At 72.7% G+C, this 54,969-nt stretch carries 51 protein-coding genes and 2 riboswitches (2 of these 53 running past the window's edge); of the genes, 27 read left to right on the top strand and 24 right to left on the bottom strand.

Annotation, left to right across the window (positions count from 1 at the left end; genetic code table 11):
- Positions 1 to 199, top strand: the 3' portion of a protein-coding gene (locus ACZ6ZP_RS23565) for a hypothetical protein (protein WP_351164243.1). The gene continues 62 nt to the left of window position 1, outside the view; the window shows 199 of its 261 coding nt (coding positions 63-261); its start codon lies beyond the left edge, outside the window; the stop codon is at positions 197 to 199.
- 55 nt (positions 200 to 254) lie between these two features.
- On the opposite strand, the gene ACZ6ZP_RS23560 is transcribed toward ACZ6ZP_RS23565, so the two are convergent.
- The gene (locus tag ACZ6ZP_RS23560; RefSeq protein WP_351164242.1) at positions 255 to 623 is read right to left on the bottom strand and encodes a hypothetical protein; all 369 of its coding nucleotides are present in this window, start codon (positions 621 to 623) and stop codon (positions 255 to 257) included.
- Positions 624 to 873: 250 nt separating this feature from the next.
- Here ACZ6ZP_RS23560 and ACZ6ZP_RS23555 point away from each other — a divergent pair, with 250 nt between their 5' ends.
- Entirely contained in the window at positions 874 to 1,470 is a 597-nt protein-coding gene (locus tag ACZ6ZP_RS23555; protein ID WP_366464860.1) for a TetR/AcrR family transcriptional regulator, read from the top strand.
- Here ACZ6ZP_RS23555 and ACZ6ZP_RS23550 read toward each other — a convergent pair.
- Entirely contained in the window at positions 1,467 to 2,534 is a 1,068-nt protein-coding gene (locus ACZ6ZP_RS23550; protein WP_366464861.1) for a saccharopine dehydrogenase family protein, read from the bottom strand. The genes ACZ6ZP_RS23555 and ACZ6ZP_RS23550 overlap by 4 nt on opposite strands.
- A gap of 108 nt (positions 2,535 to 2,642) precedes the next feature.
- Between ACZ6ZP_RS23550 and ACZ6ZP_RS23545 the strand changes: the two genes are divergently transcribed.
- From ACZ6ZP_RS23545 to ACZ6ZP_RS23535, 3 genes are all read left to right on the top strand, one after another.
- Complete coding sequence (locus ACZ6ZP_RS23545; protein ID WP_366464862.1) at positions 2,643 to 3,593, top strand: helix-turn-helix domain-containing protein; 951 nt, start codon at positions 2,643 to 2,645, stop codon at positions 3,591 to 3,593.
- A 181-nt stretch (positions 3,594 to 3,774) separates the two neighbouring features.
- A complete protein-coding gene (locus ACZ6ZP_RS23540; RefSeq protein ID WP_351164238.1) occupies positions 3,775 to 4,398 on the top strand; it encodes a hypothetical protein in 624 nt (207 codons plus the stop codon).
- Positions 4,399 to 4,580: 182 nt separating this feature from the next.
- The gene (locus ACZ6ZP_RS23535) at positions 4,581 to 4,904 is read left to right on the top strand and encodes a hypothetical protein (RefSeq protein WP_361466759.1); all 324 of its coding nucleotides are present in this window, start codon (positions 4,581 to 4,583) and stop codon (positions 4,902 to 4,904) included.
- Here the strand turns inward: ACZ6ZP_RS23535 and ACZ6ZP_RS23530 are convergent.
- The 5 genes from ACZ6ZP_RS23530 to ACZ6ZP_RS23510 all read right to left on the bottom strand — a co-directional run bounded on the left by ACZ6ZP_RS23530 (position 4,901) and on the right by ACZ6ZP_RS23510 (position 11,420).
- Positions 4,901 to 5,995 (bottom strand): fatty acid desaturase family protein, encoded by a 1,095-nt coding sequence (locus ACZ6ZP_RS23530; protein ID WP_361466756.1) that lies wholly within the window; start codon positions 5,993 to 5,995, stop codon positions 4,901 to 4,903. The two genes, ACZ6ZP_RS23535 and ACZ6ZP_RS23530, sit on opposite strands and share 4 nt — an antisense overlap.
- A 17-nt stretch (positions 5,996 to 6,012) precedes the next feature.
- Complete coding sequence (locus tag ACZ6ZP_RS23525; RefSeq protein ID WP_469408247.1) at positions 6,013 to 7,101, bottom strand: ferredoxin reductase; 1,089 nt, start codon at positions 7,099 to 7,101, stop codon at positions 6,013 to 6,015.
- A 269-nt stretch (positions 7,102 to 7,370) separates the two neighbouring features.
- Positions 7,371 to 8,411, bottom strand: a complete 1,041-nt coding sequence (locus ACZ6ZP_RS23520) for an NAD(P)-dependent alcohol dehydrogenase (RefSeq protein ID WP_469408383.1) — start codon at positions 8,409 to 8,411, stop codon at positions 7,371 to 7,373.
- Positions 8,412 to 8,557: 146 nt separating this feature from the next.
- Positions 8,558 to 10,552 (bottom strand): serine/threonine protein kinase, encoded by a 1,995-nt coding sequence (locus ACZ6ZP_RS23515; protein WP_469408245.1) that lies wholly within the window; start codon positions 10,550 to 10,552, stop codon positions 8,558 to 8,560.
- Positions 10,553 to 10,631: 79 nt separating this feature from the next.
- On the bottom strand, positions 10,632 to 11,420 hold the full coding sequence (locus ACZ6ZP_RS23510; protein WP_469408243.1) for an SMP-30/gluconolactonase/LRE family protein: 789 nt from the start codon (positions 11,418 to 11,420) through the stop codon (positions 10,632 to 10,634).
- Positions 11,421 to 11,826: 406 nt separating this feature from the next.
- Between ACZ6ZP_RS23510 and ACZ6ZP_RS23505 the strand changes: the two genes are divergently transcribed.
- Complete coding sequence (locus ACZ6ZP_RS23505; protein WP_351164232.1) at positions 11,827 to 12,819, top strand: winged helix-turn-helix transcriptional regulator; 993 nt, start codon at positions 11,827 to 11,829, stop codon at positions 12,817 to 12,819.
- A gap of 57 nt (positions 12,820 to 12,876) precedes the next feature.
- On the opposite strand, the gene ACZ6ZP_RS23500 is transcribed toward ACZ6ZP_RS23505, so the two are convergent.
- Positions 12,877 to 13,236, bottom strand: a complete 360-nt coding sequence (locus tag ACZ6ZP_RS23500) for a hypothetical protein (protein ID WP_351164231.1) — start codon at positions 13,234 to 13,236, stop codon at positions 12,877 to 12,879.
- 240 nt (positions 13,237 to 13,476) lie between these two features.
- A complete protein-coding gene (argG, locus tag ACZ6ZP_RS23495) occupies positions 13,477 to 14,925 on the bottom strand; it encodes an argininosuccinate synthase (protein WP_351164230.1) in 1,449 nt (482 codons plus the stop codon).
- 143 nt (positions 14,926 to 15,068) lie between these two features.
- Between argG and ACZ6ZP_RS23490 the strand changes: the two genes are divergently transcribed.
- Complete coding sequence (locus tag ACZ6ZP_RS23490; protein ID WP_399980705.1) at positions 15,069 to 16,385, top strand: APC family permease; 1,317 nt, start codon at positions 15,069 to 15,071, stop codon at positions 16,383 to 16,385.
- A gap of 34 nt (positions 16,386 to 16,419) precedes the next feature.
- Here ACZ6ZP_RS23490 and ACZ6ZP_RS23485 read toward each other — a convergent pair whose 3' ends face one another.
- On the bottom strand, positions 16,420 to 16,725 hold the full coding sequence (locus tag ACZ6ZP_RS23485; protein WP_361466738.1) for an Rv3488 family transcriptional regulator: 306 nt from the start codon (positions 16,723 to 16,725) through the stop codon (positions 16,420 to 16,422).
- Positions 16,726 to 16,886: 161 nt separating this feature from the next.
- On the opposite strand from ACZ6ZP_RS23485, the gene ACZ6ZP_RS23480 reads away from it, so the two are divergent.
- The 4 genes from ACZ6ZP_RS23480 to ACZ6ZP_RS23465 all read left to right on the top strand — a co-directional run bounded on the left by ACZ6ZP_RS23480 (position 16,887) and on the right by ACZ6ZP_RS23465 (position 22,181).
- On the top strand, positions 16,887 to 17,420 hold the full coding sequence (locus ACZ6ZP_RS23480) for a GNAT family N-acetyltransferase (protein ID WP_469408238.1): 534 nt from the start codon (positions 16,887 to 16,889) through the stop codon (positions 17,418 to 17,420).
- A gap of 144 nt (positions 17,421 to 17,564) precedes the next feature.
- Positions 17,565 to 19,058 carry an ABC transporter substrate-binding protein gene (locus tag ACZ6ZP_RS23475; RefSeq protein ID WP_469408236.1) on the top strand — a complete coding sequence of 498 codons (1,494 nt, stop codon included), beginning with the start codon at positions 17,565 to 17,567 and terminating at the stop codon, positions 19,056 to 19,058.
- Between the two features lie 7 nt (positions 19,059 to 19,065).
- Positions 19,066 to 20,895 carry an ABC transporter permease subunit gene (locus ACZ6ZP_RS23470; RefSeq protein WP_469408235.1) on the top strand — a complete coding sequence of 610 codons (1,830 nt, stop codon included), beginning with the start codon at positions 19,066 to 19,068 and terminating at the stop codon, positions 20,893 to 20,895.
- A 20-nt stretch (positions 20,896 to 20,915) separates the two neighbouring features.
- Positions 20,916 to 22,181, top strand: coding sequence for an MDR family MFS transporter (locus ACZ6ZP_RS23465; protein WP_469408382.1), 1,266 nt, complete (start codon positions 20,916 to 20,918; stop codon positions 22,179 to 22,181).
- Here ACZ6ZP_RS23465 and ACZ6ZP_RS23460 read toward each other — a convergent pair.
- The 4 genes from ACZ6ZP_RS23460 to ACZ6ZP_RS23445 are packed head-to-tail and all read right to left on the bottom strand — an operon-like array spanning position 22,170 to position 24,969.
- Positions 22,170 to 23,051, bottom strand: a complete 882-nt coding sequence (locus ACZ6ZP_RS23460; protein WP_469408233.1) for an energy-coupling factor ABC transporter ATP-binding protein — start codon at positions 23,049 to 23,051, stop codon at positions 22,170 to 22,172. The two genes, ACZ6ZP_RS23465 and ACZ6ZP_RS23460, sit on opposite strands and share 12 nt — an antisense overlap.
- Positions 23,048 to 23,797, bottom strand: coding sequence for a cobalt ECF transporter T component CbiQ (gene cbiQ / locus ACZ6ZP_RS23455; protein WP_469408232.1), 750 nt, complete (start codon positions 23,795 to 23,797; stop codon positions 23,048 to 23,050). Before cbiQ ends, ACZ6ZP_RS23460 begins: the two co-directional genes overlap by 4 nt.
- A 6-nt stretch (positions 23,798 to 23,803) precedes the next feature.
- Positions 23,804 to 24,214 carry an energy-coupling factor ABC transporter substrate-binding protein gene (locus tag ACZ6ZP_RS23450; protein WP_469408231.1) on the bottom strand — a complete coding sequence of 137 codons (411 nt, stop codon included), beginning with the start codon at positions 24,212 to 24,214 and terminating at the stop codon, positions 23,804 to 23,806.
- Positions 24,214 to 24,969 (bottom strand): energy-coupling factor ABC transporter permease, encoded by a 756-nt coding sequence (locus tag ACZ6ZP_RS23445; protein WP_469408230.1) that lies wholly within the window; start codon positions 24,967 to 24,969, stop codon positions 24,214 to 24,216. The genes ACZ6ZP_RS23450 and ACZ6ZP_RS23445 overlap by 1 nt, the downstream gene beginning before the upstream one ends.
- Positions 24,970 to 24,999: 30 nt before the next feature.
- Positions 25,000 to 25,183, bottom strand: a riboswitch (cobalamin riboswitch).
- Positions 25,184 to 25,437: 254 nt separating this feature from the next.
- Positions 25,438 to 25,655: riboswitch (cobalamin riboswitch) on the top strand.
- 158 nt (positions 25,656 to 25,813) lie between these two features.
- Between ACZ6ZP_RS23445 and metE the strand changes: the two genes are divergently transcribed.
- Both metE and ACZ6ZP_RS23435 read left to right on the top strand, forming a co-directional pair.
- A complete protein-coding gene (gene metE, locus ACZ6ZP_RS23440; RefSeq protein ID WP_469408229.1) occupies positions 25,814 to 28,135 on the top strand; it encodes a 5-methyltetrahydropteroyltriglutamate--homocysteine S-methyltransferase in 2,322 nt (773 codons plus the stop codon).
- A gap of 101 nt (positions 28,136 to 28,236) precedes the next feature.
- Entirely contained in the window at positions 28,237 to 31,350 is a 3,114-nt protein-coding gene (locus tag ACZ6ZP_RS23435) for an NACHT domain-containing protein (RefSeq protein ID WP_469408228.1), read from the top strand.
- Positions 31,351 to 31,371: 21 nt separating this feature from the next.
- Here the strand turns inward: ACZ6ZP_RS23435 and ACZ6ZP_RS23430 are convergent, their stop codons facing one another.
- Positions 31,372 to 31,797: a MarR family winged helix-turn-helix transcriptional regulator gene (locus ACZ6ZP_RS23430; RefSeq protein ID WP_351164475.1), complete on the bottom strand. Its 426-nt coding sequence runs from the start codon at positions 31,795 to 31,797 to the stop codon at positions 31,372 to 31,374.
- Positions 31,798 to 32,047: 250 nt separating this feature from the next.
- On the opposite strand from ACZ6ZP_RS23430, the gene ACZ6ZP_RS23425 reads away from it, so the two are divergent.
- The 6 genes from ACZ6ZP_RS23425 to ACZ6ZP_RS23400 are packed head-to-tail and all read left to right on the top strand — an operon-like array spanning position 32,048 to position 38,709.
- Positions 32,048 to 32,971, top strand: coding sequence for an SDR family NAD(P)-dependent oxidoreductase (locus ACZ6ZP_RS23425; protein ID WP_366464404.1), 924 nt, complete (start codon positions 32,048 to 32,050; stop codon positions 32,969 to 32,971).
- Positions 32,972 to 32,976: 5 nt separating this feature from the next.
- A complete protein-coding gene (locus ACZ6ZP_RS23420) occupies positions 32,977 to 33,849 on the top strand; it encodes an amidohydrolase family protein (protein WP_469408379.1) in 873 nt (290 codons plus the stop codon).
- 10 nt (positions 33,850 to 33,859) lie between these two features.
- A complete protein-coding gene (locus ACZ6ZP_RS23415; RefSeq protein WP_469408227.1) occupies positions 33,860 to 35,434 on the top strand; it encodes an acyl-CoA synthetase in 1,575 nt (524 codons plus the stop codon).
- Entirely contained in the window at positions 35,431 to 35,886 is a 456-nt protein-coding gene (locus ACZ6ZP_RS23410) for a MaoC family dehydratase (RefSeq protein WP_351164216.1), read from the top strand. The genes ACZ6ZP_RS23415 and ACZ6ZP_RS23410 overlap by 4 nt, the downstream gene beginning before the upstream one ends.
- A gap of 13 nt (positions 35,887 to 35,899) precedes the next feature.
- Entirely contained in the window at positions 35,900 to 37,297 is a 1,398-nt protein-coding gene (locus ACZ6ZP_RS23405) for an MFS transporter (protein WP_351164215.1), read from the top strand.
- The gene (locus ACZ6ZP_RS23400) at positions 37,294 to 38,709 is read left to right on the top strand and encodes an alpha/beta hydrolase family protein (protein ID WP_469408226.1); all 1,416 of its coding nucleotides are present in this window, start codon (positions 37,294 to 37,296) and stop codon (positions 38,707 to 38,709) included. The genes ACZ6ZP_RS23405 and ACZ6ZP_RS23400 overlap by 4 nt, the downstream gene beginning before the upstream one ends.
- A gap of 156 nt (positions 38,710 to 38,865) precedes the next feature.
- Here the strand turns inward: ACZ6ZP_RS23400 and ACZ6ZP_RS23395 are convergent, their stop codons facing one another.
- On the bottom strand, positions 38,866 to 39,663 hold the full coding sequence (locus tag ACZ6ZP_RS23395) for a VOC family protein (RefSeq protein ID WP_469408224.1): 798 nt from the start codon (positions 39,661 to 39,663) through the stop codon (positions 38,866 to 38,868).
- Between the two features lie 331 nt (positions 39,664 to 39,994).
- On the opposite strand from ACZ6ZP_RS23395, the gene ACZ6ZP_RS23390 reads away from it, so the two are divergent.
- Both ACZ6ZP_RS23390 and ACZ6ZP_RS23385 read left to right on the top strand, forming a co-directional pair.
- The gene (locus tag ACZ6ZP_RS23390) at positions 39,995 to 40,237 is read left to right on the top strand and encodes a hypothetical protein (RefSeq protein ID WP_469408222.1); all 243 of its coding nucleotides are present in this window, start codon (positions 39,995 to 39,997) and stop codon (positions 40,235 to 40,237) included.
- A gap of 84 nt (positions 40,238 to 40,321) precedes the next feature.
- Entirely contained in the window at positions 40,322 to 41,527 is a 1,206-nt protein-coding gene (locus ACZ6ZP_RS23385) for a cytochrome P450 family protein (RefSeq protein WP_469408220.1), read from the top strand.
- 97 nt (positions 41,528 to 41,624) lie between these two features.
- Here the strand turns inward: ACZ6ZP_RS23385 and ACZ6ZP_RS23380 are convergent, their stop codons facing one another.
- Positions 41,625 to 42,518 (bottom strand): LysR substrate-binding domain-containing protein, encoded by an 894-nt coding sequence (locus ACZ6ZP_RS23380; RefSeq protein WP_469408218.1) that lies wholly within the window; start codon positions 42,516 to 42,518, stop codon positions 41,625 to 41,627.
- Positions 42,519 to 42,589: 71 nt separating this feature from the next.
- Between ACZ6ZP_RS23380 and ACZ6ZP_RS23375 the strand changes: the two genes are divergently transcribed.
- Entirely contained in the window at positions 42,590 to 43,813 is a 1,224-nt protein-coding gene (locus ACZ6ZP_RS23375; RefSeq protein ID WP_469408216.1) for an FAD-dependent monooxygenase, read from the top strand.
- Between the two features lie 108 nt (positions 43,814 to 43,921).
- Here ACZ6ZP_RS23375 and ACZ6ZP_RS23370 read toward each other — a convergent pair whose 3' ends face one another.
- Positions 43,922 to 44,887 (bottom strand): pirin family protein, encoded by a 966-nt coding sequence (locus ACZ6ZP_RS23370; RefSeq protein ID WP_351164206.1) that lies wholly within the window; start codon positions 44,885 to 44,887, stop codon positions 43,922 to 43,924.
- Between the two features lie 138 nt (positions 44,888 to 45,025).
- Between ACZ6ZP_RS23370 and ACZ6ZP_RS23365 the strand changes: the two genes are divergently transcribed.
- Positions 45,026 to 45,373 carry a tetratricopeptide repeat protein gene (locus ACZ6ZP_RS23365; protein WP_351164204.1) on the top strand — a complete coding sequence of 116 codons (348 nt, stop codon included), beginning with the start codon at positions 45,026 to 45,028 and terminating at the stop codon, positions 45,371 to 45,373.
- Positions 45,374 to 45,423: 50 nt separating this feature from the next.
- Here the strand turns inward: ACZ6ZP_RS23365 and crcB are convergent, their stop codons facing one another.
- From crcB to ACZ6ZP_RS23350, 3 genes are read right to left on the bottom strand one after another with little or no spacing between them, the layout of a single operon-like run.
- Positions 45,424 to 45,798, bottom strand: coding sequence for a fluoride efflux transporter CrcB (gene crcB / locus ACZ6ZP_RS23360; RefSeq protein WP_351164203.1), 375 nt, complete (start codon positions 45,796 to 45,798; stop codon positions 45,424 to 45,426).
- Entirely contained in the window at positions 45,795 to 46,256 is a 462-nt protein-coding gene (locus ACZ6ZP_RS23355; protein WP_383821660.1) for a FluC/FEX family fluoride channel, read from the bottom strand. Before ACZ6ZP_RS23355 ends, crcB begins: the two co-directional genes overlap by 4 nt.
- Before the next feature lie 60 nt (positions 46,257 to 46,316).
- Complete coding sequence (locus tag ACZ6ZP_RS23350) at positions 46,317 to 46,682, bottom strand: ArsR/SmtB family transcription factor (RefSeq protein WP_351164200.1); 366 nt, start codon at positions 46,680 to 46,682, stop codon at positions 46,317 to 46,319.
- 95 nt (positions 46,683 to 46,777) lie between these two features.
- Here ACZ6ZP_RS23350 and ACZ6ZP_RS23345 point away from each other — a divergent pair, with 95 nt between their 5' ends.
- Entirely contained in the window at positions 46,778 to 48,772 is a 1,995-nt protein-coding gene (locus ACZ6ZP_RS23345; RefSeq protein ID WP_469408215.1) for a heavy metal translocating P-type ATPase, read from the top strand.
- Positions 48,773 to 48,837: 65 nt separating this feature from the next.
- On the opposite strand, the gene ACZ6ZP_RS23340 is transcribed toward ACZ6ZP_RS23345, so the two are convergent.
- The gene (locus tag ACZ6ZP_RS23340) at positions 48,838 to 50,262 is read right to left on the bottom strand and encodes a dihydrolipoyl dehydrogenase family protein (protein ID WP_399983205.1); all 1,425 of its coding nucleotides are present in this window, start codon (positions 50,260 to 50,262) and stop codon (positions 48,838 to 48,840) included.
- A gap of 150 nt (positions 50,263 to 50,412) precedes the next feature.
- Between ACZ6ZP_RS23340 and trxA the strand changes: the two genes are divergently transcribed.
- On the top strand, positions 50,413 to 50,802 hold the full coding sequence (gene trxA, locus ACZ6ZP_RS23335; RefSeq protein WP_351164195.1) for a thioredoxin: 390 nt from the start codon (positions 50,413 to 50,415) through the stop codon (positions 50,800 to 50,802).
- Between the two features lie 48 nt (positions 50,803 to 50,850).
- On the opposite strand, the gene ACZ6ZP_RS23330 is transcribed toward trxA, so the two are convergent.
- On the bottom strand, positions 50,851 to 51,891 hold the full coding sequence (locus ACZ6ZP_RS23330) for a LacI family DNA-binding transcriptional regulator (protein ID WP_351164193.1): 1,041 nt from the start codon (positions 51,889 to 51,891) through the stop codon (positions 50,851 to 50,853).
- 182 nt (positions 51,892 to 52,073) lie between these two features.
- On the opposite strand from ACZ6ZP_RS23330, the gene ACZ6ZP_RS23325 reads away from it, so the two are divergent.
- Positions 52,074 to 53,477 carry an amidase gene (locus ACZ6ZP_RS23325; RefSeq protein ID WP_366464385.1) on the top strand — a complete coding sequence of 468 codons (1,404 nt, stop codon included), beginning with the start codon at positions 52,074 to 52,076 and terminating at the stop codon, positions 53,475 to 53,477.
- On the opposite strand, the gene ACZ6ZP_RS23320 is transcribed toward ACZ6ZP_RS23325, so the two are convergent.
- Positions 53,474 to 54,547, bottom strand: coding sequence for a glycosyl hydrolase family 18 protein (locus ACZ6ZP_RS23320; protein ID WP_366464384.1), 1,074 nt, complete (start codon positions 54,545 to 54,547; stop codon positions 53,474 to 53,476). The genes ACZ6ZP_RS23325 and ACZ6ZP_RS23320 overlap by 4 nt on opposite strands.
- Before the next feature lie 72 nt (positions 54,548 to 54,619).
- On the opposite strand from ACZ6ZP_RS23320, the gene ACZ6ZP_RS23315 reads away from it, so the two are divergent.
- Positions 54,620 to 54,969, top strand: the 5' portion of a protein-coding gene (locus tag ACZ6ZP_RS23315) for a type II toxin-antitoxin system PemK/MazF family toxin (protein WP_399983195.1). The gene runs 109 nt beyond the window's last position; 350 of the gene's 459 nt are visible here — the first part of the coding sequence; its start codon is at positions 54,620 to 54,622; its stop codon lies off the right edge, out of view.

Here is a 54,969-nt window from a genome sequence, read left to right as displayed (position 1 = left end):
GAGTACGACCGATGCCCGCGGCGCCCTGCGCTCGGCCGTCGTGGTGGCCACGGGGGACACCGGGTCCTCCGGTTTTCCCCGGTACGCGGGTGACGGGATGGAGGCCGACATCGACCCCGGGACCCGCACCGTCGAGGCGCTCCTGGTCGACGGGTCCGAGCTGGACTACGGGCTCTCGGTGCGGGTCGCCGACGTGTAGCGGGTCGCGGACCTGTAGCGGGTCCGGGCCCGGCGCTGCCGGAGCGTCGGCGCGGTCACGGCGGCGGGGCCGCGTCGCCGGCGAGGCGTGCCAGCGTGTGCGCGAGTCCCGGCGATGCGCCCACCGGAGCGGTTCCGACCGCGCCGGTGGGCGATACGGTCCCCACCACGACGTCGCCCTCGTGGACCAGGATGTGGCTGGGCGGCCGGAGTTGGCGGGCCTGGTCGATGACCGTGGCGGCGTCGCCGGCGAAGCGGGCGCTGAGGTCGATGACCAGGACGTCGGGCAGCAGGGCGCGGGCCCGGGCCAGGGCGAGGAAGCTGTCGTCCGTCTGGGAGATGACGTACACACCGGGGACGGTCTCGATCTGCGGGATCAGACGACTGGCCCGGTGATCGGCGGCCAGCACCAGCACGGTCAGCACTTCGCACTCGTCCTTCGCGTGGTCCAGATTTCACCGGCACTCGCCGTACCGCACTCTCCACTTCACTGATCGTTTCAGCATGTCATCCGACGCGGCGGATCCGGCGACCGCCACGGAGCAGGCGTGTCGCCCCGCTCGCGTGGCCCGCGCCATGAACCTGATTGTGGAGTTGATTTCTAGATACTCGTTTTAGTTTCGATGGGATAGGCTCCGCCCATGACGCACAGTGGCGGAGCGGGCCCGGTGCGCTGTGGCGCCTAAGCAGCAACGCGGCGAAGCCACCGTCGAGCGGCTCCTGACCGCGGCGCTGGAGGTGTACGCCGCGTCGGGCCGGCCGGGGTTCACCGTCAGCGCGGTCACCGCGGCCGGAGATGTCAGCCTCGGCAGCCTCTACCACCACTTCGGCAGCATCGACGGCCTGGCCGCCGCGCTGTACACCCGCTGCATGGAGCAGCTGTTCGACGAGATGATCGCCGCCCTGAGCCGTGCGCGCACCGCCCGCACCGGGGTCCGCGCCCTGGTCGCCGCCTATCTGCGTTTCACCGAGGAGCACCCGGACGCCGCCCTCTTCCTGCACGCCTCCGGCTACTCCGGCTACCTCGCGGCGCACGCGGACCAGATCCGCACGGCCAAGGCGGCCAAGCTGGCGGTCGTCGCGCGGTGGATGCTCCCGCGGGTCGCGGCGGGCGAGATCGCGGCCGTGCCCGGACCGGTGCTCGAGGTCCTGGTCATGGGGCCGGTCGCCGAGGCGTCGCACCGCTGGCTGGCGGGCACGTACGACATGGATCTCGCCGAGGCCGCGCGGTTCCTGCCCGACCGGATCTGGTGCTCGCTGCGGCCGGACTAGACCGGCAGGTCGAGCCGGGTGAGGTGCCCGGGGGTGAGCGCGCGCAGGAAGTCCGCGGCGTCGAACGCCTCCCCGGCCGCGCGGACGCCCGGCGTCGCGCAGCGTCCGTCGAGGACGCGCTCCAGTGCCTCCACGACGAGCGGCGCCGTCACGGCGTAGATGTCACGTCCGCCCGCCACCGCGCGCCGGGTCTCCTCGCCCCGCCGGACGACCGCCTCGACCACGAAGGTCTGGGCGGAGCGCCCGTCGGCGTCGGCGGGGACCGGCTCCGGGGTCCGCGCCGCTCGGACGTCGCGCAGCGGCGCGAGGTTCATCACCGCGCGCACCTCGGGGGTGCGCACATGGCGCGGCAGGGTGACCTGGTCGGCCGTGGCGAACGCGGAGGCGTCCTGGGTGCCGAACGGCTTGGGGAAGTCCCAGGAGAAGACGTCCTGGGAGTAGTCGAAGGGGCGCAGCCCGCCTCCGGAGTGGACGAGGTGCTGCCCGGCGTTGCTCTCCCCGGTCAGGCGGGTGCCTTGGGTCGGGTGCCAGCTGTCGAGGCCGTACGCGAGGGTGATCTCGTCCGCGTCCGGCCACTCCCCCAGGGCCGCGGTGGCCAGCAGGTCGCCCAGGCCGCCGTAGAAGGCAAGGGACGGCGCGACGACGACGCCGGCGTCCCGCGCACGGTCGCCGTAGGTGTCGAACAGGGCGGCGGTGACGCCCTGTTCGGCCGCGACGTCCAGGTACGGGATGCCCGCGCGCAGCGCCGCGTCCACGACCGGAAGGGACGTCATCAGGAACGGTCCCGCGCAGTTGACGACCGCCACCGCGCCGTCCAGGGCACGGTCGAGGGATGCCGCGTCCTCGGTGGACGCCACGCGCACCGGCGCGTCGGGGGCCAGGCCGCGCAGCGCGTCGAGCTTCCCCCGGTCCCGGCCCACGAGCAGCGGCGTCGCGCCGCGGCGCAGCAGTTCCGCGACGACGAAGCGGCCGGTGTGGCCGTAGGCGCCGACGACGGCCACCGTCGGCCCCTGGGACCAGACGTCGGCATCCGCTACGGCAGGCGTGGAAGGGGTGTTGCTCATGGTGGGCTCCTGGTGTCCGGAGGGCGGTGTGCCCTGCGCCCACCATGTTCCGGGCCCGGCGCACGCCCCACCAGTGGCTGGAATGACGAGGGGCGTACAGTTTCGGACATGCGCACTGCGGCGACCGTGGCGATGGCACTTCCCGAGGGCAGCATGCTCTTCGAGGCCGCGGCGGCCTTCGAGGTCTTCGGCACGGACCACTCCGACCTGGCCGGGTCCTGGTACTCCTTCACCGTGTGCGGCACGGACGGAACACGCGTCGGGGACTGGCTCCGCGCCGAGACCTCCCACGGCATGGAGGCCCTCGCCACCGCGCAGACGGTGATCGTCCCGGCCTGGCGCGACGTCGAGCTCGGCCCGCCGGGCGAGTTGATCGATGCCCTGCGTGCCGCGCACGCGGCAGGCGCCCGGATCGTCTCGCTGTGCACCGGCGCCTTCGTCCTGGCCGCGGCGGGCCTCCTCGACGGCCGCAGGGCCACCACACACTGGGCGCACGCGGACCGGCTCGCCGAGCGCCACCCCCGCGTCAGGGTCGACGCCGGGGTGCTCTTCACCGACGAGGGCAGCGTGCTCACCTCGGCCGGGAAGGCCGCCGGCATGGACCTGTGCCTGCACATCGTCCGCACCGACCACGGGGCGACGGTGGCCAACGCGCTGGCCCGGCTGCTCGTGACCCAGCCCCACCGGGACGGCGGCCAGGCACAGTTCATCCCGGCGCCGGTGGCGCACGGGCGCGACCACCCGCTGGCGGATCTGCTGCCCTGGGTGCTCGCCCGGCTCGACTCCCCGCTCACGGTGGAGGACCTGGCCCGGCAGGCGGGCATGAGCAGCCGCAATCTGTCCCGGCACTTCCACGCCGTCACCGGAACCGCCCCGCTGCGCTGGCTGCTCGGCCAACGCGTGCGGCTGGCACAGGAGTTGCTGGAGTCGAGCGACGAGAGCGTCGAACGGATCGCGGCCCGGACCGGCATGGGAACGTCCGCCACGCTCCGGCGCCACTTCGCCCGCGTCACGGGACTGCCGCCCGAGGCCTACCGGCGGACGTTCGGCGCCTCCTGAGCGTCGATCCGTACGGTCACCGCCGACTGATCTCCGGACATGGGGGTACTCGGCCGCCGTGCGAAACCACAACCAGCCGTTCCACCGCTGATCACATACGCCCCGATCGGTGCCCGCGTCGCGTGGGCGCCCATCGGCCGGCCTCAGCGGCGAACGGACCACGAGATCAAGGGAGGCAGCCATGATCACCGCCGTCATCATCGCCGTGGTCGTCATCGCGGCAGCCGCCGTCCTCTTCGTCGGACTGCGGCGAGCCCGGGGCGGCGGACGCGGCCTGAAGCACCGCTTCGGGCCCGAGTACGACCACACCGTCGCCCGTCACGACGGGGACGTCCGGGCAGCCGAACAGGAACTCCGCGAGCGAGTACGGCTCCACGGCTCCGTCAAGGCCGAACCCCTGCCGCCCGGGGCGCGCGAGCGCTACGTGGCCCAGTGGGCCGGCGTCCAGGAGCAGTTCGTCGAATCACCGCAGCAGGCCGTCACCGAGGCCGACGCGCTGCTGTCGCGCCTCGCCAGGGACCGGGGCTTCCCCGACGGTCAGCACTTCGATGAGCAGGTGGCCGCGCTCTCCGTCCACCACGCACACTCCGTCCACGGCTACCGCAGCGTGCACACGGCGACCCGTGGGCAGAGCGGCACCGAGGAAATGCGCGAGGCCATGGTCGAGGCCCGGCGCCTCTTCGATGCCCTGGTCGCCGAACACCCGGCCGACTCGTCCCGTAACGGCCGACCGTCCACCGCCGACCGCGGCCACACGCCGTGGGCACTGCCCCGGCGCCATGCGAAGGGAAGTGGCACGTCATGACCGATTCCCAGCACTTCACACCGCGCGAGCCGGCCGCCGGTGGCGCCGCCCCCGCACCCAACCCTGTCGCACCAGCGCCTGGTGCGCCCGCACCTGGTGCAGCAGCACCTGGTGGCCCCGCGTCCGGTGGCCGCGGGCCCGGCACGCCCGGTGGCCCCGCGTCCGGCGCGCCCGGTGGCCCAGTGTCCGGCGCACCCACCCGTACGCCCGCTGCCTCCGAGGCCCACGCCCCTGGCTCCGTCCTGCTCCCGCAGGACGAACGGGACAAGCTCGGCCTGCGGCTCCAACAGGCCCTCAGCACCTTCGTCGAGAGCCCGCGCCAGGCGGTCGAAGAGGCCGACAGCCTCTTCGACGACGCCGTCAGGCACCTGACCGAGACCCTCACGGAACGGCGGCGCACCCTGCGCGCGAGCTGGCACGGTCACGACACCGAGGCGCACACGGAGGAACTGCGCCTCGCGCTGCGGGAGTACCGGGAGTCCATGGAACGGCTGCTGCGCATCTAGGTCCGCGCCGGTCGGCGCAGCGCGGGGAGAGCGAAGCGCAGGATGCGTCCCCACGCTGAGCCGTACTGCCGCCGCAACGGCCCCGTGACGTAAGGGATGTCGTACTTCTCGCACAGTTCGCGCACGCGAGGAGCGATCTCGGCATAGCGGTTGCTCGGCAGGTCGGGGAAGGCGTGGTGCTCGATCTGGTGGCTGAGGTTTCCGCTGAGGATGTGGAAGAGCCGGCTCCCCTCGATGTTGGCGGAGCCCTGGATCTGCCGCAGGTACCACTGGCCCCGCGTCTCGCCCTCGATGTGTTCCTCGGTGAAGGTCTGGACGTCACCGGGGAAATGACCGCAGAAGATGATGGTGTGCGACCACAGATTGCGCACGGTGTTGGCCGTGAGGTTGCCCATCAGGCAGGGCAGCGCCGATGGCCCCGCGAGCAGCGGGAAGAGTACGTAGTCCTTGGCGAGTTGGCGGGTGGCCTTGGCCAGGACCCCGGTCAGGTCGGTCGTCAGCGAACGCCATGACTTGGAGCCCGAGGCGACAGCCTCGGGCTCCAGGTCGTACAGCGCGATGCCCCACTCGAAGAACGGTGCGAGCACGAAGTTGTAGAGCGGCTGGGCCAGATGGCGCGGCCGCCAGGGCTGGTCGGCGCTCATCCGGAAGAGGATGTACCCGAGGTCCCGGTCGCGGTCGACGACGTTGGTCCAGGTGTGGTGCAGATGGTTGTGGGTGTGCTTCCAGGCCTCGGCGGGCGTCAGGAAGTCCCACTCCCAGGTGGCCGAGTGGATCGCCGGATCACCCATCCAGTCCCACTGGCCGTGCAGGATGTTGTGGCCGAGCTCCATGTTCTCCAGGATCTTGGCGAGGGAGAGCATGGCGGTGCCCGCCGCCCAGGCGGGCGGGAACAGGGAGACGGCGAGAGCCGCCCGGCCGCCCGCTTCCAGACCGCGCTGGGTGGCGATCACCGTACGGATGTAGCGGGCGTCGTCGGCCCCGCGCGCGGCGATGACCTCGGAGCGGATCCGGTCGAGCTCCTCCCCCAGTTGCTTGTCGAGTTCCTTGGCGGGCTCCGCACCGGTGGCGGCGAGAGGGGTCGCGGTCATGAGGACTCCTTCGGTGGCTAGGCGTCGAGGGCCGTCGGTCCGGCCGCGGCCGAGACACAGGTCTGGATCAACTGGCCGGTCCGGTCGTGGATTTCGCCGGTACGCAGATCGCGTACGCGCCCGTAGGTCAGCGGAGTGAGGCAGCCGAAACAGAGGCCTCGTCGGCATCCGTACGGCATCGGTACCCCCGCGGACTCGCCGACGGCGAGGAGCGGGGTCGACGCGTCCGCGGCGATCTCCTTACCGGTGCGGGTGAACAGGACCCGGCCGCCGGGGGCGGCATCGGGGTCCGGCGGCAGGACCGGGGCGAGCCGGAAGCGCTCCACATGGAGCCGTTGCCGCAGGCCTGCCCTCCCCCAGTGGTCCTCCATCGCGTCGAGCAGCGCGGCCGGACCGCAGGCCCAGGTCTCGCGCTCGCGCCAGTCGGGGCAGAGCCGCCCCAGGGCCTCCGGGGTGAGCCTGCCGTTCCGCCGCGTGTGGTGTTCGTCGTAGGACAGCCAGGTCAACCGCCGCCGGGCCGCGTGCAGTTCACCGCTGAAGATGCTGTCCTTGGCGCTGGGCGCGCTGTGCAGCAGGACGGCATCGGAGGGCGGGGGCCGTCGGCGCATGAGAGTGCGGAGCAGGCCCATCACCGGGGTGATGCCGCTGCCCGCGGTCACCAGGAGGATGCGGGCGGGGAGTGGGTCCGGCAGCACGAACTCCCCTTGTGCCGGGCCGAGTCGGAGCACCGTGCCCGGCGGCGTCCGGTGGGCGAGGCGCGGGGACACCTTGCCGTCGGGCGCGACCTTGACGGTGATCGTCAGCAGTCCGTCCGCCCGGTCCGGCGCGGAGGTGAGGGAGTAGGTGCGCCAGTGCCGTACGCCGTCCATCTCGACGCCGACCGGGAGGTACTGCCCCGCCCTGTGTCCCGCCCAGCCCCGGCCGGGCCGCAGGGTGAGGGTGGTGGCGTCCGGGGTCTCCGGGCGCACCGCCGTCACCCGGCCCGCGGGAAGCCGCGCGTCGAGCAGGGGATCGATCAGTCCGAGATAGTCGTCCGGGGCGAGCGGGCTGGTCAGCCAGGAGGCTGCGGTCAACAGCCTGCCCATGAGGGCCGGTAACGCAGGCATGGCGCGGGTTCCTCTCGTCACGCGGCACGAGGGGTGTCGCGTACGTCGAGTCGTCCCGGGCCCGGCTGGGACCACGTAACCACGCCGGTGCGAACTGGCGCACGACCAGGAGGCCGTATCCCGCCACCCGTGATCTGCGGTGCGCCTCGGGCGTGTCTCCCCCCGGTGCGGTGGGCTGGGGGGACAAGTCCCGGCGAACCGGTCGGGAATGGCCGGATGATGATGCCCTTCCCGACGTCGTCGCGGCCGTGCGCCGAGGGCCGGCGGGGTCAGCCGTGGGGCAAAATGACCGCCCGGCCGTCGATGCGGCCCTCGTGCAGGTGCTCGTACGCCTTGGGGGCGTCGTCCAGGGTGTACGTCTCCACATGGACGTCGATCGCGCCGGAGCGGGCCAGGTCGAGGACCTCGATCAGCTCGGCCCTGCTGCCCCAGTACGGGGCGCGGACCGCGGCGTCGTAGGGGGTCGTGCCGAAGCCGACGGACGCGGGGCCGCCGCCGATGCCGACGATCGTGACGTCCGCCTCCACGGCTGCGCAGGCGGTCGCCGTGGCGACGGTGGGCGGCGCGCCGACGAAGTCGAACACCGCCTGGGCGCCGAGGCCGCCGGTCAGCTCGCGGACCTTCGCCGCCGCGTGCTCGTCCGACAGGACGGTCTCGTGGGCGCCGACCTGGTGGGCGAGGCGCAGCTTGCCGTCGGTGACGTCCAGGGCGATCACCCGTGCCGGGGTCAGCGCGCGCAGCAGCTGGATGGCGACGTGCCCCAGACCGCCGGTGCCGATGACCACGGCGGTGCTGCCGGGGGTCAGCTTGGGCAGGGAGGTCTTGATGGCGTGGTACGGGGTCAGGCCCGCGTCGGTGAGCGGCACGGCGGTCACCGGGTCGAGGCCGCCCAGCGGGACCAGGTGGCGCGCGTCGTCCACGATCATGTACTCGGCGATGGCGCCGGGCGCCCCGAGTCCGGGCGGCAGGATGCCGAGCTCGGCGGCGCGCGTGCAGTAGTTCTCCTTGCCCTGCGCGCACATCAGGCAGGCTCCGCAGCCCCACGGTCCGTAGACGGCCACGGAGTCGCCGGCCTCGAAGCCGGCGACGCCCTCGCCGAGGGCGGCGACGGTCCCCGCGCCCTCATGGCCGAGGGTGAGCGGCAGCGGGAAGGCCAGCGCCTCCGCGGGCCAGCTCATCACCGCGATGTCGGAGTGACAGACGCCCGCGGCGGTGACCTTCAGGAGCACCTGGCCGGGGCCCGGCTCCGGGCGGGGGACGGTGACCACCTCGGGGGCCGTGCCCACGCTGCGGTACTGGACGGCCTTCATCGTGGAAGGCAGTTCGGGGCGTTCTTGCGCTGACATCTGGGATGCCTCTTCTCGTTCCTCGTACGGTGCGCCTGATGTCCCCCTTGTCCGTCTACTGTACTCCTCTCGATGTCCCAATGGGACACATGACCCACTGGGACACCTGCTCACGCCCGGTCGTAGTGATACCCGTCGCCGTGGGCGGGGCCGACGTCGTGGCGGATGCCGCTCGGGTCGTCGAGGGTGAAGAAGGAGGGGTCCATGTCCCCGCACAGGATCTGGCTTGAGCGCCCCTCGTCCACGTGAGCGGTGCCGACGTTGATGCGCTTGCCGCCGTCGGCCACCGACACCAGCTTGGCGTGGTTCTCGCAGTGCCCGCCGTTGCCCGAATCGGTGACGAGCTTGACGGCGTACCCGCCCGGTGCGACCCGGTAGATGATCACCTTCTGCGGCTGCTGGACGTACGGAGACGTGAGGGTCCAGGTTCCGACGAAGCCCTGCGGGACGCGGTTGTCGGAGGTGCCGGAGCCCGAGCCGGACCCTGACCCTGACCCCGCACCTGAGCCCGATCCCGAGCCGGAGCCGGAGTCGGAGTCGCCTGATCCCGAACTGCCTCCGCCCGACGGCGCCTTGGGGTCTGTACCCTCCTCCCCCGCGGCTGCGGGGTCGTCGCCGGAGGCGCTGTCACTGCCCGCGGCGCCCCCGGATGAGTTGCCGTCCTTGCCCGCCGAGGAGTCGCCGCCCTTGCCCTTCTCCTCGCCGTCTTTTCCGTCCGTGCCGTCCTTGCCCTTGCCGTCGGGGTCCTTCGATCCCGTAGGCGCCGGGGATGTCGGGGAGCTGTCGGAGCCGGGCGGGGCGCCGTCGGCTCCAGGGGCTCCCTGGGCGCCGTCCTCGCCGTCGAGCAGGGCCACGGTGCCTCCGGAGGCCAGCACGGCGGTGACCGCTACGGCCATGGCCCAGGTCCTGCGCGTGCGCCGGTGGGCGCGCTTGGGGGCGGACGCGCCCACCGCCGGGGAGATCACTGCCGGGTCCGCCTTCTCCCCCGACTCCGGCTCGGCCTTCGCCTCTCCCCCGGCCTCCGGTTCCGGCTCGGGAGCCGCCCGCAGCCCGAAGGTCGCGACGTCCCCCGCCGGAGCGGGCTCCGCCGGCTCCGAAGCCCTCGCGGCCTCGCCGCCCGGCGCCTCCACGTCCAGCAGCCTCGCCGCGTCCTCCGCGAGGCGGGCCACCAGCGCCGGCGGCAGCCAGGCGCCCTTCCCCGCACCCGAGGGGCGGGGCCGCTCGGGTGCCTCCAACAGCTCGTCCACACCCGGCCGTTCGGCGGGCGACTTGGTCAGGCAGCGGGCGATGAACGCGCGCAGCGGCTCGTCCTTGACGAGGGTCAGGTCGGGCGCGGCCTCGACGATGCGGTACATCACCGCGTGCTGGTTGCTCGCGCCGTGGCCGAACGGCAGCTGCCCCGTCGCCGCGTACATGAGGACGCAGCCGAGCGCGAAGACGTCGGCCGGCGTGCCCGTCTCCTCGCCCAGGATCTGTTCGGGCGCCATGAAGCCGGGCGAGCCGATGACCATGCCCGTGCTGGTGAGCAGCGACTCCACGGATACCTGTAGCGCTCGGGCGATGCCGAAGTCGATGACCTTCGGGCCCGCGACGGTGAGCAGCACGTTGGACGGCTTCAGGTCGCGGTGCACGATGCCGGCGCCGTGGATGCCCTTCAGCGCCCGCAGCAGCCCGTCGGCCAGTGCGTACACCGAGGAGGCGGGCAGCGGGCCGTACGTCAGGAGCGCCTGCTCCAAGGAGGGGCCCGGCACGTATCCCGTGGCCACCCAGGGCCGCGCGGCGTCCGGGTCCGCGTCGAGCACCGGTGCCGTGAAGTGCCCGCCCACGCGCCGCGCCGCCTCGATCTCCCGGCGGAACCTGGCCCTGAACTCCTTGTTGGAGGTGTGCTCTTCGTGCACCACCTTCACGGCCACCGTGCGGCCGCCCTCGGAGCGGGCCAGGTAGACCCGGCCCATGCCGCCGGCACCGAGCCGGCCGATGAGCGGATAGGGGCCGATCCGACGCGGGTCGCCGGGCGTCAGCGGTTCTCTGCCACCGCCACCGCCGCCGCTGTCGCTGTCCCTGTCGCTCCCGCTGTCCCGCTCGTCGCCGTGGTCGCCACTCATGCTGCTCTGTTCCCCCGATGATTCATGTTCCGTACTCCGTACGCTGCTTTCGCACTACGCCCCGCGTCACACGACCAGGTCAGACCGTCACCTTCACGATGCGGCCGGACGCCTCGACCACGAACAGCTCCCGCCGCGCGTCGTGGTCGCCGAAGCCGCGCGGGACGCGCACGCTGCTCGGCATGCGCAGGCCCGACACCAGGACGCAGGAGCTGCCGGTGTCCGGGTCCACCCTGATGAGCTCGCCGTCGCGGAAGCTCGCGACCACCAAGTCGCCGTCGAAGGAGGTCAGGTCGTCGAGGAGCTTGATGTCCAGGGGGTTCGGGCTGAGTTCGGTGACCCTGGTGCGGCCCGCGGGGTTCTTCAGCGGGATGCGCACGACCGGGGACGCGGCGTCGGTGATGACACTGCTGTAGAGCTGGTCGCCGACGATCTCCAGGCCGTTGGTGCCGAAGACGTCCGCGGCCCGCGTCCACGCCTCGTCCTTCGTGCCGTCCGGGCGGATCTTGACGACGCCGGTGGCGAGTTCGCGGCTGAGGTAGAAGTTGCCGTCGGCGTCCATCGCAAGGCCGTTGATGCCGGAGACGCCGTCCACGAACTTCTCGGGCTCCGGCCGGGCGGCGGCCGGGTCGAACCGCATGATGCCGCCCCCGCCGGAGAGGGCCGAAGTCAGCGGGTTCACGCCGTAGTTGACGTACATCATGCCGTCCGGGCCGCGGCGGATCCCGCCGGGTCCGTTGACCGGGAAGCTCGTCCTGAGCGTCCCGTCGGGGGCGTATCCCTCGACCCGGTGCTTCATGATGTGGGCGACCCAGAGCGTGCCGCGCCCGTCGAACTCCAGGTTCTCCCGCCAGTCCAGGATGGGCACGCCCCCTTCCTTGAACACCTCCACGCTCGCCCGCCCGGGGCACCGCTCCAGGCCAGAAAGGGCTCCCGAGGCTTGCGCCGGCGCCTGTACCCCGCCCACCAGCAGCGCCGAGAGCAGGCCTGCGGCGGTCACGGCACGCGCGGATCGCACGGCACGCGCGGATCGCACGGCACGCGCGACGCGGTGGCGTAAGCGCGCGTGCGGGAGAGAGGTCGCCCGGGTCACAGGTGGTCCCTTCGATGGTCGCGTCGATGTGCCGCGCCGGTCCGGCGCAAAACTGATCGCATGCTCTGCGTGGGGCGGTCACACCCCAGCGCGACTCAACAGGCCACTGGTACCCCCGAGTTGATGGGTACTATAGAAAACCTAAGTGCCTGCTATCAATGGGGAAGGTGAACCGACTCGCATGACACGCAGCTATGACCAGTCCTGTCCGGCGGCGCGGGCCCTGGACGTCGTCGGCGGCCGATGGTCCCTGCTGATCGTGCGCGAGCTGCTGCTCGGCCCCAAGCGCTACACCGACCTCGTCGCGGGCCTGCCCGGCATCGGCCCCAACGTCCTGGCCGAGCGACTGCGCGCGCTGCGCGACGCGGGCGTCCTCAGCCAGTCCAAGCTGCCGCCCCCCGCACCGTCCGCGGTGTACGAACTGACGGAACTCGGCGCCGCCATGCGCCCGGTGGTCGACGAACTCACCCGCTGGGGCATGCGGCTGCCGACCGCTTCCCGGCCGGGCGACACCTTCCGGCTCAACTGGGTGCTCGGCTGTCTGCGCGCCAGCTTCCGGCCCGACGAGGCCGGCGGCGTGCGGGAGACGTACGAGTTCCGGGTGGACGGCGACGCGTTCCACCTCCGGGTCGACGACGGCGTACTCGACATCCAGAACGGCAGCGCCACGGACCCCGCCTGCGTCATCACGACCGACCTCGGGACGTTCCTCGCCGTCGGCGCGCGCCTCGTGGACGTCCAGGACGCCATGGCGCGCGGCCTCGCCCAGCTGGAGGGTGAACTGCCGGCCGCCGCACGGGCGATCGCCATCGTCGGCGCGCATCCCGAGGCCACCGGGGGCCGGCACGGCATCGTCGGAGCGGTCGGCGCCTCGTTCCGTCCCGACCGCGCTCTCGGCGTACGCGAGACGTACGAGTGGGTGATCGGCGATCTCGTCTTCCACGCCCGCGTCGACGACGGCACGGTCGAGACGGACCTCGGACCCGCCGCGGACGCGGCCGTCACCCTCGTCACCGATCTGAGCACCCTGCTCCAACTGGGCGTCGGCTCGCTGCCGCTCGAGGACGCGCTCAGCGCGCAGCTCATCGAGGTCAACGGCGACCTGGACGCGGCGCTGCGGATGGCGGACGCCTTCGGCGTGGTCCGCGCCGACGGTGCGGCCTCGACTCACTGACGGCCGAGTGGCCCTGGTGCCGTACGGCACCAGGCACCAGGCCCCCTCGGCGTGCGATCAGTTCAGCGGGGCGGACACGGTCCCGTAGAACTGCATCGGCGGCCAACCACGCGACTCCAGCAGCCCGTTGATGGCATTGGCGACGTCCAGCTCCGTCACGTCCTTGCCCGACGGCGCGTTCTCGATCTCCAGGCTGAACTTCACCCGCATGGAGGCGTCGACGTCGCCGATGCTGGAGTTGCCGCTGAACTCGACCCCCGAACCCCACTCGACGTCGGAAGCGGTCGAAGCGCCCGCCGCCTTCCCCTCGGCCGCCTTGCCCTCGGCCGCCTCCGCCGAGCCCGCCGACGCGATGACCGCACCGGCCGCCGCCGAACCCGAATACCCCAGCAGCGCACGCCTGGAAACTCCGGCCATGATCCCCTCCTCGCAGACAAAGATCTCCCCCCTGGAGACCGAAGGTGATCGTATGCACGAGTCCGCCGAGACCGGGGCGGAATAGGATCATCCGCTCATCGTCCGCGTGCACCGCATGGTCCGCCGGGTCCGCGTGGCCCGCATGGCCCGCATCCATCGCAGCGGGCCCCGGCGGATCGAGATCCGCCGGGGCCCGCCGGCCGGTCGCGCGACGACCGATGAATGGTCTCAGCCGTGATCTCAGTCCGTTCCGGACTCCATCGCGGCGCGGTCCAGCATCGTCTCCTCGTCCGTGGCGGTACCGCGCGAGGCGATCGCCTCGGCGCCGCCGCCGTCCATCGCGCCGATCAGTCCGGTCGAAGCCGCCTGCGCGGCGCCGATCGGCGTCGGGTGGCCGCCGCCGACCAGGCCGAGGCCCGCGTACTGCTCGAGCCGCGCACGGGAGTCGGCGATGTCGAGGTTGCGCATGGTGAGCTGGCCGATCCGGTCCACCGGGCCGAACGCCGAGTCCTCGGTCCGCTCCATGGAGAGCTTGTCCGGGTGGTAGCTGAACGCCGGGCCCGTGGTGTCGAGGATCGAGTAGTCCTCGCCGCGCCGCAGCCGCAGCGTCACTTCGCCGGTGATCGCCGTGCCGACCCAGCGCTGCAGCGACTCGCGGATCATCAGCGCCTGCGGGTCCAGCCAGCGGCCCTCGTACATCAGCCGGCCCAGGCGCCTGCCCTCGTTGTGGTACGCGGCCACGGTGTCCTCGTTGTGGATCGCGTTGACCAGGCGCTCGTAGGCGATGTGCAGGAGCGCCATGCCGGGGGCCTCGTAGATGCCGCGGCTCTTGGCCTCGATGATCCGGTTCTCGATCTGGTCGGACATGCCCAGACCGTGCCGGCCGCCGATCGCGTTGGCCTCCATGACGAGGTCGACCGGGGAGGCGAACTCCTTGCCGTTGACGGTGACCGGGCGGCCCTGCTCGAAGCCGATCGTCACGTCCTCCGTGTCGATCTCCACCGCCGGGTCCCAGAACCGCACGCCCATGATCGGGTCGACCGTCTCGACACCCGTGTCGAGGTGCTCCAGGGTCTTGGCCTCGTGCGTGGCGCCCCAGATGTTGGCGTCCGTCGAGTACGCCTTCTCCGTCGAGTCGCGGTAGGGCAGGTCGTGGGCGACCAGCCACTCCGACATCTCCTTGCGACCGCCGAGCTCCGTGACGAAGTCCGCGTCCAGCCAGGGCTTGTAGATCCGCAGGTGCGGGTTGGCGAGCAGCCCGTACCGGTAGAACCGCTCGATGTCGTTGCCCTTGAAGGTGGAGCCGTCGCCCCAGATCTGCACCCCGTCCTCGAGCATGGCCCGCACCAGGAGCGTGCCGGTCACGGCGCGGCCCAGCGGCGTGGTGTTGAAGTACGGGCGCCCGCCCGACTTGATGTGGAAGGCGCCGCAGGCGAGCGCCGCGAGCCCTTCCTCGACCAGCGCGGCACGGCAGTCGACGAGCCGGGTGATCTCGGCGCCGTACGCGGAGGCGCGGCCGGGCACGGAGGCGATGTCGGGCTCGTCGTACTGGCCGATGTCGGCGGTGTACGTGCAGGGGACGGCGCCCTTGTCGCGCATCCAGGCGACGGCGACGGAGGTGTCGAGACCGCCGGAGAAGGCAATGCCGACGCGCTCGCCGGTGGGGAGGGAGGTGAGGACCTTGGACATAGGAAGAGTATGCATGACTTCGTATGACCATGCAACGTCGCTCGCGCGGCCGTCCCTCCTGTCGAGTGCCGATATCGGCTACCGTCATGACGCCGCCCGGGCCGTTCCCGCCGCAGAGGAACCACTCAGCCGAGGAGCCACCCATGAGCACTCCCCCCGCCTCACCGAACACCCCTCGACCGGAGCCGGAGCCGGGTCCGGGTGCGAGGCCGGTGCCGGCGCCCGAGCTGGAGCGCCGCCTCGGGGTGCACGACGCCGTGGTCATCGGCCTGGGGGCGATGCTCGGTGCGGGGATCTTCGCCGCGTTCGCCCCCGCCGCCCGCGCCGCGGGCTCGGGTCTGCTCGTCGGCCTGGCGGTCGCGGCGGTGGTCGCCTACTGCAACGCCACCTCGTCGGCCCGGCTCGCCGCCCGCCATCCCGCCTCCGGCGGCACGTATGTCTACGGCCGCGAACGGCTCGGCGATTTCTGGGGCTACCTCGCGGGCTGGAGCTTCGTCGTCGGCAAGACCGCCTCCTGCGCGGCCATGGCCCTCACCGCGGGCGCGTACGCCTGGCCCGGCCACGAACGCCCGGTGGCGATCGCCGCCGTGGTCGCCCTGACCGCGGTCAACTACATCGGCATCCAGAAGACCGCGTGGCTGACCCGCACCGTCGTCGCCCTCGTTCTCGCGGTCCTCGCCGCCGTCGTGGCCGCCTGCCTCACCAGTGGCCGAACCGACGCCGCCCGGCTGGAGTTGAGCGGCGACGCGAGCGTGGGCGGCGTGCTCCAGGCCGCCGGTCTGCTCTTCTTCGCCTTCGCCGGGTACGCGCGCATCGCCACGCTCGGCGAGGAGGTCCGCGACCCGCGCCGCACCATCCCCCGCGCGGTCCCGCTCGCCCTGGGCATCACGCTGGTGGTGTACGCGGCGGTCGCCACCGCCGTCCTCGCCGTGCTCGGCCCCGACGGCCTGGCGGACGCGACCGCGCCGCTCGCGGACGCGGTGCGCGCGGCCGGGGCGCCCGCCCTGGTGCCGGTGGTGCGCGTCGGCGGCGCCGTCGCCGCGCTCGGCTCGCTGCTCGCCCTGATCCTCGGCATCTCACGCACCACACTGGCGATGGCCCGCGACCGCCACCTGCCGCACGCCCTTGCCACCGTCCACCCGCGCTTCCACGTCCCCCACCGGGCCGAACTCGCCGTCGGCGCGGCCGTGGTGGCCCTCGTCGCCTTCGCCGACCTGCGCGGCGCGATCGGCTTCTCCTCGTTCGGGGTGCTCGCCTACTACGCGATCGCCAACGCCGCCGCCCGGACCCTGACACCCGAGGAGGGCAGGCCGCCGCGCGCCGTGCCCGTCATCGGCCTGGCGGGCTGCCTGCTGCTCGCCTTCAGCCTTCCGCTCGCCTCCGTCGTCTCAGGGGCCGCCGTCCTGGCCGCCGGTGCGGTCGTCTTCTTCGTACGACGGACAGCGGCATCCCGTAGCTGACCGGCGCATGGAGGAGGCGGCCGGACCCGAGCCCTCAGATTTGGTCGTCGCCGAGGACCTCGCGGGCCAGTTCGGCGAGGGCCCTGCGGTCCTCGGCGAGCGCCTCGCGTCCGGCTGCGGTCGCCCGGTAGACCCGTCGCGCACGTCCGTCGACCACGCGCTGCTCGGAGGCGAGCAGCCCGTCCGCCTCAAGGCGGTGCAGCGTCGGGTACAGCGTGCCCGGACTGATGGCGTAGCCGTGGCCCGCCAGCTCCCGGGTCATCCAGGCGCCGTGGATCTCGCCCCGCGCCGCGTGATGCAAGATGTGCAGCCGCACGGCGCCCCGCTGGAACTCCCGCACCCCGCACCTCCACGCCGACCCCTGCCGGGTCGGTGCCGAAACCGATATCGGCTGCCGATTCTACGCGGCGAGGCGGCACCGCACCCGGTACGGAGACGGCGCCGAGGCCGGGCAACGCCGCTGGTGACGGGCCATATCGGCCTAATGCTTAGGATGTGCAAGTGCATGAATACCGCATCAGGACGGCCACCGCCGACGATCTCGGCGCCGCACGAGCCGTCATGCTCGACACCGTCTACCACGACTTCGGCACGGGGTACGTACCGCGCTGGCACGGCGACATCATCGACCTCGACGGCGCGTATCTGAGCCCCGGCCGCCACACCCTGCTCGTCGCGGTGGACGAGCGGGACGGGACGGTCGCCGCCACCGCCGCCCTCGACTCCCGCGGGCCCGCACACCCGCCGAACCCGCGCTGGATCGCCGAGCGCTTCCCCTCGGGCGAGACGGCGCAGCTGCGGCGCGTCTACGTACGCGCCGAGCACCGGCGCCGCGGCCTTGCCCGGCGCCTGGTCGGCGAGCTCCTGGACTTCGCCGCGGCGGACGGCGGGTACCGCTCCGTCTATCTGCACACCGACCCGGCGGTGACCGGCGCCGAGGGGTTCTGGCGTTCGCTGGGCAAGGTGGTGCACGACGAGCGCGAGGACGCGGGCGCATCGCGCGTCGTGCATTTCGAAGTACCCATGCGGCCGTAGCCCCGGTGCGCAGACGTCCGCGGCCACACCATGACCCCCGAGCCATTAATGGAAATGGTTGTCATGTAACCTCTGTGGCTGCTGCCGCCTTTCGGACCCACTCCCCACCGAGTCCGGACCCACTCCCCACCGAGAACGAGGACCATGCGCTCCGTCCGCCACCGTCCCCTCATAGCCGGCCTGCTCGTCGCGCCCCTGCTCGCCGGCTGTTTCGCCGCCAAGAACGACGCGTCGGGCGACACCGCGGGCGGCGCCCGGCTGAAGGTCGCACTCGCCTTCCCGCCCTCCGAGAACTTCTCCCCGTACGGAGCCGACGCCACCCTCCTCAGCCGTCTCGGCGTCACCGAGGGCCTGACCAAGCTGGACGCGAACGGCTCCGCCGCCCCCGCACTCGCCGCGTCCTGGAAGCAGGAGGGCGACCGCGGCTGGCTGTTCACCCTGCGCCAGGCCGACTTCCAGGACGGCACCCGCGTCACGCCGTCCGCCGTCGCGTCGTCCCTCACCCACGCGGGCAAGGCCGAGCCCGTCACCGCCGCCCTGTCGGGAGCCACCCTCACCGCCGAACCCGTCGGCGACGACCGGGTCCGGATCACCACCGCGGACCCTGACCCGGCGCTTCCACTGCGTCTGTCCAGCCCCGGCCTCGCCGTGCTCTCCGCGAAGGCGTACGAGAAGGGCGACAAGGTCAGTCCGGTCGGCACCGCCACGGGACCCTTCGAGCTCACCAAGACGACCGGCGCCACCGCGGCCACCCTCGACCGCTTCGACGACTACTGGGGCGGGCGCGCCCAGGCGTCCGGCGTCGACGCCCGGTTCATCGCCGACGGCACCGCGCGCACGAACGCGCTGCGCACCGGCGACGTGGACATCGCCGAGGCCGTGCCCGTCTCGCAGGCCGCCTCCCTCGACAAGGGCCACAGCCGCGAGACCGCCACGGCTCGCACCACCGCTCTCCAGCTCAACACCGAGAAGGGCGCCTTCAAGGACCCCGGCCTGCGCGCCGCCGCCCGTGCCGCGATCGACACGTCCGCACTCGCCAAGGACGTGTACGAGGGCCACGCCGACACCGGCGAGGGCATCTTCGGCCCGGCCCTGACGTGGGCCGAGGGCAAGCGCGACAAGCCCGAGGGCCGGGCGCGGGCCAAGGCACCCGGCGGCAGGTCGATCACCCTGGCCACGTACGACAACCGGCCCGAGCTGCCCGAGGTCGCCCAGGTGCTCAAGCAGCAGCTGCAGAAGGCCGGGTTCAAGGTGACGCTGGAGGTGCGCGAGTCCTCCCGCATCGAGGGCGACGCGCTGTCCGGGAAGTTCGACGGCTTCGTCGGCGCCCGCAACACCATGCTCGACACCGGCGACCCCGTCTCGGTCCTCGCCAGCGACTACACCTGCGACGGCAGCTACAACCTCTCGCTGCTGTGCGACACCGCGGTCGACAAGGCCGTGCGGAAGGCCGAGAACGCGGCCGACACCGCCGAGCGCCAGGACGCGGCCATGGCCGCCGAGGCCGCGATCCTGGGCACCGACGCCGTCGTCCCGCTGGTCCACCAGCGGATCATCACGGGCGTCGGCGGCTCGGTGCGGGGCGAGATCCTCGACCCGTACGAGCGGACGCTGGTCTCCGCCGGCACGAGGCGCTGAGGACGGCGTGCGGAGCCTCGTCCGCGCCGGCCGGCCGGCGGCGCTGCTCTGGCGCGCGGTCCTCGCCGCCGCGCTGCTGTGCGTGATCGGTCTGCTGCCCTGGCTCTCGCGGACCGACCCGGCGCTCACCGTGCTCAAGGCCCGGGCCGCGGAGCGCACCCCCACCCCCGAGGTCCTGGCGGCCGTCCGCGGCGAAATCGGCCTGGACGGCGGCCCGTTGCGGCTGCTCGGCCGGTGGACGGGCGGGCTGCTGCGCGGGGACGCCGGACGGTCGTGGATCTCCGGCGACGCGGTCCTGCCCTCCGTGGCGCAGTCCCTGGGCGTGTCGTTGCTGCTGATGTCCGTGGCCTTGGCCGTGGCCGTTCTCACGGCCGGCGCGGTGTGCGCCCGCACGCTGTGGCTCGGCTCCCGGCGGCGGCTCTCCGGGCGCCGGACCTCGCGCGGCGGCGCCGCGATGCTTGCCGCGCTGCCCGAGTTCCTGACCGCGTCGGTGCTCGCCACCGTGGTCGGCGTGCAGTTGGGCTGGCTGCCAGCCCTCGGCTGGTACGGGCCCCAGTGGCTCGTACTGCCCGCGGTCTCGCTGGGCCTGCCCGCCGGGGCGCTGCTCGGGCGGCTCATCGACGACCTGCTGCCCGGTGCCTTCGCCGAGCCGTGGGCGCGGGCCGCCGCGGCCCGCGGCATCCCGAGTCGACGCATCGCCTGCCACGCGCTGCGCCGCTGCGTCCCCGGACTGCTGCCGAACGTCGGCCTGTTCGTCGTGGGCCTGACCGGCGGCGCGGTCGCCGTGGAGCAGATCTTCGACATCCCCGGGCTCGGCCGCACCACCCTCCAGGCCGCGGTGGCGCAGGATCTGCCCGTCCTTCAGGCGGGCACGCTCGCGCTCGTGCTGCTCGCCGCCGTGGCGGGCGGCCTCTTCCGCCTCGCGGCCCGGTTCACGAGCGGTCCCGCCCTGCGCGACGGCGCGCTGCCGACCCTGCACAGCCCGGCGTCACCCGCGCCGAGCCGGATGCCGCTGCTGTACGGCGGACTGCTCCTGGGCGTCGTCCTGCTCAGCCTGGCCCGCGATCCCCTCGCCCTGGACACCGCGGCCCGGCTCCAGTCGCCGTCCTGGGCGCACCCGTTCGGCACGGACGCCTTGGGGCGCGATGTGCTGGCCCGGGTCGGGCACGGCGCGCTGCACACCCTCGCCCTGGCCCTGGGGATCAGCGCCTTCGCCCTGGTGGCCGGTGTCCTGCTCGGCCTCCTGCCCCGGTTCTCCGGCCCGCTCCTCGACACGCTCAACGCCATACCGCCCACGCTCGCGGGCCTGCTCGTCGCCGGTGTCGCGGGCAGCGGCGCGGCCACCCCGGCCATCGCGGTGGCCTCCGTGGCCTGGGTCCCCCTGGCCGCCCATACGGCTGCCCTGCTGCTCCAGGAGCGCGCCACCCTGCACTTGACGGCCACCCGCAGCCTGGGCGCGGGCCGTCGCCACCAGCTCCGGCACCATCTGCTGCCCGCGGTACTGCCTCCCGTCACCCGCCACGCGCTGCTTCGACTCCCCGGCGTCGCGCTGGCCCTGGCAGCCCTCGGCTTCCTCGGCCTCGGCGCCCAGCCGCCGTCCCCCGAGTGGGGCCTGCTCCTCGCCGAGAACCAGCCCTACGCCGAACGCGCCCCCTGGGCGCTGCTCGCCCCGGCAGCCGCGCTCGCCCTGCTGGGAGCCCTCGCGGTGACGGCGGCGGGCGGCGTACCGATTCCTCGGTGGCTGCGGCGCGGGCGGCGGCCCGAAGACCCGCCCCGCGCAGCCGACGTACCGCCTGTGAAGCGGGAGTTGACCACGGCAGGGACGGCCGCCCGGTGAGCGGTCGACGTCTGCTGCCCCTGCCCGCCACGCTCCGGTCCCGCGCCGGGCAGCGGTCGCCCCGCGAGCGGACCTGGCCGAACCTGTCCCCGCTGCTCCGGCTGCTGATCCTGACCCAACTCGCCTTCAACATCGGCTTCTTCGCCGTCCTGCCCTTTCTGGCCGAGCACCTGGGCGCGGCGATCGGCATGGCGGGCTGGCTGGTCGGTCTCGTGCTCGGCCTGCGGACGTTCAGCCAGCAAGGGCTGTTCGTCGTGGGCGGCGCCCTGACCGACCGGTACGGCGTACGGCCGGTCGTGCTCAGCGGCTGCGTGCTGCGGATCGCCGGTTTCGCCTGGCTCGGGTACGCGCAACAAACCTGGTCGGTCATCGGGGCGGTCCTCCTGATCGGGTTCGCCGCCGCCCTGTTCTCCCCCGCCGTGGAATCCGAGGTCGCCCGGCAGGCCGTCCTCTGGGAGGAGGAGGGCCGCGGCCCTCGGACCCGCGTCCTGGCCCTGCTCACCGTGGCGGGCCAGGCCGGTGCGTTCCTCGGTCCGCTCCTCGGCGCGCTGTTGCTGTCCGTGGACTTCCGCACCGTGTGCCTGGCCGGGGCCGGGGTCTTCGTCCTCGTCCTGGCCGGGCACCTGTGGCTGCTGCCCCAGCGCATCCCCGGGCGGGAGCGGATCCGCGTACGAGGAGGCGTGGGCGAGATGCTGCGCAACCGGCGTTTCCTGGCGGTGTGCGGGGCGTACGGCGCCTATCTCCTGGCGTACAACCAGCTCTATCTCGCCCTCCCGGCCGAGGTGGAGCGCACGGCGGGGTCACAGGCGCCGCTTGCCTGGCTCTTCGCCCTCTCCTCGATCCTGGTGGTGACCACGCAGCTGCCGGTCACCCACTGGGCCGCGGGCCGGCTCGACCAGCGGCGCTCCATGGCCGCCGGGCTCGTGCTCATCTCCGTCGGGTTCGCCGTCGTGGCCCTCGCGCGGCCTGCCGCCTGGACGGGTGCGGCCGGGCTGCTGCCCGCCGCCGGGTTCGTGGTCCTGCTCACGCTCGGGCAGATGCTGGTCGCCCCGGCCGCGCGCGCCTGGGTCCCCGATCTCACGCGTGACGGCAGGCTCGGCCTGTACACCGGCGCCATGTCCTCGGTGTCCGGTCTGATCGTCCTCGCGGGCAGCGCCGCGACCGGCTCGCTCCTGGACGCGGGACTGCCGCCCTGGGTGCCGTGGCTCGCGCTCGCCGTGGTCCCGCTGCTGGCCGTGGCGCTCCTGCCCGGCCGCACCCCGGCCCCGGCCCGGTCAGCCGGCTGACGCGCCGGGCATCGCCGGAGCCGTGAGGGCCGCCAACTCCTCGGGGGTGCGCGGCCCTTCGCCCGCCCCGGCCAGCAGGCCCTTGGTCCGCAGCAGCTCCGCGACGGCGATCCCCCACGGCAGGCGAAGGCCCGCCTGTGCCAGGAGGTCGCGGTGGGCCAGCATCTCCGCGACCGGCCCCGTGCGCACTCCCGAGGGGGTGAGCAGCGCCGCGTCGTCCGCCCAGCGCAGGGCCAGGTCCACGTCATGGGTGGCCATGACCACCGTCGTCCCTGCGTCCCGCAGGCCTTGCAGCGTGGTCAGGAGGCGTTCCTGTCCGTCGGGGTCGAGCCCGGCGGTCGGCTCGTCGAGGATCAGTACGCGCGGACGCATCGCCACGGCTCCGGCGATGGCCGTCCGCTTGCGCTGGCCGTAGGAGAGCAGATGGGTGGGGCGGTCCGCCAGGGCGCTGATGTCCAGCGCGGTCAGCGCCTCGGCGACCCGTGCCCGCACCTCGGCATCGGACAGCCCCAGGTTGAGCGGCCCGAAGGACACGTCCTGCTCGACCGAGGCGGCGAACAACTGGTCGTCCGGGTCCTGGACGACCAGCTGAACGGTGGTGCGCAGCCGGGTCAGGCCCTTGCGGTCGTACGTCACGGGCGTGCCCCCGAGCGTCAATCCGCCCCGGTCCGGGCGCAGTCCGCCGCTGAGCAGCCGCATGAGGGTGGTCTTGCCGCTGCCGTTGCGCCCGAGCAGCGCGAGAGCGCGCCCCTCGGTGACATCGAAGTCCAGGCCGCTGAGCACGGTGGGCCCGTCCTCGTAGGCGTAGGAGGCGGCGCGCAGAGCGACCAAGGACTCGCCCGGTTCGCGAGGAGCGCTCGGCTCGCTCATGGAAGAAGCCTTTCCAGTACGAGGGTGAGGGCCACCAGGCCCGTGAGGAGTACCGCGCTGACGGCCACGAAGCCGCGGGAGATCCGGGCGTCGGGCACGAGCACCCGCAGCGTCCCGTCGTAGCCGCGCCCGGCGAGCCCCGCCTGCAGCCGGCCCGCCCGGTCGAAGGCGCGCACGAACGCGGTGGCGCCGAGGCCGCCCAGCGAACGCCAGGTGGCGGCCCGGGTGGTGTGGCCCAGGCGCGCGGCCTGCGCCTGCCGGATCCTGCTCATGGAGTCCAGGAGCAGGAAGCTCATGCGGTACATGACGAGGGCCACGTCCACGACCGGCGCCGGTACGCCCGCCTTCACCAGGCGGGGCAGCAGGTCCGACATGGGCGTGGTGAAGGCGAAGAGCAGGACGCCGAGCGAGGCCGCCGACGTGCGCAGGAGCAGACCGCCCGCGCGTGCGGGGCCGCCGTCGGCGAGCGTGACGAACCCTTCGGGGCCGCCGAGTTGCACGATCAGGGTCAGGGCGCCGGTGACGCAGAAGCCGAGCGGCACGCGGTAGGCGCGCCACAGTTTGCGCGGCGGCACACCGGCGGGCCCGAGCAGTACGGCGAGCGCGGCGACCAGGACCAGGGCGGCACCCGGCCAGGGCGGCAGAGAGACGGCGAGGACGGTGAAACCGAGGCCGAGCACGGCCTTGTCCACGGGGTGGCGGCGGCGCCAGCGACTGCTGTGCGCCGCCGCGTCGATGGGCAGCACGCGGGGTCAGACCTGCTCGGTCTCGGCCCGGGCGCTCTCCCCGTCGGCGGTCCGCTCCGTGGCGGCCTTCCCGGCTGTGGCGGCCTTCTCGGCTGTGGCGGCCTTCTCGGCCAGTGCGAGCTCGGCGCCCTGGCGGCGTCCCTTGCGCAGACCGAAGTAGTACGCGAGGACGCCCGCGCCCAGCGCCGCCTGAAGGGCGAAGAGCGCGGACTCGATCTCCCCGGAGGGGGGTTCGTACAGCGGCGAGAACCAGGGTTCGTAGTCCGGCTCGATCTCGGTGATCGCGGTCTCGGCCTGGGCGTCGGCCCCGGCGAACGGCTCCTTCTCGTCGTCGCCGAGACCGAGCGCCAGCGGCAGCACGGCGAGCGCGGCGACGATGAGGAGGAGCAGAGTGTTGATCTTCGCGTTGCGGCTCATCAGGCGCTGGCCCCCGTCTCCGTCTGCTTCTCCGTCGTCACGTTCTTCTCTGCCGTCACGTTCTTCTCTGCGGTCACGGCCGCTGACGACTTGCCCCGCAGCAGGACGCCGAGCCGCGTGAGCTCGCCCTTGCTCGACTGCACGAGCAGCCGCATCACCACGACGGTGAGCAGGCCCTCGCTGACGGCCAGCGGGATCTGGGTGACGGCGAAGATGCCGCCGAACTTGCCCAGGGCGCCGAGGAATCCGCTGCTCGGGTCGGGGAACGCCAGGGCCAGCTGGACGCTGGTGACGCAGTACGTGGACAGGTCGGCGACGAAGGCGCCGAAGAACACGGCGACCATGAGCGGCACGTCGTACCGCTTCAGGAGGCTGTAGACGGCGTATCCGGCCCATGGCCCGACGATCGCCATGGAGAACACGTTGGCGCCGAGCGTGGTGAGCCCGCCGTGGGCCAGCAGCAGCGCCTGGAACAGCAGCGTGATGGTGCCGAGGACCGCCATGATCGGCGGCCGGAACAGGATCGCGCCGAGGCCCGTGCCCGTCGGGTGCGAGCAACTGCCCGTGACGGAGGGGATCTTCAGTGCGGAAAGGACGAAAGTGAAGGCGCCGGATGCGCCCAGGAGCAGGGTGCTCTCCGGGTGCTCCTTGACCTCACGCGTCAGGGAGCGGACTCCGTGGACGACGAACGGCGCGGACGCTACGCCCCAGGCGATCGCGTGCGCCGGCGGGAGGAAACCCTCGGCTATGTGCATGGCTAAGCAGACCCTCTCCAGCACCTCGTGGATGGACAACGCGCCTTGGCCGGTCTCCTGGCTGACGGGTCGTACCGACCGGACTCCGCCTTCCCGGGTGCGTGAGCACCCAGTGGCTGCCGCGAGGGCTGGAGCCGGACTTCCCGATCACAGTGGCGAGGGCCGCACCGGCATCACACCGGATTTCCCGAGCACCAAGGCGTGGTGACCCTAGTGCTCGATCGAGCCTCCTGACAACTTGCGGGACCGCCCCGGCTGTGGCACGCGCGAGCGCACACGACCAGGGCGTACGCCCCTGGTCAGCCCATGTGCCTCGGCCGTGCGCGCCCCGTACGCGCGAGGTTCAGGAGGGGCGGGGCCATCGATCGCGCGAGGGTCCTGGAGCTGATGGCGGACCGCCCCGCCGCCGTGTCTCACCTCACGGTCCGGAATGTGATCAGTACTGCCCAAGAGGCCGGACCACCCCTTAGCCTGACCGGTGCAGCTGGTTCGCCCTGTCCGCCAGGCAGGAGCGTCGTAAGAGGGAACCCGGTGGGAATCCGGGACTGCCCCGCAGCGGTGAGTGGGAACGACCGCCGTCATGAGCACTGGATCCGAGCGCGGATCCGGGAAGCGACGGCCAGTAGGAACTTGTTTCGGCAGGTGTGCCCGCGAGTCCGAAGACCTGCCCGTTGCCCGTACGTGACCCCTCACGTGCGGACATCCCGGTGACCTCGTGGGCGGGTCGGCGTCGGATCAGGTGGAGCAGCCGCAGGCGCGCGTTCGGTCCATCCAGTCCGTCATCCCTTCGCGTCCGTGTCCCGTCCCCGGGATGCTCAGGAGTCATCTCGCGAAGGAGATTTCCGTGACAGCGAAGTCCGCAGCCGCGGCAGCACGGTCCACCGTGTACGGCTACCCCCGCCAGGGCCCCGACCGGGAACTGAAGAAGGCCGTCGAGGGGTACTGGAAGGGCCGCGTCACCGCCGACGCCCTCCGGGACACCGCGGCGCAGCTGCGCCGGTCCACCTGGCGGCATCTGGCCGACGCCGGCATCGACGAAGTGCCGACCGGCGACTTCTCGTACTACGACCACGTCCTGGACACCAGCGTCATGGTCGGCGCGGTCCCCCAGCGGCACCGCGAGGCCGTCGACACCGATCCGCTCGACGGATACTTCGCGATGGCCCGCGGCACCCAGGACGTGGCGCCGCTGGAGATGACCAAGTGGTTCGACACCAACTACCACTACCTCGTACCGGAGCTGGGCCCGGACACCGTCTTCACCGCCGACTCGGCCAAGCAGGTCGCCGAGCTGAAGGAGGCGATCGCGCTCGGCCTCGCGGCCCGCCCGGTCCTCGTCGGCCCGGTCACCTATCTGCTGCTCGCCAAGCCCGCGCCCGGCGTGGCCGCCGGCTTCGAGCCGCTCACCCTCCTGGACCGTCTGCTTCCCGTGTACGCCGAGGTCCTCGCCGACCTGCGCGCCGCGGGCGCCGAGTGGGTGCAGCTCGACGAGCCCGCCCTGGTCCAGGACCGCACCCCGGCCGAACTCAACGCCGCCGCGCGCGCCTACCGCGACCTGGGCGCCCTCACCGACCGCCCGAAGCTCCTGGTCGGCTCCTACTTCGGCAGGCTCGGCGAGGCGCTTCCGGTGCTCGCCAAGGCACCGGTCGACGGCCTCGCCCTGGACTTCACCGAGGCCGCCGCCAGCCAGCTCCAGGACCTCGCCGCCGTCGGCGGTCTGCCCGGCAAGCGTCTTGTCGCGGGCGTCGTCAACGGCCGCAACATCTGGATCAACGACCTGGAGAAGTCGCTGTCCACCCTGGGCACGCTCCTGGGCCTCGCCGACCGGGTCGACGTCTCCGCGTCCTGCTCCCTGCTGCACGTCCCGCTGGACTCCACCGCCGAGCGGGACATCGACCCGCAGATCGCCCGCTGGCTGGCCTTCGCCCACCAGAAGACCGCCGAGATCGCCACCCTTGCCCGCGGCCTGGCACAGGGCACGGGCGCCATCGCGGCCGAACTGTCGGCCAACCGCGCCGACTTGGCGTCCCGCTCGGGCTCCGCCCTCACCCACGACCCGGCCGTACGCTCCCGCGTCGCCGCCGTCACCGAAACCGACGCCCGCCGCGCACATGCCTACCCGGAGCGGGCGGCGGCCCAGCGGACGCGGCTGGGCCTGCCGCAGCTGCCCACGACCACCATCGGCTCGTTCCCGCAGACCGCCGAACTGCGCACGGCACGGGCCGACTTGCGTGCGGGACGTATCGACACCGCCGGGTACGAGGAGCGCATCAAGAACGAGATCCGCGAGGTCCTGGCCTTCCAGGAGAAGGCGGGCATCGACGTCCTGGTGCACGGCGAGCCCGAACGCAACGACATGGTGCAGTACTTCGCCGAGCAGCTCACCGGCTACCTCGCCACACAACACGGCTGGGTCCAGTCCTACGGCACCCGCTATGTGCGCCCGCCGGTCCTGGCAGGGGACATCTCGCGGCCCGAGCCGATGACGGTGCGCTGGACCTCGTACGCCAACTCCCTCACCGACCGTCCCGTCAAGGGCATGCTCACCGGTCCCGTCACCATGCTCGCCTGGTCCTTCGTCCGCGACGACCAGCCGCTCGGCGACACCGCGCGCCAGGTCGCCCTCGCCCTGCGCGACGAGGTCGACGACCTGGAGACGGCGGGCACTTCGGTCATCCAGGTCGACGAGCCCGCACTGCGCGAGACCCTGCCGCTGCGCGCCGCCGAGCACCCCGCGTACCTGGAGTGGGCCACGGAGTCCTTCCGCCTCACCACCAGCGGCGTACGCCCGGACACCCAGATCCACACGCACATGTGCTACGCGGAGTTCGGCGACATCGTCCAGGCCATCGACGACCTCGACGCCGACGTCATCAGCCTGGAGGCCGCCCGCTCGCACATGCAGGTGGCCCGCGAACTGGCCGAGCACGGCTACCCGCGCGAGGCGGGTCCCGGCGTGTACGACATCCACTCCCCGCGCGTACCGAGCGCGCAGGAGGCGGCGGCCCTGCTGCGCAAGGGACTTGAGGCCATCCCCGCCGAACGGCTGTGGGTGAACCCGGACTGCGGTCTCAAGACCCGCGGCTGGCCCGAGACCCGGGCCTCCCTGGAGAACCTGGTCGCGGCGGCACGGGAGGTGAGGGCGGAACTGCCCGAGCGTCGCTGACCCGAACAAGCGGACCGGGGCGGCCATGTGGGGACGCATGGCCGCCCCGCCCGCCATGATGGACGCACTGGCCGTTCCGTCACGGAGCTGGGAGGCGACCGGTGCCCAGGGGGATGAGTTACGCGGACGCGGTGCGCCTGCTGGGCGGGGCGGACAGTCCCGCGCTCGTGGCCCTCGACCGGCTGACCGGCGGCGCGCTCCTGGTGGCCACCGGCGGCGGGTCCGCTCTGGCGTTGAGCCTGTTCGACGCCCGGGGCGAGCTGGCCCGCCTGAGCCAGTCCCTGTTCTCCGGCCTCGCGGAGCGCTCGCGCGGCCTCGGCCGGTTCGACCGCACTCAACGCCTTGCAGCGGCGCACGCCGTCGTGGTGTTGGCCTCGTACTTCGACACGCTCAAGGAACTCGATCTCCCCTTCGACGGGCGGGAGTTGAGTGTCGGCAGGGCGGACGCCCTCCGCATGACCACCGGCCGGACGCCGGAGTCCGGGCGGCTCGCGGCCCTCGCGGACGAGCTGCTGCACGCCGAGGTGCCGATGCCCGCGCCGCACCGTCCCTACGAGTCGGAGCTCGTTACGCTGCGCGGCTTCTACGGCGGGCTCTCCGATCAGGTCCTGGAGTACGTGTCGGGCTGTGCGGCCTGGGAGGCCGTACCGGAGCGGGAGCGGGAGGAGCTGCGGGCCTCCCTGGTGGAGTCCGCTCCCCGACGGGCCGTATCCGCGTACGAGATCATGTACCGGCGCCTCGCGGCCGAGTTCCCCGAGGTGGCCGTCTGGGTCAACATCACCGACCACCAGGCGACCCGCCACGAGGTCCGCCGCATCGAAGGCACGCTGCGGCACCTGGAGGAAGCGGTCGCCAGGGCGGCCGACGGGCGGGTCGCGGCCGAGCGGTACGTGGCGTTGAACCGCGCGTCGCGGGCGGCGATGAACGCGCCATTGCTGTCCCTGGAGGACCTTCCCGAGGGCCTGGTGGTCCCCACGCTCGGCGCGGGATACATCTCCCCGGACTTCAAGGTGGCCGCTTTCGGGGCCGCCGACCGCCTCTCGGAGGAGTCCTGGTGGGAGGAGCGCCCCGTCCACCAGGACCTGGAAGGCTATCTGGCGGGTCTGTTCACCGCGCCGCAGGCCGTGGAGACGCCGCTCCTGCTCCTGGGGCAGCCGGGGTCGGGCAAGTCCGTGCTGACCCGCGTCCTGGCGGCGCGGCTGCCTGCCGACGACTTTCTCGTCGTACGGGTGCCGCTGTCCGCCGTACCCGCGGACGCGGCGATCCAGGACCAGATCGAGACAGCGATCCGCGACGCCACCGGGGAGGCCATGGCCTGGCCCGACGTGACGCGCACGGTGCGCCGTGCGCTGCCCGTCGTCCTGCTCGACGGCTTCGACGAACTCCTCCAGGCCACCGGTGTGAGCCAGTCCGACTACATACAGAAGGTGGCCGCCTTCCAGCAGCGCGAGGCCGCGCACGGCCGCCCGCTGGCCGTGGTCGTCACCAGCCGTACGGCGGTCGCCGACCGGGCCCGCCTCTCGCCGGGCGGCATCGCCGTACGCCTTGAGCCCTTCAGCGACGAGCAGGTGACACGGTGGCTCGACCTGTGGAACCGGACCAACGCGGGGTACTTCCGTCACCAGTCCCTGCTGCCCCTGTCTCCGGAGCATGTGCTGACGCAGCGTGAACTGGGCTCCCAGCCGCTGCTGTTGCTGATGGTCGCGCTGTACGACGCGCAGAACAACGCGTTCCGGCGCGAGCACGGAGAACTCGCGGGCTTCGACCTCTACGAACGGCTCCTGGCCCGCTTCGCGGCACGAGAGGTCAGCAAGAGCGATCCGGGGCTGACCGAGGAACAGCTCGCCCACGCGGTGGAGGCCGAGCTGCTGTGCCTGTCCGTGACCGCTTTCGCCATGGTCAACCGCGGCAGGCAGTGGGTCACCGAGGAGGAGCTGACGGCAGACCTGGAGGTACTTCTGCCACAGCGCGCACCCGCGACACGTCCCGCCGATCTGCGGGCCGCGCTCACGCCGGGGCAGGTGGTCGTGGGCCGGTTCTTCTTCATCCACCGCGCGGAGGCGTCGCGGGACGGGGTGCGGCTGCGGTCCTTCGAGTTCCTGCACTCCACCTTCGGTGAATTCCTGGTGGCACGGCTGGCACTACGGGAGCTCGAAGACCTCGCGAGGGCGGCTCGCGCTGACGCCCACCGGGTCCGGGTTCCCGCCCCCGACGACGCGTTCCTCCACGCGCTGCTCTCCTACCAGGCGCTCTCCGTCCGGTCCGCCACCCTCACCTTCCTCCACCAGTCCCTGAAGCGGCTGCCCACGGAGCAGCTCTCGGCGCTGCGACCGCTGCTCCTGCGGCTCTTCCACTCCGCGCTCCACGCCAGGCAGGAACGCGCCTTCGACGGATACCGGCCCGCGGACTCTCCCGTACCGGCCCGGCACGCCTCCTGGGCCGCGAACCTGGTGCTGCTCCTGGCCCTGCTCGGCCGACCGGTGCAGGGGCGGGAGCTGTTTCCCGAGGAGGAGCCCGCGCATCACTGGAACCGGTTGACGACCTTGCTCAAGTCTCAGCTCACGTACGAGGGCTGGCGTACGTTCGGGCGCACACTCGCCCTGGAGCGCACCTGGCTGGAGGAGTTGAAGGACGTCCGCGTCACGCTGGCCGACATCGATTCGGGCACGGCTCCCGTCGCCCCCGCGATCGATCCGTACTGGACGTACGGCATCGAGCCCGGCAGCGACCAGCGTGGGCACGTCTCCTGGATGAGGGGCGACGAGGAACCCTGGCGCCGGGAGACCCACCTGCTGTGCGACATGGACCGCGACGTCCTGCAGCACGCGCTGGAGCCCCTGTGCGAGGCCGGGCTCGGCATGGCCGTCACCGACTTCGCGGGCTACTGGGAGGATCACAGCGTCTCGGCCGCCCATGTCCTGCTGGGGCTCTGGGCCGCCCGGCACGCGGGTTCCGCACCGGCCCCGCCCTCGGAGCTGCACCGCGTCGCGCTCCATGTCGCGCTGCACAGCCTGCCCGGATCGGAGCCCGAGTTCCAGGACTTCATCGAACGCTATCTCCGCAGCGTGCTCCACGAATGGCGGGCGATCGGACACGACCCGGGCGAGGCGTGGATCGAGCAGACCATGGCCATCGTGCGCACCAATCACTCCGGCAACACCGCGGGCCCGGAACTCGACCGTCAAGAGAGTGCCCTGATGGGCGATCCGGACTGATCCCCGCCCAGCAGTGACCCCTCAGCCCCCGCCCGTATGGGCCACCCGGGACAGCAGCACGTGCAGCGTCTCCCGCTCCTCCCGGTCCAGCGGGGCCAGGAGTTCGTCGGTGACGCCTCGGGCCACCTCGTCCGAGTCGCGCAGGAAGTCGTGGCCCGCCGGGGCCAGGGCGACGATGCGGCGGCGGCGGTCGTCGGGGGCCGGGCGGCGTTCGACGAAGCCGAGGCGTTCCAGGTCGTCGACCAGGCCGACGATCGCGCTGGGGTCGTAGCCCAGCTCCTGGCTCAGTTCGCGCTGGGCCGCGCCTTCCACCGTGGCCAGGTAGCGCAACAGCGCGTAGTGGCGCAGGCGCAGGCCGGATCTCTGGAGCGCCGCGTTGAAGAGCTGCCCCGAGCGCAGGCCGAGGCGGTAGAGCAGGTAGCCCGCGTCGGCGTGCAGGCCGCGCATCCAGGGCGCGCCCTCGTCGACGGACCCTTCCTCCACGGGCTCGGCGGTCGTCTTCCGGCTGGTGGTCATGAGGGGCGCTCTCCCTGATCGGTGCTCTGCGGGCGTACGGCGGTCATCGGCGGTCGTCGGTGACAGTGTCCAGCATGCCGCAATATCGATGTTGGAAACAATCATTGACGACAACAATGGTTTGTCTTAGCTTCCTTTCTGCCATCTCTCTTTCGCTGCCTGTTGAAGGGGTTTCCCAGTGCTGGACTCATACACCGTGGACCTGCGCGGCAAGGTCGCCGTCGTCACGGGATCGGGGCGCGGCCTCGGCCTCGCCTACGCCTGTGCCCTCGCTCGCGCCGGCGCGTCGGTGGTCGTCAACGACGTCGACGCCGAAGCGGCCGAACGCGCCGTCAAGACCATCACCGGGGCAGGCGGGCGCGCCGTCGCGGAGGTTGCCGCCGTCGGCACCGGCGAGGCCGCCGACCGCCTTGTCGCCCGCGCCGTCGAGGAGTTCGGGCGGCTGGACGCGATGGTGACCAACGCAGGAATCCTGCGCGACCGGGTGCTGTGGAAGATGACCGACGAGGACTTCGACGCGGTCGTCACCACCCACCTGCGCGGCACCTTCACCTGCGCCCGCGCCGCCGCCGTACACATGCGGGAGCAGGGCGAGGGCGGCAGCCTGATCCTGGTCGGCTCCCCCGCCGGACAGCGCGGCAACTTCGGGCAGACCAACTACGCCGCCGCCAAGGCCGGGATCGCGGCCATGGTGCGTACGTGGTCGATGGAGCTGGCCAGGGCCGGCATCACCGTCAACGCGATCGTGCCGGTGGCCGCCACCGCGATGACCGAGACCATCCCCGCCTTCGCCCCGTACATCGAGGCCATGAAGGAGGGGCAGCCGCTGCCGGACTTCCTGCGCAAGGGCGAGGGCTTCGGGACGGCCGACGACTGTGCCGCACTCGTCCCCTTCCTCGCCTCCCGCTTCGCCCGCGAGGTGACCGGGCAGTGCGTCGGCATCGGCGGCGACCGGCTCGCCCTGTGGTCGCATCCGCGGGAGGCGTCCGTGGCGTACGCGGACGGCGGCTGGACACCGCAGACCATCGCCGCCGCCTGGCACACCTCGGTCGGCAGCGCCCCGGAGACGGTCGGCATCCCCGCGCCCAAGATCCCAGGAGCGTGAGGGAGTTGGACCTCTCCGAACTCACCGCGATCGACGTCCACACGCACGCCGAGGTCTCCTCCCAGGGGCACGCCTCCCTCGACGAGGACCTCGACGCCGCCTCCAGCGCGTACTTCAAGGTCGAGGGGCGCAACCGCAAGCCCACCCTCCAGGAGATGGCCGCCTACTACCGCGAGCGCAAGATGGCCGCCGTCGTCTTCACCGTGGACGCCGAGTCCGCCACCGGCACCCTGCCCGTCCCGAACGAGGAGGTCGCCGAGGCCGCCGCCGCCCACCCCGACGTACTGATCCCGTTCGCCTCCATCGACCCGTTCCGGGGGAAGGCGGGCGTGCGACAGGCCCGCAGGCTCGTGCAGGAGTACGGGGTGAAGGGCTTCAAGTTCCATCCGAGCATCCAGGGCTTCTTCCCCAACGACCGTGCTCTGGCCTACGCGTTGTACGAGGTCATCGAGGAGAGCGGCTGCGTCGCCCTCTTCCACACCGGGCAGACCGGCATCGGCGCGGGCCTGCCCGGGGGCGGCGGCATCCGGCTGAAGTACTCGAACCCGATGCACGTCGACGACGTCGCCGCCGACTTCCCCCATCTGAAGATCATCCTGGCGCATCCGTCCTTCCCCTGGCAGGACGAGGCCCTCGCCGTCGCCACGCACAAGCCGGGCGTGCACATCGACCTGTCGGGGTGGTCGCCGAAGTACTTCCCGCCCCAACTCGTGCACTACGCCAACACCTTGCTCAAGGACAAGGTGCTCTTCGGCTCCGACTTCCCCGTGCTCACCCCCGACCGCTGGCTCGCCGACTTCGCGAAGCTGGCGATCAAGGACGAGGTCCGCCCCAAGATCCTCAAGGAGAACGCCGCCCGTCTGCTCGGGCTCAAGTAGAGGGGGCGCCATGCGCAACGAAGGACTCGGCTCCTGGCCCGCGCGCCGGGCCCGCAAGACCCCGCACCGCGCCGCCCTCACCCACGAGGGCCGCACCATCACGTACGCCGCCCTGCACTCCCGCGTCCTGCGGCTCGCGCACGCCCTGCGCGCCCGAGGCGTCCGGCGCGGGGACCGGGTCGCCTACCTCGGGCCCAACCATCCGTCCTTCCTGGAGACCTTCTTCGCGGCAGGAGCACTCGGCGCGGTCTTCGTGCCGCTCAACACCCGCCTGGCCGCGCCCGAGCTCGCGTACCAACTGGCCGACGCGGGCGCCCGCACGCTGGTGCACTCCCCCGCGCAGGCCGGTGTCGTGGCGGAGCTGCGGCAGGAGGCTGGCCCCGGGGATCTCCTCGTCGAAGCGGGACAGGTGGGCCTCTTCGTCGAAGTGGGCTCGCAGTACGAGGAGTTGGTCCAGGCAGCCGGGTCCGTCGAGGAACCTCTGGACGAAGCGGTCAGCCGGGACGACGTGTGCCTCCTGATGTACACCTCCGGCACCACGGGCCGCCCCAAGGGGGCCATGCTCACCCACGCCAACCTCACCTGGAACGCCGTCAACGTCCTCGTCGACGCCGACCTCACCGCCGACACCGTGGCCCTGGTCTCCGCCCCGCTCTTCCACGCGGCGGCGCTGGGCATGCTCGCCCTGCCCGTGCTCCTCAAGGGCGGCCACTGCGTGCTCGTCCAGTCCTTCGACCCCACCGAAGCCCTCGGCCTGGTCGAACGGCACGGCGTCAGCGCGATGTTCGGGGTCCCCACGATGTACGAGCGTCTCACCCGCGAGCCGCCCTGGCACACGGCCGACCTGTCCTCGCTGCGGATCCTGATGTGCGGCGGGGCTCCCGTGCCGACCCCGCTGATCGAGGCGTACGCGGAGCGCGGGCTCGCCTTCCAGCAGGGGTACGGCATGACGGAGGCCGCGCCCGGCGCGCTCTATCTCGACGCCGAGCACGCGGAGCGCAAGGCGGGCACGGCCGGGGTGCCGCACTTCTTCACCGACGTACGCGTCGTACGTCCCGACCTCAGCCCGGCGGCCACCGGGGAGACCGGCGAGATCCTGGTGCGCGGCCCCCACGTCATGCTCGGCTACTGGCAGTTGCCGGACGAGACCGCCGCCGTCTTCGCCGACGGATGGTTCCGCACCGGCGACGCGGCCCGGGTCGACGCCGACGGCTTCGTCACCATCGCCGACCGCCTCAAAGACATGATCATCTCCGGCGGCGAGAACATCTACCCCGCCGAGGTCGAGAGCGCGCTGCTCGCCCACCCCGACGTGGTGGAGTGCGCCGTCATCGGCGTGCCGGACGCGCGCTGGGGCGAGGTGCCGCGCGCCGTCGTCGTGCCCCGCGACGGCACGGACCCCGCCCCGGACGACGTACTCGGCTTCCTGGCCGGCCGGCTCGCCAAGTACAAGATCCCCAAGTCGGTGGTGTGCGTGCCCGAACTGCCGCGCACCGCCTCCGGGAAGCTCCACAAGCCCAGCCTGCGCCGCGACCACGGCGGCGCCCCACAGACACCCACACCTGAAGGAGAGACACCCCGATGACCGTCACCGCCAACGGACTTGACGAACTGCACGCCCTCGCCGGAAGCGAACTCGGCGTCACCGACTGGCTGGAGGTCGGCCAAGGCCGCATCGACACCTTCGCCGACGCGACCGACGACCACCAGTGGATCCACACCGACCCCGAGAAGGCCGCACAAGGCCCCTTCGGCGCGCCGATCGCGCACGGCTATCTCACGCTCTCCCTCTTCATCCCGCTCTTCACCGATCTCCTCGACGTCCAGGGCGTCACCACGAAGGTCAACTACGGCCTGGACAAGGTGCGCTTCCCCTCCCCCGTGAAGGCCGGCGCCCGGATACGTCTGCGCGCCACGCTCGCCTCCGTCGACGAGGTGCGCGGCGGAGTGCAGATCGCCGTCGACGGCACGGTCGAGATCGAGGGCGGCGACAAGCCCGCCTGCGTCCTGCGCAGCCTGTCCCGCTTCTACGCCTGAGGAGCCCCGCACCATGACGCACCCACCCGCGGGAGAGGCGAGCCCCGCGTCCGAACCCGACGACAGAGCACGGCAGTTGCGCCGCGTCGCCCTGTCCGGGCTGCTCGGCACGGCCATCGAGTTCTACGACTTCCTCGTCTACGGCACCGTCGCCGCGCTCGTCTTCGGCGACCTCTTCTTCCCCGAGGCCGACCCGGCGGTCGGCACGGTCGCCGCCTTCGGCACGTTCGCCGCGGGCTATCTCGCCCGGCCCCTCGGCGGCATCGTCTTCGGCCACTTCGGCGACCGGCTCGGCCGCAAGTCGATGATGCTCCTGACCATGGTCCTGATGGGCGCGGGCAGCTTCCTCATCGGACTGCTGCCCACGTACGACGCGATCGGCTTCTGGGCGCCCGTCCTGCTCGTCCTGCTCCGCGTCGTGCAGGGCATCGCGATCGGCGGCGAGTGGGGCGGCGCCACGCTCATGGTCGCCGAGCACGCGGGCGACCGGCCGCGCGGTCTGTGGACCAGTTTCACCCAACTCGGCGCCCCGCTGGGCACGGTGCTCTCCACCGGAGTCGTCGCGCTGGTGAGCCTCCTGCCCGACGACGACTTCCGGTCCTGGGGCTGGCGGGTGCCGTTCCTGCTCTCCTTCCTGCTGCTCGGCGCAGGCCTGTACATCCGCCTCAAGGTCACCGAGAGCCCGCTGTTCACCTCGCTCTCGCAACGGCGCGAGCGCGCGCGGATGCCGCTGCTCGAAGTCCTGCGCGCGCCGCGCCCGGTCCTGCTCGCCTCGGCGGTCGGCATCGGCCCGTTCACCGCGCAGGCGCTGATGACCAGCTTCATGATCTCGTACGCCGTCGACGAGGGGTACACGCGCCCGCAGGTGCTCACCGGGGTCACCGTCGCCTCCTGCGTGGCCCTGGTCGTGCTGCCGTGCGCCAACCTCCTCTCCGACCGCTTCGGGCGCCGCCCCCTGGTCCTTGCCGGGGCGCTCCTCTCGGCGGCCACCGCCTTCCCTGTCTTCGCGCTCGTCGACAGCCACCGGCCCGGCCTGCTGATCCTCGCCTGCGTGATCGGGCACGGGATCGCGCAGTCCGTGATGTACGGGCCGCTGGGCGCGCTGTTCAGCGAGATGTTCTCGACGCGGGTGCGCTACACCGGTGCCTCGCTCGGCTACCAGACGGCGACGCTGCTGGGCGCGGGCTTCTCTCCGCTGGTCGCCAGCGGGCTGCTCGCCGCGTACGACTCCAGCGATGCCATCGCGCTGCTGCTCGTGGCCGGGGGCCTGATCACCGCGCTCGCCGTCTGGCGGGTCAAGGAGACGAACGCCCGCGATCTCGCCGTGCAGGGCGCTTCGCCCACACCGTCCGCGCCGCCCACCACGTCATCCCCCACCGCCGCGTCCTCCGTACAAGGAGAATCCACATGACACGCACCACCCGGCCACGCACCACCCGGCGGTCCGCGGTGGTCGCTCCCGCAGCCCTGCTGCTCCTCCTGTCCGCCGCGGTCCCGGCCTCCGCCACGCCGTCCACGGCCGCCCGTCACCTGGAGGGCACCCTCCCGTCCGGCGCCACGTACGTGATCGACACCCCGGACGACTGGAACGGCACCGTCCTGCTCTTCAGCCACGGCTACCGCCCCGAAGGCTCCCCCAACCCGGCCGTGAACGCCTCCGACGGGCCCACCAAGAAGCTGCTCCTGAAAGAGGGTTACGCACTCGTCGGCTCCTCGTACGCGACGACCGGCTGGTCCGTGGAGCAGGCGGTGCCCGACCAGCTGGCCGCGCTCGACACCTTCCGAGGGGAGGTCGGCGAGGCCCGGCGGACGCTCGCCTGGGGCCAGTCGCTCGGCGGTCTGGTCACCACGACCATCGCCGAGCGCCACCCGGCGCGCATCGACGGCTCCCTGTCCCTGTGCGGCCTCGTGCACGGCTCGGTCGCGAACTGGAACTCCACGCTGGACGCCACGTTCGCCCTGCGCACCCTCCTCGCGCCCGACTCCGGTGACGGAAGCATCCGGTTGACCGGATTCAAGGACGCCGCCGACGCGGCCGTCTCCGCCAAGCGGCTCGGCGAGAAGCTGGGCACCGCGCAGAACTCCGCGGACGGCCGGGCCCGCATCGCCCTCGCCGCCGCGCTGCACGACATCCCGGGCTGGAACGACCCGGCCACGCCTCGCCCCGCCCCGGACGACTACCCAGCCCAGCAGGCGAACCAGTACACGGCGGTACGCGGCCTGGTGGCGCAGCCCGGCTTCGCCTGGCGGGAGGAGGCCGAACGCCGCGCGGGCGGCAACATGTCCTGGAACACGGGCGTCGACTACGCGGCGATGCTGGCCCGCTCCGCCCACCACAAGGAGGTCAAGGCCCTCTACAAGGCGGCCGGCCTGTCCCTCCGGAGCGACCTGCGCGACCTCGCCCGCGCGCCGCGCGTCGGCGCCGAGCCCCGCGCGGTGCGCTACATGGCCGACCACGCGGCGCCCTCCGGCCGCCTGAGCAAGCCCCAGCTCGCCGTCCACACCACCGGCGACGCGCTCGTCCCCGTCGAGGTGGAGAGCGCCTACCGGCAGGCGGTGACCGCCGCGGGCCGCGCCCCGCTGCTGCGCCAGGCCTATACCGAGAACGCCGGGCACTGCACCTTCAGCCCGGCCGAACAGCTCGCCGCCGTGCACACGATCGACCACCGGACCACGACGGGCCACTGGGCCGACACCCCACCGGACGCCCTCAACTCCCGCGCCCGGCAAGCCGATCCGACCACCGCGGCCCGCTACGCGGCGTACCGCCCCGGCCCGTACCCGCGCCCCTTCCAGGGGGCGCCTCAGGGGTTGTCCAGATAGGCGAGAACGGCCAGGACACGACGCCCGAGGCCACGCACCTCGACCACAACCACCCCCAGCCCAAAGGGACTTCGGCAAGGGTTCCCAGGACCGGGGTGGAGCAGGACGACCTCGTGGTGGGCCGCCAGGTCGCCCTGCTCACTCAGCTCTCAGCTCTCAGCTCTCAGCCGGTGTCAGTACCACGAAGTCCGCGTTCGACGGGTCGAGGCAGACGGCGAGGCGGCCGACGCCCTCGACGTCCTCGGGGCCCATCTGCACACTGCCGCCGTTCTTGGTGACCTGGGCGACCGCGGCGTCGCAGTCGGTGACGGCGAAGACCGGGTGCCAGTACGGCCGCCCGTCCGTCCGCGCGAGGTCCTCCTTGCCGAGCTGCATCAGACCGCCCTGCATGCGCTCCTCGGGACGCCCCTCGGGGGTGACGAGGGTGTATGTGCCGGCGCCGCCCGGCAGCTCCATCTCGCTGAACTGCCAGCCGAGGACACCGCCGTAGAACTCCTTCGCGGCGGCGGTGTCGGTCGTCAACAGCTCGGTCCAGGACAGCGAACCCGGCTCGTCCGCCAGCTCGAAGCCCGAGTTCGTGCCCGGCTGCCAGACGGCGAACTGGCCGCCAAGCGGGTCGGTGTACTGCGCCATCCGACCCCAGTCGTCGAGGTCCCTGGGCGCCACCCGCACCGTGCCACCCGCGCGCTCCACGGCCTGGGTCGTGGCGTCCGCGTCGGTGACCGTGTAATAGATCATCCAGGCCGGGCGGGCGCCCTCCTCGGTGAGCTTGCCGAGCCCGGCGACGGTCTTGCCGTCCTTCTGGAACATCCCGCCGTCCATGTCCTCGGTCTCGCCCATGGACTCGTACTCCCAGCCGAGCACCGCGCCGTAGAAGGCCGCGGCCGCCCGGACGTCGGGGGCACCGAGGTCGAGCCAACAGGGGGAGCCGGGAGTGAGATCAGTGGTGATCACGACGATTCCCTTCGCAGGTCCTTGATTCCCCTCACAGGTCCTTGCAAGACCAGCCTTGCACTCACCACTGACAGTCGCGCGTCGGCATCCCGCCGGACCGGAACCGCCCACCGGGACGCGCCCCCGAGGCCTGGCACCGCATGCCCCGCGCGGGGAAACTGGGCGGCATGTCCATGCGAGACCGGACGGTCCGATCTATTCGAGACCGGGTGGTCCGAGTCGACCCCGGCGTCGAGGTGCCCGAGGCGGCGGATGGCGAGTTGTGGACGGCCGGGGCGGTGATCCTCAACGAGCGGGACGAGGCGTTCGCGCAGAAGCGAGGGCCCGACCGGTGCCTGTCGGGTTCGACAACTACCGTGCCGTCGGCGGCGATCCCGCCCGGACCTTCCTCGACCTCCAGGCCGACTGCGCCCGGGAGTACGAGGACTTCGCGACGGCGGACGGCTGGGAGATCGTCGACGTGGACGACGCCTCCGAGAGGACGGGTTCAGCCGCCGAGAAGGTGACGGCCGCCGTCCTCACCGCGGCGGCGCGACACCTCATCGGCGCTCCCCAGCTCATCGACGATCCCTAAAGTGGGGGCCACTCCCCGCTTCATGTTACGGTCGCTCTCGACCTCGAAACGGGGAGCCCTCCCCACTTCCGTCCGGGAGCGTCCATGCGCACGCAGCAGCCCACCGTCGAACTCGCCGAGCTCACCGACGACTTCACCGCCGACCCCTACTCCGCCTTCTCCGCACTGCGCTCCCGCGGACCCGTCCACCACGTGCGTTTCCCCTCCGGGGACGAGTCGTGGCTGGTGGTCGGGCACGAGGAGGTGCGCGCCGCGTTCGCGGCCCCCGGGCTGCGCAACGACGTGCGGCACTCGGCCGACTTCGAGGACGACGGGCTGTACGCCGTGGGCCGCAACATGCTCCAGGTCGATCCGCCCGACCACACCCGCCTGCGGACGCTGGTGGCCCGCGAGTTCACCGCCCGCCGCGTCCAGGCGCTGCGGCCCCGCGTCCAGGAGGCCGCCGACGCGCTCCTGGACGCCGTGGCCGCCGACGGCCGTGCCGATCTGGTGGCCGCGTACGCCTATCCGCTGCCGCTCACCATCATCTGCGAGCTGCTCGGCGTGCCCGACGCGGACCGGGCCGCCTTCCGGGCGTGGTCCACGAAGGTCGTCGCCCTCGACGATCCGGAGCAGTCGGCCCGCGCCTCCCAGGAGATGGCCGTGTATCTCGCGGGGCTCGCGGAGGAGAAGCGGCGGCTGCCGGACGCGGCGGAGAGCGATCTGCTGCACGCCCTGGTCCGCGCCCACCACGGCGAGAGCCCCGACCGGCTCACCCCGGAAGAACTGCTCGGCATGGCCTTCCTGCTGCTCGTCGCAGGGCACGAGACCACCGTCAACCTCATCGCCAACGCCGTCCACCTGCTGCTCGGCCACCCCGCGCAGCTCGCCGCCCTGCGGGCCGACCCCGAGCTGCTGACGGGCGCCGTGGAGGAGACGCTCCGCTTCGAGTCACCCGCGCCGGCGGGTACGTACCGCTACGCCGCCGAGCCGATCACCATCGGCGGCACCGCGATACCAGCGGGCGCACGTGTCGTGCTCTCCATCGCCGCCGCGAACCGCGACCCCGCGCGCTTCACCGCCCCCGAACGGTTCGACATCCACCGCGATCCGGCCGCGACCCGCGCCCACCTCGCCTTCGGCCACGGCCTGCACCACTGCCTCGGCGCCCCATTGGCCCGCCTGGAGGCGACCCTGGCCCTGCGCACCCTGCTGGACCGCTTCCCCGATCTGTCCCCCGACGGCGACCGCACACCGCAGTGGCGCCCCAGCCTCATGCGCAGCCTGCAAGAGCTGCCGGTGAGCTGGTAACCACGAGGCCCCGCCACACCGGCGTATTCACCCTGGAGGGGCGGGCGTCGCGGTGTCGCGGTGTCGCGGTCTCGCGGTCTCGCGGTGTCGCCGGTGCTCATGCGAGGTGCTTCAAGGTGCTACGGGCATGGGCCAGGAACGCCCGTGCCGCTGGGCTCTCGGCCCCCGCCGCCCGCCATCCCAGGGCGAGCCGACCGCGCAGGGCGGGGCGGGTGGACAGCACATGAAGCCCTTCCGGGTGGTCACGGACGATCGGCTCGGGCAGGATCGCCACGCCCATGCCGTGCGCCGCGAGCCGCGCCAGGACCCTCGGGTCGCTCGCCTCGAAGGCGATGCGCGGCCGGAACCCGGCAGCGGCACAGGCGGCGTCGATGTCTCCCCGGGTGCCGGTGGCGTGCGTGAAGGTGATCAGCGTTCGGTCGGCAAGTTCCGTCAGCGCGAGCCGGTCCCGCTCGGCCAGTGCGAGTGGGTCGTCCCGGCTCACGGCGGCCACCAGCGGTTCGTCGGCGATGATCTGGAGTTCGACGCCGGGCGGCGATGCCTGGGCCGGGGCGAGTACGGCCGCGTCGATGCGGCCGGCGGTGAGTGCCGCGGCCAGCTCGTCCGAGCTGGCCTCCCAGAGGCTGATGTCCACGGCCGGATGGCGGCGGTGGAAGGAGGCGAGGAGCCCGGGCAGATCGAGGGCGGACGCCATGGTGACCGTGCCGACCGCGACACGGCCGCGCAGCAGCCCGGTGTACTCGTCGACCGCGAGTTGGGCGCCCGCCACGGAGGCGAGCGCGGAGCGCGCGTACTCCAGCACGGTGGTACCCACCTCGGTGGGGCGGACCGTCCGGCCCGAACGGTTCAGCAGCCGCTGCCCCAGCTCGCGCTCCAACTGGCGTATCTGGGAACTCACCCCCGGCTGGGTGACGTGCAGCCGGGCCGCGGCCTTGGTGAAGCTGGCCTCCTCGACCACGGCCACCAGGTATTCGAGCTGCCGCAACTCCATAACTGAGAAGCATAGTTGGGCGAAGAAGTAGTACTTGGACTTCTGAACTGTCCCTGATCGACAGTGAATCCATGGAAAACAACGAACTCGGCAGCGCCGAAGAGACCGGCATACTGATCGCGGGGGCCGGAATCGGCGGACTGACCGCCGCGCTCGCCCTCCACGCGGAGGGCATCAGGGCGACCGTCGTCGAACGCGTCCGGCAGATCGCCCCTCTCGGAGTGGGCATCACCCTCCAGCCGCACGCGGTGCGCGAACTGACCCGGCTCGGCCTCGGGGACACCCTCGCCGCGACCGGCGTCGCCACCGCCGAACAGGTCTACGCCGACGAACGCGGCGCACGCCGATTCACCGAGGCAGTCGGCGTGGCGGCCGGGTACCGCTGGCCCCAGTACGCGGTCCACCGGGGCGAATTGCAGCTCCTGCTGCTCGACGCGGTGCGCGAGCGGCTCGGCCCGGACGCGGTCCGCACGGGAACGCGCCTCGAGTCCTTCGCCGACGAGCAGGACACGGTACGGGTCCGGGTGACCGACCGGGCGACCGGGCTACCGACGGTGATCGAGGCCCAGGCGCTGGTCGGCGCGGACGGGGCCCGGTCCACGGTACGGGCGGCGCTGCACGCGCAGGAGGGCCCGATGCGCTGGTCGGGGGCGCGGATGTGGCGGGGCGTCACGGAGGTGACGCCCTTTCTGACGGGCCGATCCTCGGTCATCGCGTACGACCGGCGGAACGTCCAGCTGGTCGTGTACCCGATCTCGGCGCGGCGTCCGCTGGTCAACTGGGTGTGCGCGGCGCCCGAGGCAGGGCCGGGGCCGCTGATCGAGAGCGCGGGCTGGAATCGCGAGGGGAGCGCCGACGACGTACTGCGCCACCTCGAGGGCTGGGACTTCGCCGCGCTCGGCGTGGACCTCCACAGGCTGGTCACCGGCAGCCCGGCCATCTTCGAGTACCCCATGGTGGACCGTGATCCGCTGCCGCGTTGGGGGCGGGGGCGTACGACACTGCTCGGCGACGCCGCCCACCCCCTGTACCCGACGGGCGCCAACGGCGCCTCCCAGGCGATCGTGGACGCCCGGACCCTCGCGGCACAACTGGCGGCCGGGGGCGGCGTGATCGCCTCGCTCGCCCGCTACGAGGAGGCGCGCATCGGGCCCACGGGGGACGTGCTGCGCGCGAATCGGCAGATGGACCGGAGCATGCGCGGAAGAAGGGGCAACGACTCGGTCGCCACGATCACGGCCAGATACCGGCGGACGACGGGCGGAGACGTACCGACGGTCAACGCGAAGGCGTGACACCGGAGCGCCTCGCCCCCGCCGAACGTCTTGCCGGAAGTCTTCGCCGCGACCACTGAACACACCGCGCGGGGCCGGGAGTTGCCGCCCGGCCGCCGGCGGGAACGATCAGCGCACCCGCCCCCGCGGCTTCAGCGGCACCGGCGGCAAGTCCGGTGCCGGGATGCGGTCACCGTCGTAGCCCTTCACCTCCCCGAAGCGCGAGCTTTCCATCCAGTCCGAGCGGGCCCGGGCGATGTCCTCGTTCGACCGCCCGATGAAGTTCCACCACATGATCAGTTCCTCGTCGAACGGCTCGCCGCCCAGCAGCATCAGGTCCGCGTCCGACTGGGCGTGCAGGGGCAGTTCGGTGCGGCCGCAGCCGAGGTAGAGCATCGAACCCGGCAGGACGGGGACGCCGTCGACCCGGGTCTCGCCGGACATGCACAGGACCGCGTACTCGAAGTCGGGGTCCAGGGGCAGGCGTACGTCCGCGTCGCGGGTCAGGGCGAGGTCGGCGCCGACGATCGGGGTGTAGGTCGTGCCGGGGGACGTGGTGCCGTCGACCGTGCCCAGGATCAGGGTCGCCGACAGGCCGGGGGCCGTGACCAGGGGCAGCTCCGGGTGGTGCTCGAAGCGCGGGTCGGTGTTGCGGTGGGCGTCGGGCAGTGCCACCCACAGCTGGGCGCCGTGCAGGAGGCGGGCGTGTTTCCTGGGGCTCTCCTCGGAGTGCGAGATCGCCTTGCCCGAGGTCATCAGGCCCAGTTCGCGGGGGCGGATCGTCTGGAGGCTGCCGGTGGAGTCGCGGTGCAGGACCTCGCCCTCGTGCAGCCAGCTGACCGTCTGCAGGCCCATGTGCGGGTGGGGGCCCACCTGCATGCCGGGCTCGTCGGCGATGTCGTCCGGGCCGTAGTGGTCCACGAAGCACCAGGCGCCGACCATGCGGCGGCCCAGGTTGGGCAGCAGGCGGCGGACCTCCGTGGATTCACCGAGCTTGACCTTGCGGGGGCTGAGGAGTTCCCGGACCGGTTCGGCTACGACGAACCCGCGCCCGCCGCACTGGGACGGAACCGCCTCACGATCAAGATTGCTCATGCCGGACAACCTAGACCCGTGGAGCGCCGGACGTCAGGCTCGCGCTCCGGTCATTCCGGAGGAACCGCCGTCCCGGAGGAACCACTCTGTGGAATTTTCAACCACCTGGGGCGGTTGGAGGGCTCGAAGGAGGCAACAGTGGACACGATGTACTACGACCACGGAACCGCGGCGGAGCGCTGGGAGCGCGCGCGGCAGTTCTTCGACGCCAAGGAGTACGCCACGGCGGCGCGCATCCTCGGCACCCTGGCCGACGAGGTGCCGGAGCAGGTCGCCCCGCGTCTGCTCCTTGCCCGCGCCTACTACCACTCGGCGCAACTGCGGCGCGCGGAGACCGAGTTGCGCACGGTCGTCGAGCTCGACCCCGTCGAGCAGTACGCCCGGCTGCTCCTCGGCCGCACGCTCGAACGCCAGGGACGCGACGCGGACGCGGCCCCGCACCTGCGAATGGCCGCGGCCCTCTCCGGGGATTTCGCGGAGGCCTGAGCCCGGCAGCGCCCGGGGGGTGAGGCGGACGGTCCGGCACGCCCGGGCCGTCACGCCCACAGCGCCTCAGCGAGCGCGACACCCACGTAGACCGCGCCGAGCGCCGCGACCACGCTGCTCACGACGTTGACGGCCGCGTAGAACCGGGCTCCGTCCTCGGAGAGCCGCAGCGTGTCGTACGAGAAGGTCGAGTATGTCGTCAGGGCGCCGCACAGGCCCGTGCCCAGGAACAGCTGGGTGTGGGAGGAGGCGGCGCCCGCGACGGTCGCGCCGGTGAGCACGCCGAGGATCAGGCTGCCCGCCACGTTGACCACGAACGTTCCCCACGGAAAGGCCGTGCCGTGCCTGGCCTGCACGGCGCGGTCGGTGAGGAACCGCAGGGGGGCGCCGATCATCGCGCCCGCCACCACGCAGAGCCAGTTCATCGGCCCACCCCTGGGCCCGCCCCGGCCAGGCCCGCGAGGCGGCGCGTCGCCCACGCCGCGCTCCACACCGCCGCGAGGGCGGCGAGCAGCGTCAGCGCGAGGTAGGCCAGGCCCGTGCGGGCATGGCCGCCCTCCACCAGGCGTTCGATGTCGACCGCGTAGGTGGAGAAGGTGGTGAAGCCGCCGAGCACGCCGGTGCCGAAGAAGGGCCGCAGCAGGCGGTGCGGCGACGCGCGCACCTCGGTGAGGACCACCATGAGGACGCCCATGAGCGCGCAGCCGACGACGTTCACCAGCAGCGTCGTCGCGGGGAAGGCGCCGGGGGCGGTGGGCCAGATCAGGAACGCGCCGTAGCGGGCCGACGCGCCGATCGCACCGCCGACGGCCACGACCGCCACCACGGGCCACACGCCGTACTCCCTCACCTGTGCGGAATCGACAGCCCCTCCCGGGATCACGGGACCAAGGGGCCACGGGATCACGGGATCACGGGAAAACCGTCGAAGATCGCTCTCAGGCTAGCTGCCCGAGGGTGTGTCCCGCAGACCGAGGCGCAGGTGCTCGACGTGGAAGAGCGCCTGGTCGAGGAGTTCGGCGACGTGGTGGTCGTAGAGGGCGTAGATGACGGAGCGGCCGTGCCGTTCGCCGGTGATCAGGCCGAGATTGCGCAGCAGCCGCAGCTGGTGGGAGCAGGCCGACTGCTCCATGCCGACCGCCTCGGCCAGGTCCCCGGCCGCGCAGGGGCCCTCCTGCAGACGGGCGAGGATCAGCAGCCGTGAGGGCGTCGCCAGGGCCTGGAGGGTGGCGGCGACGTCGGCGGCCCCCACGCTGTCCAGGCGTTCCCGCGTGGTGGTGGTGCTCTTGTCGTCGACTCCGTGGCCCATGGAGTCATCCTATCGATGACACATGAAAATCTGTTCATTCGTTCCTGTACGGTGAGGGCGTTGCCGTTCCCCAGCCCGTGAAGGGTTCCTTCGCCATGCCCACTGCCCTGCTCCCCCGCTCCGACCAGGGGCCTTCCGCCGGTCCGACCGCGGCTCCGCGCCGTCGGACCCGCGTCCTCGCCCTCGCCGAGGCCCGCTGGGCGGCGGCAGCGACGGCGGCGTTCCTGACCGCGCTGCCGCTCCAGTTGACAGGGGCCGTCGCGTGGACGTGGGGCGCGCTGTACGCCGTCGCGTACGTCGCCGGGGGCTGGGAGCCCGCCCTTGCCGGGCTGCGGGCGCTGCGCGAGAAGACCCTGGACGTGGACCTGCTGATGATCGTCGCGGCCCTCGGGGCGGCCTCGATCGGGCAGGTGATGGACGGGGCGCTGCTCATCGTCATCTTCGCCACGTCCGGCGCGCTGGAGGCCATCGCCACCGCGCGCACCGCGGACTCGGTGCGCAGCCTGCTCGACCTCGCGCCCACCACGGCCACGCGGCTGACCGACGGAGGCGGTGAAGAGACGGTCGACACAGCCGAGTTGAAGGTCGGCGACGTCGTCCTCGTACGCCCCGGTGAGCGGGTCGGCGCGGACGGCGAGGTGCTCGACGGCGCCGGCGACGTCGATCAGGCGACGATCACCGGGGAGCCGCTGCCGGTCACCAAGGAGCCCGGGGACGAGGTGTTCGCGGGGACCCTGAACGGGGCGGGTGCGCTGCGGGTGCGGGTCGGCCGCGACGCGTCGGACTCGGTGATCGCGCGGATCGTGGCGATGGTCGAGGAGGCGTCGGAGACCAAGGCGCCCACGCAGCTGTTCATCGAGAAGGTCGAGCAGCGCTACTCGCTGGGCATGGTCGTGGCCACGCTCGCCGTGTTCACCGTGCCGCTGGCCTTCGGCGACGACCTGACCGGGGCCCTGCTGCGGGCCATGACCTTCATGATCGTGGCGTCGCCGTGCGCGGTGGTGCTCGCCACCATGCCGCCGCTGCTCTCGGCGATCGCGAACGCGGGCCGGCACGGCGTCCTGGTCAAGTCCGCCGTCGTGATGGAGCGGTTGGGGCAGGTCGACGCGGTCGCCCTGGACAAGACGGGCACGCTGACCGAGGGAACTCCCCGGGTGACCGCTGTCCACGCGCTCCCCGGCAGCGGCCTCACGGAGGACACTCTCCTCGCGCTCGCGGCGGCGGCGGAACACCGCAGCGAACACCCCCTGGCCCGCGCCGTGGTGAGCGCTGCGCGCGCTCGCGGCCTGGACCTTCCGGCGGTGACCGACTTCGCGTCCGCGCCCGGCATCGGGGTGAGCGCCACGGTGGAGGGCGCCACCGTCGAGGTCGGCGCTCCGGCGCGGCTGCTCGGCACCGGAGAGATCGGCGCGGCCCAGGACGCGGCGAGCACCATCAACACCCTCGACCGGGCACGGCAGTTGGGCGAGGACGGCCAGACCGCCGTCCTCGTCCTGCGCGACGGAACCCCCGTGGGCGTGCTCGGCATCGCCGACCGCCTGCGCCCGGACGCGGCGGCCACCGTCACCGCCCTCACGTCCCTGACCGGCACGGCCCCGATGCTGCTCACCGGCGACAACGCGCAGGCCGCCGCCCGGCTCGCGGCGGAGGTCGGCATCGATGACGTACGGGCCGGACTGCTCCCGCAGGACAAGGTCGCGGCGGTGCGCGCTGCGGAGGGTGCGGGACGCAAGGTCCTCGTCATCGGGGACGGCGTCAACGACGCGCCCGCGCTCGCCGCCGCGCACACCGGCATCGCGATGGGCCGGGCCGGCTCCGACCTCGCCCTGGAGACCGCGGACGCCGTCATCGTGCGGGACGAACTCGCCACCGTGCCCAAGGTGATCGCCCTGTCCCGGCGGGCCCGCGGGCTCGTGGTGCAGAACCTGGTGATCGCCGGCGCGTTCATCGCCGTCCTGGTCACCTGGGACCTGGTCGGCACCCTGCCCCTCCCCCTCGGCGTACTCGGCCACGAGGGCTCGACCGTGATCGTGGGGCTCAACGGGCTGCGGCTGCTGCGGGACGCGGCATGGCGGGACGCGGGCGACTGAGCGGGGGCCCGTCGCCGCAGTGTGTGCGACGGGCCCCCGACCAGGCGGCACGGATGCCGCGTCGGCTATCCGCGGTAGGTCTCCAGCAACCGCAGCCACACCTCGCTGACCGTCGGATACGCCGGAACCGCATGCCACAGCCGGTCGATCGGCACCTCTCCCGCGATCGCCACCGTCGCCGAGTGGATGAGTTCGCCGACGCCGGGGCCCACGAAGGTCACGCCGAGCAGGACCTCGCGGTCAAGGTCGACGATCATGCGGGCGCGGCCTTCGTAGCCGTCCGCGTAGAGCCCGGCGCCCGCCACGCCCGCCATGTCGTAGTCCACGGCCCGCACGCGGTGGCCCGCGGCTTCCGCCTCCGCGAGGGTGAGGCCCGCCGATGCCGCCTCGGGGTCGGTGAAGACCACCTGGGGTACGGCGGCGCGGTCGGCGGTGGCCGAGTGCGCGCCCCAGGGGTCGGTCTCCAGGAGCGGGACGCCCTGGGCCCGGGCGGTGATCGCGGCGCCGGCGACACGGGCCTGGTACTTGCCCTGGTGGGTGAGGAGCGCACGGTGGTTGGCGTCGCCCACCGCGTACAGCCAGCTGCTGCCCTGCACCCGCAGGCTCTCGTCGACCGGCATCCAGGAGCCGGGGTCCATGCCGATCGTCTCCAGGCCGAGGTCGTCGGTGCGCGGGGCGCGGCCCGTGGCGAAGAGGATCTCGTCGGCCTCGATCGAGCCTCCGTCGCCGAGGGTCGCGGTGATCGTGCCGTTGTCCCTGCGCACGGCCGTGACGGAGACGCCGGTGCGGACCTCCGCGCCCGCCTCCGTCAGCGCCTTGGCGACCAGCTCCCCGGCGAACGGCTCCATGCGGGGCAGCAGCCCTTCGCCGCGCACCAGCATCGTGACCCGCGAGCCCAGCGCCTGCCAGGCGGTGGCCATCTCCACGGCGACGACGCCGCCGCCGACCACCGCGAGGCGGCCGGGCACCCGGTCGGCGCTGGTGGCCTCGCGGCTCGTCCACGGCTTGATGTCGGCGAGGCCCGGCAGGTCGGGCAGCGCGGCGCGGGTGCCGGTGCACACCGCCACCGCGTGGCGGGCGGTGAGGGTCTGCTCGCTCCCGTCGGAGCCGGTGACGGTCACCTGGCGGGTGCCCGCGATGCGGCCGTGGCCGCGGAAGAGCTCCACGCCGATCGACTCCAGCCAGCCGACCTGGCCGTCGTCCTTCCAGTGCGAGGTGTAGTCGTCACGGTGCGCGAGCACGGCTGCCGCGTCCAGGGGGCCCTGCACCGACTGGCGTAGTCCCGGCACCTTGCGGGCGTCCGCGCGGGCGATGACCGGGCGCAGCAGCGCCTTGCTCGGCATGCACGCCCAGTAGGAGCATTCGCCCCCGACGAGTTCGCTCTCCACGATCGCCACGCTCAGGCCGCCCGCGCGGGCCCGGTCCGCGACGTTCTCCCCCACGGGACCCGCACCCAGGACCACTACGTCGTATGTCTTCGAATCCGTCATGGAAGCCAGTGTGGTCGCAGGTGTGCGACGTGGCCACATGGGTACGCGCGCGGAACGAGCACGGGTGAGCGCGAGGAATACGTCCGACGCCCGGGCCGTTGTGCACAGCGGCTTCGACCGACAGCAGTAACAGCAGGAAGAGGGAACACCATGAGCAGCACGACCGTGGAGCTCACCAAGGAAAACTTCGACCAGACGGTCACGGACAACGAATTCGTCCTGATCGACTTCTGGGCGGAGTGGTGCGGTCCGTGCAAGTCGTTCGCGCCCGTCTACGACAAGGTCGCCGAGGCCAATCCCGACATGATCTTCGGCAAGGTGGACACGGAGGCGCAGCCTGAGCTCGCTCAGGCCTTCGGCATCCAGTCGATCCCGACGCTGATGATCGTCCGCGACCAGGTGGCCGTGTTCGCACAGCCCGGCGCGCTGCCCCAGGAGGCCCTGGAGGACGTCATCGGCCAGGCCAGGAAGCTGGACATGGACGAGGTCCGCAAGTCCGTCGCCGAGGAGCAGGCCAAGGCGGAGGCGCAGGAGCAGTAGGAAGCCCCTCGAACGGACTCTTGCAGCGAACGGCCTCGAACAACAGGGTCAGCTGGACTCGCGGTGCACCGCCGTCGCACCGAGCACGTCGTGCACCTCGGGCTCCATGCCCGGGTCGCGCACGACCCGGTCGACAAGCTGTGCGAGCTTCTGCCCTGACGGCAGCTCGATGCGGACCGTGCTGAGCCGCGGCCGCAGGAGCCTGCCGAGCATCAAGTCGTCGGCGCCGATCATCGCCGTCTCCTCGGGGACGGCGATGCCTTCGTCCTGCAGCGCCCGCATCAGGAGCATCGCGTACTCGTCGTTGTACGTGAACACCCCGTCGATGCCCAGCGTGCGCCAGCGGGCCGCGAGCCGGGCCGCCGACTCCTCGTCGTAGGCCAGCGGCAGCTCGCTCATGGTGGTGTCCGTGCCGTGCCGGGCGAGGGCGGCGCGGACGCCTTCGGCGCGCGGGCGCGCGAAGGGTTCGAGGCCCGGTTCCTCGGGGATCACGACGCCGATGTGCCGGCTGCCGCGCGCCAGGAGGTGGGTGGCGGCGCACTGCCCCACCAGGCGCTGGTCCATGAGCAGGGCGTGGGCGCCCTCGGCCCGCTGCGGGCCGATCGTGAAGACCGCCTTGGCGCCCGAGCGCTTCAGGACGCTCACACCGCGCGCGCCGAGCCCCGAGGCGTCGGGGGCCAGGACCGCGACCGGGCGCAGCTCGGCCCAGGCGCGGGCCGCCTCCTCGCCGGTCAGACCGAGGCTGCCGTACTGCACGACGGTGTAGTCGAACCGGCTCAGCGCCCACTGCAGCTCGTTGAAGAACTCGCTGAAGAGCGGGCCCGCCGGGATCTGCGGCGTGGGCATCAGGACGACGCGGGTGTGCCCGGCGCGCAGGCTGCGGGCCGCGGCGTGCGGGACGTACCCCAGCTCCTTGGCGGCCTCGTGGACGCGGCGGCGGGTGGGCTCGCTGATGCGGACGGCGCTCGTGTTGTTCAGGACGTACGAGACGGTCGCGCGCGAGACCCCCGCCAGACGCGCCACGTCGGCGCTGGTCGGCACGGAGTACTGCGCGGGCTGCTGTGCGGTCTTGTTCGGTATCTGCACCATGACGGGGCTCATCTTTCCAGACGGCGCGGGGGCGCTCCCAGGCGGGCGTCGGGGCGCCACCGGCCTGTTCCGGAGCGCTCTCGGCGTGCCGTGCGCGGCACGAACTGCCCTGCCCTCGTACCGCGTTCCCGGCGCGCCCGTTAACGTGCGTGCACCTGCCCGTCGATCAAAGGTGCCCCCACATGACTGCCGACCGTGCCGACGGACTCGCGCGCACCGCCCGCGCGCTGGCCGCGGGAGAAGTGTCCTCGCGTGCGCTGACGGAGCGGACGCTGGCACGGATCGAGGCCTCGCAGCCCGTGCTCAACGCCTTCAAGCTGGTGCGGGCCGAGGCCGCGCTCGCCGAAGCGGACGCCGCCGACCGGGAGTTGGCCTCCGGCCAGACGGGGCGGCCGCTGCTCGGCGTGCCGCTCGCCGTGAAGGACGACACCGACATAGCGGGTGAACCGACCGCTTTCGGCTGCCGGGGCGACTTCCCGCCGAAGGAGGAGGACGCCGAGTCCGTGCGCCGGCTGCGGGCGGCCGGAGCGGTGATCGTCGGCAAGACCAACACCTGCGAGCTGGGCCAGTGGCCCTTCACGGAGGGGCCCGGCTTCGGGGACACCCGCAACCCCTGGCACCCGGCGTACACCCCCGGTGGCTCGTCGGGCGGCTCCGCGGCCGCGGTCGCCGCCGGGCTGGTGCCCGCGGCGCTCGGCTCGGACGGCGCGGGCTCGGTGCGCATCCCCGCGGCCTGGACCCATCTCGTCGGGATCAAGCCGCAGCGCGGCCGCATCTCCACCTGGCCCTGGCCCGAGTCCTTCAACGGCATCACGGTCAACGGCCCGCTCGCCAGGACCGTCGCCGACGCGGCCCTGCTGCTGGACGCGGCGAGCGGCAACCACGGCGGTGACCTGCACAAACCGCCCGCCATCAGGGCCGCGGAGGCGGCCACCCGCGAACCGGGGCGGCTGCGCGTCGCCCTCTCCCTGCGCATGCCGTTCACCGCGACCCCCAAGCGCCTGCACCCCGTGGTGCGCCGCAAGGTCATCGTCCTGGCGGACCGGCTCGCCGCGCTCGGCCACGACGTCGTGGAGGACGACCCGCGCTACGGCCAGATCGGCCTCGACTTCGTGCCGCGCGCCACGGCCGGCATCACCGAGTGGGCCCGCGAGCTCCCCGATCCGCACCTGCTCGACCGGCGGACCAAGGAAGCGGCCCGCCTGGGCCGCCTGCTCGGCGGCGCCCCGCTGCGCCTGGCCCGCCGCGCCGAGGCCGCCCTGCACCGCCGGGTCGGCGCGATCTTCTCGACGTACGACGTGGTCCTCACGCCCACCACCGCCACTCCCCCGCCCCGGATCGGCACCATGGCCGCCCTCAGCGGCTGGCGCACCGACCAGGCCATGATCGCCGCCTGCCCCTACGCGTGGACGTGGAACGTCCTGGGCTGGCCCGGCGTCAACGTGCCCGCGGGCCGGGTGGGCGACGGTCTGCCGGTCGGCGCCCAGCTGCTCGGACCGGCGGGCAGCGAGCCGCTGCTGATCTCCCTCGCCGCGCAACTGGAGGCGGACCAGCGCTGGTACGAACAGTGGCCGGCCGCGGCCTAGCCCGCCGCCAGCGTCCGCCACAGCGCCGGGTCCTCGAAGCCGATGGCCCACAGGACGGTGTGGCGCACGCCGTACTTGCGCAGGACCGGCAGATGCGCCGCCGTGCCGCGCGCGTCCTGGTACCAGACCGTGCGGCGCTCGCCGCCTTCGCTGTACGTGAAGTGCGGCGTCTTCGACGCGGGGTCGATGCGGTAGGGCGCGCCGACCCGCCGGCGCAGCGCCTCCGCCTCCTTCCACGTGACGTGCTTGGCGCGGGCCTTGCTGCCGACCGCCCAGTCCCAGCCGTAGCCGGGCAGCCCCATCTCCAGCTTCCCGGCCGGGACTTCGGCGGTGGCGTTGCGCAGGATCTCCTCGTACCAGGCGGGCGACGACAGGGGGCCTGGCGGCCCCATGGACCAGTGCTGGTCGTAGGCCATGATGCGCAACCGGTCGGCGGCGGCGCCCAGTCGGCGGTAGTCCCAGACGCGCCCGCTGATCCGCGTCTTCGGCGACACCGTGATCACGCACTGCTTGCGCAGCGCGTGCAGCCGCGCGCACAGGTCGGTGACCATCGTCGCGTAGCCCGCCCCCACCTTCTTGTAGGCGGCGTCGCCGGTGGGCGCGATGGACTCGTAGTCCAGGTCGATGCCGTCGTACGAGCGGCTGCGGACGATCCGCAGGAGCGCGTCGACGTGCTGCGCGCGGCGGGCCTTGTCGGTGACGACGGCCGCGAGCGCTCCGGGCCGCATGCGCTCCATGACGGTCGGCACGACCTTGACGCCCGCCTTGTGCAGCCCGTCGATGACGCGCCGCGATCCGGCGCCGGTGTGGCCCGCCACCGTGGTGGCCGTCTTCGCCTCGTACCAGAAGGGGCTGACGGTGTGCAGTTGGTCCGCGTGGCGCAGGGCGTCCTGGTACGCGGCTTCCTGGTCCCAGTAGGGAAGCCACCCCGAGACGGTGCGCGGCGGTGGTGCGAAGCGGTCGGTGGGCTGCGGGAGCGTGGGCTGCGGGAGCGTGGGGGCAAGTGCCGTGCCGCAGAGGGCGAGGACCGCGGTGAGCCGGGCCCGGCTGAGGTGTCGTCGTGGCGCCATGGACCCGAGCCTGCGGGCCATCGGGCGGACCCGCCCTGCGGGTTGGGCCAGAGGGGTTCTACGGTGGCCCGCGTGACAGCCAACACCGATGACCCGCAGATGTCCGCACACCCGGGCCGCACGGGCCGCACCGCGACCACCGAGGCCGAGCCGCGCGAGGTCGGCCAGGTGCAGACGACGTACGCCCCCGCCCACGACGGCGATCCCGACCCCGGCGAGATCGTCTGGACGTGGGTTCCCTACGAGGAGAACGACGGGCGCGGCAAGGACCGTCCCGTCCTGGTCGTGGCCCGCGAGGCGCGCGGCACGCTGCTCGCCGTGCAGTTGTCCAGCAAGCAGCACGCGAGCGATTCGGACTGGGTGCCGATCGGCAGCGGGCCGTGGGACCGTGAGGGCCGTGAGTCCTGGGTCGGCATCGACCG

The sequence above is a fragment of the Streptomyces sp. NPDC054047 genome (assembly GCF_055585065.1).
This window is presented reverse-complemented; position numbering and strand designations above follow the sequence as displayed.

Bases quoted from the DNA above. Each gene is read 5' to 3' on its own strand.
- ACZ6ZP_RS23550 (WP_366464861.1), bottom strand. From the start codon at position 2,534: ATGAGCAACACCCCTTCCACGCCTGCCGTAGCGGATGCCGACGTCTGG.
- ACZ6ZP_RS23545 (WP_366464862.1), top strand. From the start codon at position 2,643: ATGCGCACTGCGGCGACCGTGGCGATGGCACTTCCCGAGGGCAGCATG.
- ACZ6ZP_RS23540 (WP_351164238.1), top strand. From the start codon at position 3,775: ATGATCACCGCCGTCATCATCGCCGTGGTCGTCATCGCGGCAGCCGCC.
- ACZ6ZP_RS23530 (WP_361466756.1), bottom strand. From the start codon at position 5,995: ATGACCGCGACCCCTCTCGCCGCCACCGGTGCGGAGCCCGCCAAGGAA.
- ACZ6ZP_RS23525 (WP_469408247.1), bottom strand. From the start codon at position 7,101: ATGCCTGCGTTACCGGCCCTCATGGGCAGGCTGTTGACCGCAGCCTCC.
- ACZ6ZP_RS23520 (WP_469408383.1), bottom strand. From the start codon at position 8,411: ATGAAGGCCGTCCAGTACCGCAGCGTGGGCACGGCCCCCGAGGTGGTC.
- ACZ6ZP_RS23515 (WP_469408245.1), bottom strand. From the start codon at position 10,552: ATGAGTGGCGACCACGGCGACGAGCGGGACAGCGGGAGCGACAGGGAC.
- ACZ6ZP_RS23505 (WP_351164232.1), top strand. From the start codon at position 11,827: ATGACACGCAGCTATGACCAGTCCTGTCCGGCGGCGCGGGCCCTGGAC.
- ACZ6ZP_RS23500 (WP_351164231.1), bottom strand. From the start codon at position 13,236: ATGGCCGGAGTTTCCAGGCGTGCGCTGCTGGGGTATTCGGGTTCGGCG.
- argG (WP_351164230.1), bottom strand. From the start codon at position 14,925: ATGTCCAAGGTCCTCACCTCCCTCCCCACCGGCGAGCGCGTCGGCATT.
- ACZ6ZP_RS23490 (WP_399980705.1), top strand. From the start codon at position 15,069: ATGAGCACTCCCCCCGCCTCACCGAACACCCCTCGACCGGAGCCGGAG.
- ACZ6ZP_RS23475 (WP_469408236.1), top strand. From the start codon at position 17,565: ATGCGCTCCGTCCGCCACCGTCCCCTCATAGCCGGCCTGCTCGTCGCG.
- ACZ6ZP_RS23460 (WP_469408233.1), bottom strand. From the start codon at position 23,051: ATGAGCGAGCCGAGCGCTCCTCGCGAACCGGGCGAGTCCTTGGTCGCT.
- ACZ6ZP_RS23450 (WP_469408231.1), bottom strand. From the start codon at position 24,214: ATGAGCCGCAACGCGAAGATCAACACTCTGCTCCTCCTCATCGTCGCC.
- ACZ6ZP_RS23445 (WP_469408230.1), bottom strand. From the start codon at position 24,969: ATGCACATAGCCGAGGGTTTCCTCCCGCCGGCGCACGCGATCGCCTGG.
- ACZ6ZP_RS23430 (WP_351164475.1), bottom strand. From the start codon at position 31,797: ATGCGCGGCCTGCACGCCGACGCGGGCTACCTGCTCTACCGCCTCGGC.
- ACZ6ZP_RS23415 (WP_469408227.1), top strand. From the start codon at position 33,860: ATGCGCAACGAAGGACTCGGCTCCTGGCCCGCGCGCCGGGCCCGCAAG.
- ACZ6ZP_RS23410 (WP_351164216.1), top strand. From the start codon at position 35,431: ATGACCGTCACCGCCAACGGACTTGACGAACTGCACGCCCTCGCCGGA.
- ACZ6ZP_RS23405 (WP_351164215.1), top strand. From the start codon at position 35,900: ATGACGCACCCACCCGCGGGAGAGGCGAGCCCCGCGTCCGAACCCGAC.
- ACZ6ZP_RS23400 (WP_469408226.1), top strand. From the start codon at position 37,294: ATGACACGCACCACCCGGCCACGCACCACCCGGCGGTCCGCGGTGGTC.
- ACZ6ZP_RS23385 (WP_469408220.1), top strand. From the start codon at position 40,322: ATGCGCACGCAGCAGCCCACCGTCGAACTCGCCGAGCTCACCGACGAC.
- ACZ6ZP_RS23380 (WP_469408218.1), bottom strand. From the start codon at position 42,518: ATGGAGTTGCGGCAGCTCGAATACCTGGTGGCCGTGGTCGAGGAGGCC.
- ACZ6ZP_RS23375 (WP_469408216.1), top strand. From the start codon at position 42,590: ATGGAAAACAACGAACTCGGCAGCGCCGAAGAGACCGGCATACTGATC.
- ACZ6ZP_RS23370 (WP_351164206.1), bottom strand. From the start codon at position 44,887: ATGAGCAATCTTGATCGTGAGGCGGTTCCGTCCCAGTGCGGCGGGCGC.
- crcB (WP_351164203.1), bottom strand. From the start codon at position 45,798: ATGAACTGGCTCTGCGTGGTGGCGGGCGCGATGATCGGCGCCCCCCTG.
- ACZ6ZP_RS23350 (WP_351164200.1), bottom strand. From the start codon at position 46,682: ATGGGCCACGGAGTCGACGACAAGAGCACCACCACCACGCGGGAACGC.
- ACZ6ZP_RS23345 (WP_469408215.1), top strand. From the start codon at position 46,778: ATGCCCACTGCCCTGCTCCCCCGCTCCGACCAGGGGCCTTCCGCCGGT.
- ACZ6ZP_RS23340 (WP_399983205.1), bottom strand. From the start codon at position 50,262: ATGACGGATTCGAAGACATACGACGTAGTGGTCCTGGGTGCGGGTCCC.
- trxA (WP_351164195.1), top strand. From the start codon at position 50,413: ATGAGCAGCACGACCGTGGAGCTCACCAAGGAAAACTTCGACCAGACG.
- ACZ6ZP_RS23330 (WP_351164193.1), bottom strand. From the start codon at position 51,891: ATGGTGCAGATACCGAACAAGACCGCACAGCAGCCCGCGCAGTACTCC.
- ACZ6ZP_RS23325 (WP_366464385.1), top strand. From the start codon at position 52,074: ATGACTGCCGACCGTGCCGACGGACTCGCGCGCACCGCCCGCGCGCTG.
- ACZ6ZP_RS23320 (WP_366464384.1), bottom strand. From the start codon at position 54,547: ATGGCGCCACGACGACACCTCAGCCGGGCCCGGCTCACCGCGGTCCTC.